This is a genomic window from Streptomyces spongiicola (assembly GCF_003122365.1).
In the GTDB taxonomy this organism is placed as follows: domain Bacteria; phylum Actinomycetota; class Actinomycetes; order Streptomycetales; family Streptomycetaceae; genus Streptomyces; species Streptomyces spongiicola.
In genome coordinates, this window is record NZ_CP029254.1 from 2,952,960 (window position 1) to 3,010,630 (window position 57,671).

General features: G+C 71.9%; 44 protein-coding genes and 5 pseudogenes (1 of these 49 only partly in view). 27 read left to right on the forward strand and 22 right to left on the reverse strand.

From position 1 onward, the window contains the following. The first annotated feature begins 424 nt into the window (after nt 1–424). The 4 genes from DDQ41_RS12870 to DDQ41_RS31255 all read left to right on the forward strand — a co-directional run bounded on the left by DDQ41_RS12870 (nt 425) and on the right by DDQ41_RS31255 (nt 7,036). A complete protein-coding gene (locus DDQ41_RS12870; RefSeq protein WP_262508449.1) occupies nt 425–997 on the forward strand; it encodes an SseB family protein in 573 nt (190 codons plus the stop codon). After that, nucleotides 978–1,625, forward strand: a complete 648-nt coding sequence (locus DDQ41_RS12875; RefSeq protein WP_109294635.1) for a hypothetical protein — start codon at nt 978–980, stop codon at nt 1,623–1,625. Before DDQ41_RS12870 ends, DDQ41_RS12875 begins: the two co-directional genes overlap by 20 nt. Continuing rightward, nucleotides 1,625–6,358, forward strand: coding sequence for a putative T7SS-secreted protein (locus DDQ41_RS12880; protein WP_262508450.1), 4,734 nt, complete (start codon nt 1,625–1,627; stop codon nt 6,356–6,358). Before DDQ41_RS12875 ends, DDQ41_RS12880 begins: the two co-directional genes overlap by 1 nt. Before the next feature lie 468 nt (nt 6,359–6,826). Continuing rightward, nucleotides 6,827–7,036, forward strand: coding sequence for a hypothetical protein (locus tag DDQ41_RS31255; protein ID WP_147317740.1), 210 nt, complete (start codon nt 6,827–6,829; stop codon nt 7,034–7,036). 298 nt (nt 7,037–7,334) lie between these two features. Here the strand turns inward: DDQ41_RS31255 and DDQ41_RS12885 are convergent, their stop codons facing one another. Further along, nucleotides 7,335–7,838: an Imm1 family immunity protein gene (locus tag DDQ41_RS12885; protein ID WP_109294636.1), complete on the reverse strand. Its 504-nt coding sequence runs from the start codon at nt 7,836–7,838 to the stop codon at nt 7,335–7,337. Nucleotides 7,839–7,849: 11 nt separating this feature from the next. Continuing rightward, nucleotides 7,850–8,092: pseudogene (locus DDQ41_RS12890) on the reverse strand (DddA-like double-stranded DNA deaminase toxin); the annotation flags it as partial. Between the two features lie 217 nt (nt 8,093–8,309). Here DDQ41_RS12890 and DDQ41_RS12895 point away from each other — a divergent pair. Beyond that, nucleotides 8,310–9,659: an ISL3 family transposase gene (locus DDQ41_RS12895; protein ID WP_217364433.1), complete on the forward strand. Its 1,350-nt coding sequence runs from the start codon at nt 8,310–8,312 to the stop codon at nt 9,657–9,659. Between the two features lie 167 nt (nt 9,660–9,826). Next, nucleotides 9,827–10,435 carry a hypothetical protein gene (locus DDQ41_RS12900; protein WP_109294637.1) on the forward strand — a complete coding sequence of 203 codons (609 nt, stop codon included), beginning with the start codon at nt 9,827–9,829 and terminating at the stop codon, nt 10,433–10,435. Between the two features lie 134 nt (nt 10,436–10,569). Here the strand turns inward: DDQ41_RS12900 and DDQ41_RS12905 are convergent, their stop codons facing one another. After that, a complete protein-coding gene (locus tag DDQ41_RS12905; protein ID WP_109294638.1) occupies nt 10,570–11,400 on the reverse strand; it encodes an LLM class F420-dependent oxidoreductase in 831 nt (276 codons plus the stop codon). A 426-nt stretch (nt 11,401–11,826) separates the two neighbouring features. Between DDQ41_RS12905 and DDQ41_RS12910 the strand changes: the two genes are divergently transcribed. Further along, complete coding sequence (locus tag DDQ41_RS12910) at nt 11,827–13,347, forward strand: CehA/McbA family metallohydrolase (RefSeq protein ID WP_109294639.1); 1,521 nt, start codon at nt 11,827–11,829, stop codon at nt 13,345–13,347. Between the two features lie 400 nt (nt 13,348–13,747). Here DDQ41_RS12910 and DDQ41_RS12915 read toward each other — a convergent pair whose 3' ends face one another. Next, nucleotides 13,748–14,596: an SDR family NAD(P)-dependent oxidoreductase gene (locus DDQ41_RS12915; RefSeq protein WP_109294640.1), complete on the reverse strand. Its 849-nt coding sequence runs from the start codon at nt 14,594–14,596 to the stop codon at nt 13,748–13,750. A gap of 108 nt (nt 14,597–14,704) precedes the next feature. On the opposite strand from DDQ41_RS12915, the gene DDQ41_RS12920 reads away from it, so the two are divergent. Both DDQ41_RS12920 and DDQ41_RS12925 read left to right on the forward strand, forming a co-directional pair. Then, complete coding sequence (locus tag DDQ41_RS12920) at nt 14,705–15,166, forward strand: MarR family winged helix-turn-helix transcriptional regulator (protein ID WP_109297707.1); 462 nt, start codon at nt 14,705–14,707, stop codon at nt 15,164–15,166. Between the two features lie 446 nt (nt 15,167–15,612). Next, the gene (locus DDQ41_RS12925; protein WP_262508451.1) at nt 15,613–16,572 is read left to right on the forward strand and encodes an alpha/beta fold hydrolase; all 960 of its coding nucleotides are present in this window, start codon (nt 15,613–15,615) and stop codon (nt 16,570–16,572) included. Nucleotides 16,573–16,906: 334 nt separating this feature from the next. On the opposite strand, the gene DDQ41_RS12930 is transcribed toward DDQ41_RS12925, so the two are convergent. From DDQ41_RS12930 to DDQ41_RS12965, 7 genes are all read right to left on the reverse strand, one after another. Then, nucleotides 16,907–18,466, reverse strand: a complete 1,560-nt coding sequence (locus tag DDQ41_RS12930; RefSeq protein ID WP_109294642.1) for an APC family permease — start codon at nt 18,464–18,466, stop codon at nt 16,907–16,909. A 281-nt stretch (nt 18,467–18,747) separates the two neighbouring features. Beyond that, complete coding sequence (locus DDQ41_RS12935) at nt 18,748–20,199, reverse strand: aldehyde dehydrogenase family protein (RefSeq protein WP_109294643.1); 1,452 nt, start codon at nt 20,197–20,199, stop codon at nt 18,748–18,750. A gap of 188 nt (nt 20,200–20,387) precedes the next feature. Next, nucleotides 20,388–22,127 carry an N-acyl-D-amino-acid deacylase family protein gene (locus DDQ41_RS12940; protein ID WP_109294644.1) on the reverse strand — a complete coding sequence of 580 codons (1,740 nt, stop codon included), beginning with the start codon at nt 22,125–22,127 and terminating at the stop codon, nt 20,388–20,390. 785 nt (nt 22,128–22,912) lie between these two features. Continuing rightward, complete coding sequence (locus tag DDQ41_RS12950) at nt 22,913–24,031, reverse strand: LLM class flavin-dependent oxidoreductase (RefSeq protein WP_109297708.1); 1,119 nt, start codon at nt 24,029–24,031, stop codon at nt 22,913–22,915. Nucleotides 24,032–24,147: 116 nt separating this feature from the next. Next, nucleotides 24,148–24,900: an SDR family NAD(P)-dependent oxidoreductase gene (locus tag DDQ41_RS12955; RefSeq protein ID WP_109294645.1), complete on the reverse strand. Its 753-nt coding sequence runs from the start codon at nt 24,898–24,900 to the stop codon at nt 24,148–24,150. Nucleotides 24,901–24,909: 9 nt separating this feature from the next. Further along, nucleotides 24,910–25,833: an LLM class F420-dependent oxidoreductase gene (locus DDQ41_RS12960; RefSeq protein WP_109294646.1), complete on the reverse strand. Its 924-nt coding sequence runs from the start codon at nt 25,831–25,833 to the stop codon at nt 24,910–24,912. A gap of 473 nt (nt 25,834–26,306) precedes the next feature. After that, on the reverse strand, nt 26,307–27,527 hold the full coding sequence (locus DDQ41_RS12965; RefSeq protein ID WP_109294647.1) for an amidohydrolase family protein: 1,221 nt from the start codon (nt 27,525–27,527) through the stop codon (nt 26,307–26,309). Nucleotides 27,528–27,710: 183 nt separating this feature from the next. On the opposite strand from DDQ41_RS12965, the gene DDQ41_RS12970 reads away from it, so the two are divergent. Both DDQ41_RS12970 and DDQ41_RS12975 read left to right on the forward strand, forming a co-directional pair. Then, a complete protein-coding gene (locus DDQ41_RS12970) occupies nt 27,711–30,674 on the forward strand; it encodes an AfsR/SARP family transcriptional regulator (RefSeq protein WP_109294648.1) in 2,964 nt (987 codons plus the stop codon). Nucleotides 30,675–30,870: 196 nt separating this feature from the next. Next, nucleotides 30,871–31,140: a hypothetical protein gene (locus tag DDQ41_RS12975; RefSeq protein ID WP_109294649.1), complete on the forward strand. Its 270-nt coding sequence runs from the start codon at nt 30,871–30,873 to the stop codon at nt 31,138–31,140. Nucleotides 31,141–31,204: 64 nt separating this feature from the next. Here DDQ41_RS12975 and DDQ41_RS12980 read toward each other — a convergent pair whose 3' ends face one another. Further along, nucleotides 31,205–32,776, reverse strand: a complete 1,572-nt coding sequence (locus tag DDQ41_RS12980; protein ID WP_109294650.1) for a FadD3 family acyl-CoA ligase — start codon at nt 32,774–32,776, stop codon at nt 31,205–31,207. A 69-nt stretch (nt 32,777–32,845) separates the two neighbouring features. Between DDQ41_RS12980 and DDQ41_RS12985 the strand changes: the two genes are divergently transcribed. The 4 genes from DDQ41_RS12985 to DDQ41_RS13000 all read left to right on the forward strand — a co-directional run bounded on the left by DDQ41_RS12985 (nt 32,846) and on the right by DDQ41_RS13000 (nt 36,162). After that, nucleotides 32,846–33,994, forward strand: coding sequence for a lipid-transfer protein (locus DDQ41_RS12985; RefSeq protein ID WP_109294651.1), 1,149 nt, complete (start codon nt 32,846–32,848; stop codon nt 33,992–33,994). An 8-nt stretch (nt 33,995–34,002) separates the two neighbouring features. Beyond that, nucleotides 34,003–34,449, forward strand: a complete 447-nt coding sequence (locus DDQ41_RS12990; protein WP_109294652.1) for a Zn-ribbon domain-containing OB-fold protein — start codon at nt 34,003–34,005, stop codon at nt 34,447–34,449. Beyond that, complete coding sequence (locus DDQ41_RS12995; protein ID WP_109294653.1) at nt 34,449–35,228, forward strand: enoyl-CoA hydratase/isomerase family protein; 780 nt, start codon at nt 34,449–34,451, stop codon at nt 35,226–35,228. The genes DDQ41_RS12990 and DDQ41_RS12995 overlap by 1 nt, the downstream gene beginning before the upstream one ends. A gap of 250 nt (nt 35,229–35,478) precedes the next feature. Beyond that, nucleotides 35,479–36,162 carry a hypothetical protein gene (locus tag DDQ41_RS13000; protein ID WP_109294654.1) on the forward strand — a complete coding sequence of 228 codons (684 nt, stop codon included), beginning with the start codon at nt 35,479–35,481 and terminating at the stop codon, nt 36,160–36,162. A gap of 286 nt (nt 36,163–36,448) precedes the next feature. On the opposite strand, the gene DDQ41_RS13010 is transcribed toward DDQ41_RS13000, so the two are convergent. After that, entirely contained in the window at nt 36,449–38,857 is a 2,409-nt protein-coding gene (locus tag DDQ41_RS13010) for an outer membrane protein assembly factor BamB family protein (RefSeq protein ID WP_109294655.1), read from the reverse strand. Between the two features lie 380 nt (nt 38,858–39,237). Beyond that, nucleotides 39,238–40,020 (reverse strand): annotated as a pseudogene (locus tag DDQ41_RS13015) (VOC family protein); the annotation flags it as partial. A gap of 449 nt (nt 40,021–40,469) precedes the next feature. Between DDQ41_RS13015 and DDQ41_RS13020 the strand changes: the two are divergent. Beyond that, complete coding sequence (locus tag DDQ41_RS13020) at nt 40,470–41,117, forward strand: TetR family transcriptional regulator (RefSeq protein ID WP_109294656.1); 648 nt, start codon at nt 40,470–40,472, stop codon at nt 41,115–41,117. Nucleotides 41,118–41,527: 410 nt separating this feature from the next. Here the strand turns inward: DDQ41_RS13020 and DDQ41_RS13025 are convergent, their stop codons facing one another. Together DDQ41_RS13025 and DDQ41_RS13030 are read right to left on the reverse strand one after the other, a co-directional pair. Continuing rightward, entirely contained in the window at nt 41,528–42,016 is a 489-nt protein-coding gene (locus tag DDQ41_RS13025; RefSeq protein WP_109294657.1) for a nitroreductase family deazaflavin-dependent oxidoreductase, read from the reverse strand. Next, nucleotides 42,016–43,569 (reverse strand): acyl-CoA dehydrogenase family protein, encoded by a 1,554-nt coding sequence (locus DDQ41_RS13030; protein WP_109294658.1) that lies wholly within the window; start codon nt 43,567–43,569, stop codon nt 42,016–42,018. Before DDQ41_RS13030 ends, DDQ41_RS13025 begins: the two co-directional genes overlap by 1 nt. A gap of 169 nt (nt 43,570–43,738) precedes the next feature. Between DDQ41_RS13030 and DDQ41_RS13035 the strand changes: the two genes are divergently transcribed. The 3 genes from DDQ41_RS13035 (at nt 43,739) to DDQ41_RS13045 (ending at nt 46,423) form a co-directional block, all read left to right on the forward strand. Beyond that, nucleotides 43,739–44,914, forward strand: a complete 1,176-nt coding sequence (locus tag DDQ41_RS13035) for a thiolase C-terminal domain-containing protein (RefSeq protein WP_109294659.1) — start codon at nt 43,739–43,741, stop codon at nt 44,912–44,914. 380 nt (nt 44,915–45,294) lie between these two features. Then, a complete protein-coding gene (locus DDQ41_RS13040) occupies nt 45,295–45,723 on the forward strand; it encodes a pyridoxamine 5'-phosphate oxidase family protein (RefSeq protein WP_109294660.1) in 429 nt (142 codons plus the stop codon). A 10-nt stretch (nt 45,724–45,733) separates the two neighbouring features. Further along, nucleotides 45,734–46,423, forward strand: coding sequence for a pyridoxine/pyridoxamine 5'-phosphate oxidase (locus tag DDQ41_RS13045; RefSeq protein WP_109294661.1), 690 nt, complete (start codon nt 45,734–45,736; stop codon nt 46,421–46,423). A 291-nt stretch (nt 46,424–46,714) separates the two neighbouring features. Here DDQ41_RS13045 and DDQ41_RS13050 read toward each other — a convergent pair whose 3' ends face one another. Continuing rightward, complete coding sequence (locus DDQ41_RS13050) at nt 46,715–47,590, reverse strand: ETX/MTX2 family pore-forming toxin (protein ID WP_162602672.1); 876 nt, start codon at nt 47,588–47,590, stop codon at nt 46,715–46,717. An 874-nt stretch (nt 47,591–48,464) separates the two neighbouring features. Between DDQ41_RS13050 and gcvH the strand changes: the two genes are divergently transcribed. From gcvH to DDQ41_RS13075, 5 genes and pseudogenes are all read left to right on the forward strand, one after another. Next, nucleotides 48,465–48,839 (forward strand): glycine cleavage system protein GcvH, encoded by a 375-nt coding sequence (gene gcvH, locus DDQ41_RS13055; protein WP_109294663.1) that lies wholly within the window; start codon nt 48,465–48,467, stop codon nt 48,837–48,839. A gap of 288 nt (nt 48,840–49,127) precedes the next feature. Continuing rightward, nucleotides 49,128–50,333: a hypothetical protein gene (locus DDQ41_RS31260; protein ID WP_162602591.1), complete on the forward strand. Its 1,206-nt coding sequence runs from the start codon at nt 49,128–49,130 to the stop codon at nt 50,331–50,333. A gap of 155 nt (nt 50,334–50,488) precedes the next feature. Then, the gene (locus DDQ41_RS33020; RefSeq protein WP_394342181.1) at nt 50,489–51,031 is read left to right on the forward strand and encodes a zinc ribbon domain-containing protein; all 543 of its coding nucleotides are present in this window, start codon (nt 50,489–50,491) and stop codon (nt 51,029–51,031) included. After that, nucleotides 51,013–51,672 (forward strand): annotated as a pseudogene (locus DDQ41_RS13070) (alpha/beta fold hydrolase); the annotation flags it as partial. The gene DDQ41_RS33020 and the pseudogene DDQ41_RS13070, both read left to right, overlap by 19 nt. A 108-nt stretch (nt 51,673–51,780) precedes the next feature. Then, a complete protein-coding gene (locus tag DDQ41_RS13075) occupies nt 51,781–52,329 on the forward strand; it encodes an aminoglycoside phosphotransferase (protein WP_373995496.1) in 549 nt (182 codons plus the stop codon). Between the two features lie 143 nt (nt 52,330–52,472). Here DDQ41_RS13075 and DDQ41_RS31875 read toward each other — a convergent pair. Both DDQ41_RS31875 and DDQ41_RS32905 read right to left on the reverse strand, forming a co-directional pair. Beyond that, nucleotides 52,473–52,783 (reverse strand): annotated as a pseudogene (locus DDQ41_RS31875) (ISAs1 family transposase); the annotation flags it as partial. A gap of 27 nt (nt 52,784–52,810) precedes the next feature. Then, nucleotides 52,811–53,029 (reverse strand): annotated as a pseudogene (locus tag DDQ41_RS32905) (helix-turn-helix domain-containing protein); the annotation flags it as partial. 57 nt (nt 53,030–53,086) lie between these two features. On the opposite strand from DDQ41_RS32905, the gene DDQ41_RS13085 reads away from it, so the two are divergent. Further along, nucleotides 53,087–53,497 carry a hypothetical protein gene (locus DDQ41_RS13085; protein WP_109294664.1) on the forward strand — a complete coding sequence of 137 codons (411 nt, stop codon included), beginning with the start codon at nt 53,087–53,089 and terminating at the stop codon, nt 53,495–53,497. A gap of 60 nt (nt 53,498–53,557) precedes the next feature. Here the strand turns inward: DDQ41_RS13085 and DDQ41_RS31880 are convergent, their stop codons facing one another. Together DDQ41_RS31880 and DDQ41_RS13095 are read right to left on the reverse strand one after the other, a co-directional pair. Further along, nucleotides 53,558–53,971, reverse strand: a complete 414-nt coding sequence (locus DDQ41_RS31880) for a Zn-ribbon domain-containing OB-fold protein (protein WP_174720358.1) — start codon at nt 53,969–53,971, stop codon at nt 53,558–53,560. 230 nt (nt 53,972–54,201) lie between these two features. Continuing rightward, on the reverse strand, nt 54,202–54,654 hold the full coding sequence (locus tag DDQ41_RS13095; protein WP_109294666.1) for a DoxX family protein: 453 nt from the start codon (nt 54,652–54,654) through the stop codon (nt 54,202–54,204). A 119-nt stretch (nt 54,655–54,773) separates the two neighbouring features. Between DDQ41_RS13095 and DDQ41_RS13100 the strand changes: the two genes are divergently transcribed. Next, the gene (locus DDQ41_RS13100; RefSeq protein ID WP_109294667.1) at nt 54,774–55,922 is read left to right on the forward strand and encodes a flavin-containing monooxygenase; all 1,149 of its coding nucleotides are present in this window, start codon (nt 54,774–54,776) and stop codon (nt 55,920–55,922) included. Between the two features lie 297 nt (nt 55,923–56,219). Here DDQ41_RS13100 and DDQ41_RS13105 read toward each other — a convergent pair whose 3' ends face one another. Beyond that, on the reverse strand, nt 56,220–56,873 hold the full coding sequence (locus DDQ41_RS13105; RefSeq protein ID WP_394342136.1) for an ATP-binding protein: 654 nt from the start codon (nt 56,871–56,873) through the stop codon (nt 56,220–56,222). Between the two features lie 211 nt (nt 56,874–57,084). Here DDQ41_RS13105 and DDQ41_RS13110 point away from each other — a divergent pair, with 211 nt between their 5' ends. Beyond that, nucleotides 57,085–57,671, forward strand: partial view of a TetR/AcrR family transcriptional regulator gene (locus tag DDQ41_RS13110; RefSeq protein ID WP_109294669.1) — the 5' portion only. Its footprint extends 25 nt past the window's final position; the window shows 587 of its 612 coding nt (coding positions 1–587); it begins with the start codon at nt 57,085–57,087; its stop codon lies off the right edge, out of view.

Sequence of the window (57,671 nt, forward strand, 5' to 3'; positions counted from 1 at the left end):
GGGTGAGCGGGTCCGCCGAGGCGCCGCTGCCGGGGGCGGGCGGGGCACAGCGCGGACGGGCCGGGCACCCGGCCGGTCCCGAGCGTGCGCGAAGACGAATCCGTTGGACCCGAAACACCCTGATTCGCAAGGGAATTACGCGTTGCGATCGGGAACAGGCCCATGCCAGCATTCCCCGGTGAGCGACAACGGGGACAGCGGTTCGAAGCCCGGCCGCACGTCGAGATTGGCCGAGTTGGCGGATTCGGCACAGCGGGCCGGGGGGAAACCGTCCGAACCACCGGCCCGCGCGCCCGTCGGCCACATCACGCCCGAGACACCCGAGACGCCCGAGACGCCCGAACCGCCTGAACCGCCTGAACCGCCTGAACCGCTGGAAGCGCACATATCTCCACGCAGAACAGAAAAGCCGCGAATGCACCCGATGCCGGAACCGTCAGAGCCACCAGAACCACCAGAACCACCAGAGAATTCGGCACGACCGGACTCGGCGCAGAAGGCGGACTCGGCGGACTCGGCGGACTCGGCGCATTCGAGCGCGGCAGGCACGCCCGCAGCGGCGACCGCGGACAGCGCAGCGGAATCGGCCCGGCGGGAGTTCGCGCGGCTGCTCGGGGAATTCCGGCGCACCGCGGTACTGGTGCCGTTCGACGAGCACGACGGCCTGTGGACCGCCGACCGGAACGGCGTCCGCTGGATCTGCGCGTTCTCCCACGAGGAGGCCCTGGCCCGCTTCGCCGCGGCACGGGGGGAGGCGCGCCGGGAGTGGAGGTACCGGACGGTCCTGGGCGCCCGTCTGCTGGACGTGCTGGTGCCCGCGCTGCCGGGACCGGGCGGTGTGGCCCTGGACGCGGGGAGCGCCGACGGCATGCTGTTCCCGCCGGTCAGGGGCATCGTGCCGGACACGGCGGCGGTGGACCTCGGGGAGGAGCCCGGGGAGGAGCCCGGGGAACAGCCCGGGGAGAGGGGGGACGGAAATGAACGCGGAGAATCCTGATCTCAAGGCGCCGCCCGCGGCGCTCGCCGCCATCGCGCGGGGCATCGATCTCGCCCATGCCGAGCTCAGGGACCTCGGCATGATCGGCGAGGCGACCACCGGGCGCGGCTTCTCGGAACTCTCCCTGTCGGGACTGGACCTCGGCCACGGCGGCCTCGCCGACGCCTTCGGTACCTTCTGCGACCGGTGGGAGTGGGGCGTCCGGGCGCTGACGCTGAAGGGGAACGGGTTCGCCCTGGCCGTGGGCCTGTCGGCGGGTTCGTTCGCCGAGCAGGAGCAGTACGTCAAGGACTCGATCAAGATCGGCGTCAACTCGCTGAACGGCAACCCGCACCTCGGCGAGGACGAGGTCAGGGGCATGAGCTGGGACGAGGTCAGCACCCGGTCCGCCACCGACGACCCCGACTGGAGCGCGGAGTCGTTCTCCGATGCCCACCGGGAGGCCGGGCAGGCCTGGCGTGACACGGGCTACGACGTGGCGGACGCGCAGATGGACGCCTTCGAGCGGCGGGGACTGATCGACCCGGGGGCGCGTGAGGCGGCCGACGCCCGCCTGCGCGAGGCGCTGGACCCGTCCGAGGAGACGATCGCGCAGGCCGAGGAGCCGCGTTGGGGGGAGCGCGGCTGATGGCGGACCTGGGCGACCTGGGCAAGGCCCTCGGCCGGGGCATCGACCTCGTCGTCAGCGGTGTCGACAAGGCCGGGGAGAAGGCCGGCGAGGGAATCGACTGGACGACCGACCGGATCGGCGACGGCCTGGAGAAGGCCGGTGCGGACGGCTGGGCGGACGGTGTCGAGGACTGGGGCGACGAGATCGCCTCGTCGCTCGGCGCCGAGGTGGGCGAGCAGCGGCTCGGGCAGACCGAGGAGGCCGCCGAACTCGTCCACGGCAACCCGGAGGCGATCGCGTCGACGGTGAGGAACCTCCGCGACTTCCGGCGGGCGTTCGAGCTGGTCGGCGACGGGATGAAGAGGCTCGACTCCGCCCACTGGAAGGGCGAGGCGGCGGACGCCTTCCGGGCGAGGTTCGAGACGCTCCCGACCGACTGGCTGCACGCCGCCGACGCCTTCGGGGCCGCGGCCGAGGCGCTGGAGACGTACGCGAAGGCGGTGACGGGCGCCCAGGGCAGGGCACGGGAGGCCATCGCCCTCCACAGGGAGGGCGAGGCGGAGTCCAGAGCGGCGGTCGACGCCCACAACAGGAAGGTCGACGCCTACAACGCAGCCCGGAACAGCGACAACCCCCCGCCCCGGCCGGGCCCGTTCACCGACCCCGGCACGGCCAGGCGGGAGCGGGCGCAGGAGATCCTGGACGGGGCCCGCCGGCACCGCGACGAGGCCGCGGGCAGCGCGAGGTCGGCGGTCACGGCGGCGATGGCCCACGCCCCGAAGGAGCCCGCGGGCCTCGAGAAGGCAAGGCTGGAGCTGACGGACTACGCCCTCGGCCAGAGCGTGGAGGCGACGCATCTGGCCGGGGGTGCCGTCAAGGGGACGGCGGGTCTGGTCAGCTTCGTACGGTCGGTCAACCCGATCGACTCGTACAACCTGACCCACCCGGCCGAGTACTACAAGGGTCTCAACACGACCCTGGCCGGGCTCGTCTCCACCGCCGCCAATCCCGACCGCGCGCTGAAGAACGCCTGGGACGCGGCGAAGGGCGATCCGTCCGAGTTCGTCGGGCGGCTCATCCCGGAGATCGTCGGCACCAAGGGCGCCGGCCTGGTCCGGGGCGGGCTCAGGGCCGGGGCGAAGGCCGTCCCCGACACCCCGTCGAAGGCCCGCGACGGGCAGCGCGGGGACCCCGAAGGCAAGGGCAGGCGGTGCGGTGAGACCCGGTGCGACGGCGACCCGGTGGACGTGGCGAGCGGCCGGGTGCTGCTGCCGCAGACGGACATCGCCCTCCCGGGCTCGCTGCCGCTGCTGTTCCGGCGTACCTTCGACTCGTCGTACCGGGCGGGCCGCTGGTTCGGGGCGACATGGTCCAGCACCGTCGACCAGCGCCTGGAGATCGACTCCGAGGGCGTCGTCCTCGCCTGCGACGAAGGCAGCCTGCTCGCCTATCCGCATCCCGCGCCGGGCGTCCCCGTGCTGCCCGCGCACGGCAGGCGCTGGCCGCTGGACCGTACCGGCGACGGCTACACGGTCACCGACCCCGGCACCGGCCGGGTGCGGCACTTCACCCGCCACACCGGCGAACTGGCGCTGCTGACGCGGATCGACGACCGCAACGGCCGCTGGATCGCCTTCGACCACGACGACTCCGGCGCCCCGACGTCGATCGTCCACCACGGCGGCTACCACCTGAAGCTCACCACCGTCGGCGGCAGGGTGACCGCACTGCACCTCGCGGGCGCCGCCCCGGACGGCTCGGACCAGGAGGTCCTCAGATACGGCTACACGGACGGGCACCTCACCGAGGTCGTCGACTCCACGGGCCGGCCGGTGCGGTTCGGCTACGACGAACTGGGCCGCATGACCTCGTGGACCGACACCAACGGCGGCCACTACGACTACGTCTACGACGACCTCGACCGGTGCGTGTACCAGTCCGGCACCAACGGCCATGTCGAGTCCCGCTTCACCTGGGACGGCACCGACCCGGGCACCGGCCTGCGCACCACCTCGATGACCGACGGCCTCGGCCACACCAGGCGCTATGTGATCAACGAGCGGCAGCAGGTCGCCGCCGAGATCGACGCGAACGGCGCCGTCACCCGCTTCGCGTACGACCCGTTCGACCGGCTGCTGGCCACCACCGACCCGCTCGGCCATGTCACCGCCACCACGTACGACGAGGGCGGGCGCCCGCTGACCGTGCGCCGCCCCGACGGCCGGGTGCTGTCGGCCGAGTACGACGGCCTGGGCCTTCCGGTGCGGGTACGGGGCGCGGACGGGACGGTGGTGCGCCGGACGTACGACGGGCGCGGCAACCGCACCTCCGCGACCGACGCCTCGGGTGCCACCACCCACGTCGCCTACGACGGGGCGGGACACCCGACTTCGGTCACCGACGCCCTCGGGCACACCACGCGGGTGCGCTGCGACCGGGCGGGGCTGCCGCTGGAGATCACCGATCCGCTGGGCGCGACGACTCGCTGCGAGCGGGACCTCTTCGGCCGGCCGGTCACCATCACCGACCCGCTCGGGGCCGTGACGCGTCTGGAGTGGACGGTCGAGGGCAGGCTCGCACGGCGCGTCGAGGCGGACGGCGGCGTCCGGTCCTGGACGTACGACGGCGAGGGCAACTGCACCGGCCACACCGACGCCATGGGCGGCACCACCACCTACGAGTACACGGACTTCGACCTCCTGGCGGCCCGGACCGGGCCGGACGGGGTGCGGTACGAGTTCACCCACGACTGCAATCTGCGACTGACCCGGGTGACCAACCCGCAGGGGCTGACCTGGGACTACGCGTACGACCCGGCCGGCCTGCCGATATCGGAGACGAACTTCGACGGCCGCACCCTCACCTACGCGTACGACGCGGCCGGCCGCCTGGTGTCCCGGGAGAACGGCCTCGGCCAGCGCGTGCGGCTCGAACACAACGCACTCGGCCAGGTCGTCCGCAAGGACGCCGACGGCTCCGTCACCACCTACGCGTACGACGTCTTCGACGAACTCGCGGTGGCGGCGGGCCCGGACGCGACGCTGAAGCGGCTGCGCGACCGGTACGGCCGCCTCCGGACGGAGTCGGTCGACGGCCGCGAGACGACGTTCGCCTACGACGCGGCGGGCAGACGGACCGGAAGGACGACGCCGACCGGGGCGGTCAGCACCTGGTCGTACGACGCGGCCGGCCGCCGCAGCGAGCTGACCGCCTCCGGACGGACCATCGGCTTCGAACGCGACCCCGCGGGCCGGGAGCTGGCCCGCCGCATCGGCGGGACGGTCACGCTCCACCACGCCTTCGACCCGATGGGCAGGCTCACCGAGCAGCACCTCACGGGAACGGACGGCAGCCTCCAGCGCCGCGGCTACACCTACCGCGCGGACGGCTACCTCGTCGGCATCGACGACCTGCCCTCCGGCACACGGACGTTCGACCTGGACGCCGCAGGGCGCGTCACCGCCGTCCACGCCGCGAACTGGACCGAGCGCTACGCCTACGACGCGGCGGGCAACCAGACCGAAGCGTCCTGGCCCGCCGCCCACCCGGGCCACGAGGCCACCGGGCCCCGCTCCTACACGGGCACCCGCATCACCCGCGCCGGCGGCGTCCGCTACGAGCACGACGCCCAGGGCCGCATCGTGCTCCGCCGCAAGACCCGCCTGTCACGCAAGCCGGACACCTGGCACTACGCGTGGGACGCCGAGGACCGGCTCACCTCGGTCACCACACCCGACGGCACGGTGTGGCGCTACCGCTACGACGCGCTGGGACGCCGCACCGCCAAGCAGCGCCTCGCCGACGACGGCGAGACCGTCCTCGAACAGGTCACCTTCACCTGGGACGGCGCGACCCTCTGCGAACAGACCACCGAGTCCGCCGACCTGCCCCACCCGGTCGCCCTCACCTGGGACCACGACGGCCTCCACCCCCTCGCCCAGACCGAACGCATCCTCCCGGCGGGCCCACCGCAGGACCCGGGCACCTCCCGACTCCCCCGGGAGGCGGTCGACGAGCGCTTCTTCGCCATCGTCACGGACCTGGTGGGCACCCCCAGCGAACTCGTCGACGAGTCGGGCGAGATCGCCTGGCGCACGCGGAGCACGCTGTGGGGGACGACGGCGTGGGCGACGTCGAGCACGGCGTACACACCGCTGCGCTTCCCGGGGCAGTACTTCGACCCTGAGACGGGGCTGCACTACAACTTCCACCGGCACTACGACCCGGAGACGGCGCGGTACCTGTCAGCGGACCCGCTGGGGCTGGCCCCGGCGCCCAATCCCGCCGCCTACGTCCACAACCCTCATGCCAGTACCGACTGTCTCGGACTCGCACCGGATGCATGTGCGAACGGGGGCAGTTGGGACCCAGAGGAGGCGCCGCATCTGTACCGCGGTGTCGGTTATGCGAATGAACGCAGTCGGCCAGAGTGGCTAAAGATGTATGAGAATGCCCTACGCGGAGTGGCTGAGCCTCTTGGGGGACACTCGGACGCACAACTGCACGCCGGCGGCCGGACAGATAGCGTGTTCACCTCGTGGACCACCTACTACGAGGAAATGGCACTCGAAGAGAGCTTCAGGGGTAACGGTCCAGGCATCGTATTGCGGATCCCAAACGCAGAAGGTTCGACGTATAATCGAGTGGGAGGTGTCTCTTTCCCATACGACGAAGGCGAAGTTCTCATCCGAGGGACAGTCAGCGGAGCCGAAGTCAGCATCAACGGAGGGCCATGGACCAGAATCAATTGAGGGATCTCCTGTCCTCGGCAGTAGAGGCAGAAGTCTGCTCAAATGAGGCACTCGACTTGACGCGAAACGTGATCGCCGTAGAAAGCGGAGAGGTCACGCGGGAAAATCTCCTGAACATATACCGACGCAGACTCAGAAGGACCGAGGAGGGATCCGCTCTACGTGCGGACACGCAAGTCCTCATTTCATTTCTGGAGAGCTACCCTGGCGACACATTGAACATGTTGAGCGTCAAGACAAGAGAGGGTGGCAGTCATCTGTTTCTCACCAACCCGAGCGAGACCGAAGTCCTCCACTGGATGCGCATGTTCTCACGTTAGCCTCATGTATTCAGCACGGATCCACCGCGTGAATTCTGATGTCGGGTGTCGGGCGGGTTCCGGGGGCTTCTTCGGGTTGCGGGCAGTGGCGAGTGCCGGGTGGCCGTCCGGTGCGGGGTTACTACAAAGGTCGACAGGATTCCGCAGTATGGGCGAGGAATTGAGGAGAAGACTACTCCTCGCGAAGGAACTGAAACGGAAAGAAGAAATCAAGCAAGATCTCCCAACGGACATGCTCCGGGGGTTCGTGAATGATTTTCAAACTCCCGACTGGGCTGTCACGGTTCACACGAATGGACTCTCAACCGGATTTCTCGATCACGATCGAGAGCACGACGGAACTGGGGGACTGGATTGATTCGATAGAAAGAGGCGGCAGCCTGGGCGAGGAATCGCTCTGCAAGACCAGATTGCAGAACTTCCCATGACTGAAGTACTTTCCTGTAGAAGGCCGGCATGGGCGGAGGCCCGCGATCCGCTGCACTAACCGGTCTTCCGGGACCGGTGGCAGCGTCGCTCTTGCGGCAAAGAGCACCAAGGGCCAGCAGTCCTACGACTGGACCGGCCCGGGAATTCAGACATGCCCCTGCACGGGAGCGCCGACGATCTGCCGCACCATCGCACAGAGAGGGAGCGGCAGATCCTGATTCAGACCTTCACACGGTTTGATCGAGGAGAATCCACGGCACGCAGTTCGGCCTCTGCCCTGTTCTTGTCTGACAGAACTCTTCGAGAGCCTCGCGGACTTGGGCGGCTGGAATGGCGGCTTCGCGAGGGTAATAGGTAGGGTTTCCTGGGTCCGCGATTACTTCGGGGTCGAATGAGGGCGGATTCGGATTTCCTGAGGTCCAGATGAATTGAGCGATATCCTCACCGGGTCCCGCATCCGGAACCTCGCTAGTCCACCACTTCAACGCACCATATCCGCTTCGGATATTTACCGAAACATACAGGTAGTTGGTGGCCCATCGTTCATCGGTCTCTTCTGGGTACTTCCCCTTTACTATGCTGACCACAGCCCTCTCTGGAACGATCTCGAACCCGTCGGGGGTTTCTCCCTTCTGAATGAGATCGTTCATTACGTGATCAATAAGGGAATCGACCTCTCGATCGGAACGGGCATAAGTTTCCCCGATGTGCGTGGCACCAAGAACGATCACCCTGCCATCCCCTAACCGTTTGCGGACCTCTTGGCCTTTCCCTTGAGGGGGATCGGCTCTTTCATTCCCGGATAGTGTACCCACATGGTCTGATCCTCGTGGAGGATAGCAGGAACGGCCTGCTTGCACCCCATTGAGTTCGGCGAGGATACCTTAGGGCAGACACAGTTCCTATTAATCATTATGTGAAGCTCTTCCCTCTCCCCCATCCTATTGCGCATCTCCCATGCGAGCTTAACCTCAGCGTGAGGTGAGACCTCCGCATATCCGGGGAAGTTTGAGAAGTCTCCAGATTTCTTGAGGTACTGATTAACGGGTCTTCGAAGTTAGTGGGGGTACGACGGTGACGGGCGGGCTCGCCGGTCACGCTGTGTGAGGTGGTTGGGGTGCGGGCGCCCTGGACGCAAGGAGCCCGCAGGTCTTCGTGATCATGGTTGTTGTCTAGGCAACCGATCATGAAACCCCACGGGCTTGAACAGCGACGATACCGGCATCAACGAGGCGGCCACGCGACTTCTGGGGCTGGAGGGGGTGAGTGTGATCAAGGTCAAGGACGACGGGGCGGGCGGTTCGACGGTGTACGTGGTCACGAACGAGGACTCCGCCCGGGCCTGCCCCTCGTGCGGGGTGTTCGCCACCCGGCTGAAGGACTACCGCACCACCCGGCCCCGGCACCTGCCCTGCGGTGGACGCCCTGTGAGTATCCGGTGGCGCAAGGCACGCTGGTACTGCGCCGAACCCGTGTGCGAGCGCGGCTCGTTCACCGAGGCGATACACGCGGTGCCTGCCGGGATGCGCACCACCACCGCCCTGCGCCGGGCGGCGGGGGCTGCGGTCTGCGACGGATCCCGCACCGTCGTGCAGGCCGGCCGCGACCTGTCCTTGAGCTGGCCGATCGTGCAGCAGTGCTTTGAGGACTACGCCGCGGCGGTCCTGCCCGAGACGCCGCCCGCGACCGAGGCGGTCGGGATCGACGAGACCCGGCGCGGGAAACCGGTGTGGAAGCAGAACCCGGCCACCGGCAAGTGGGAACTCATCGCGGACGCCTGGCACATCGGCTTCGTCGACGCGATCGGCGGACAAGGACTGTTCGGCCAGGTCGAGGGCCGCAACGCCACCTCGGTCGCCGACAGGCTCAGCGCCCAGCCCGCCTCCTGGCGGGCACAGGTCCGCTACGTCGCCATCGACCTGTGCGCCACCTTCCGCGCCGCCGTCCACCGCGCCCTGCCGCACGCAACCGTGGTCGTCGACTGCTTCCACATCGTCCAGCTCGCCCAGCGCCACCTCGCCGACCTGCGCCGACGCCTCACCTGGAAGCAGCACGGCCGCCGGGCCCGCAAAGGCGACAGCATCTACACCGTCCGCAAACTCCTGCGCCGCAACAAAGAAGACCTCACCGAAAACCAACGCACCCTGCTCAAGGCGGAGTTGGAGTACATGGGCACCTACGGCCGGCAGATCCACGCGGCCTGGCAGGCCAAGGAACTCCTGCGCGACATCCTCCACCTGACCATCAGCCGCACCCACCACGCCCCCGACCGCTCCGCGATCTCCGCCGCCCGCCACCGCTTCCTCGCCCACGTCGCCGACCACGCCCACCTGCCCGAACTCCTCACCCTCGCCGAGACCGTCGAGCAGTGGTGGGACGGCATCGAGACCTACCTCACCACCGGCATCACCAACGCCGCCTCCGAAGGCAACAACCGCCTCATCAAGCTCGAAGCCCGCAACGCCTTCGGCTTCCGCAACCGCGAGAACCAACGCCTCCGGTCACGCTGTGCAACCACCCGGCGGAGCCGACGGGAGGCGCACCCCCACTAAATTCGAAGACCCGGTTCGCCCGTCTCGTGGAGATCGCCAAGCGCCACGGATGACCCTCGCCCCCTCGCGTCTTCTCGCACGGATCGATCCAGGTACGGCTACTCATGCGGCGCGCCCTACCGGCGCCTACGGTCACCAGCATGTTCCAGAGCCGACCAGGTAGAGCCGTGGCCTCCGAAGAGTCCGTCCCGTCCACCGTCACGGGGATCGCGGCGGTGTTGATCCTGCTGGCCGTCGCCGCGGTGGCGGGGAACTTCGCATGGAATGCCGCATGGAACGGTGCACCGTATCCCTCGGCCGACCCCGACGCGGTCGCGCAACGGCTCACGGCTCGCTCCGACGAGGTGCACGACGGCTTCGCCCTGCAGGAGAAGCACGCCGCGGGCCCGGGCAGAGTCGTCACCGGCGCCTGCTACTACCGCGGGCTGAGGGGCATCACCCACATCGACGAGGCACGGAGCGACGTCCGGAGCTTCGGTCTCGATTGGAGCGTGCCCGACGTCCCCGAAGCCACCGCCCGCAAGGCGCAGCAGCGTGTACGCCGACAACTGGTCCAGCAGGGGTGGAAGCTCACCCACGAAGGCGACCGTACCGGTGCGACCTACCGCCAACTGGGCTTTCGATTCGAAGACCCGGCCGACGGCTACCAGGTCGACGTGCGGTGGAACGACTCGACGACGACGCTGTTCGTCAGCGTCTACGCCCCCTGTGTGCAGATTCCCGCCGAGTTCGTGGAGCACGGCCGGCCCGCGGCCGACTGGCGCCCGACAGCATGATCCGCCGGGCCGGGGAGCGACCCCGCCCGCTTCCGAGGATGGGGAAGCGATGCGCCGCGCGGCCGCATCCGAGGGGCCGAGCGGCTTAGTTCCCTTGCCTGATCAGTCCGCCGGCGCCGGGTGGGGCGCACGCGTCACAGGTACTTCCCGTACCCGTCCAGCACCCGCAGTACCTCCCCCTCCCCCGCCGGCGGGAGTTGGAGGACGACCTCCTCGCAGCCCAGTTCGGCGTAGCGGGCGAGCTTGCCCTCCGAGGGGAGGACCACGTACGGGACGATCCGGAGGGCGCCCGGGTCGCGGCCCGCCCGTTCCCAGGTGGCGCGCAGCACGGCGACGGACTCGGGGAGGCCGCGGCCGCCGATCGGCAGCCAGCCGTCGGCGTAGTCCGCGATGTGGGAGAACAACCGCGGGCCGGCCGCGCCGCCGACGAGGGTGCGGGGCGCGGGCCCGCTCGCCGGCTTCGGGTGGGCATAGGAGGCGCGGACCGAGCCGAAGTCACCGTCGTACGCGGTGGGTTCGGCGGCCCACAGGGCGCGCATCAGATGCATGCGGTCACGGACGAGGTCGCGCCGGGTCGACCATTCCACGCCGTGGTCCGCCGCCTCCTCCCGGTTCCAGCCGAAGCCGACGCCGAGGGTGAACCGGCCACCGCTGAGATGGTCGAGGGTGGCGATCTGCTTGGCCAGGGCGATGGGATCGTGCTGGGCGACCAGCGTGATGCCCGTGCCGAGACCGAGGACGGTGGTGACCGCCGCGGCCTGTGCGAGGGCGACGAACGGGTCGAGGGTGCGGCCGTACTCGGGCGGCAGGTCGCCGCCCGCCGGATACGGGGAGGTCCGCTCGACCGGGATATGGGTGTGCTCGGGCAGGTACAGCCCCGCGAAGCCGCGTTCCTCCAGTTCCCGCGCCAGCCGCACCGGGGTGATCGTCTCGTCCGTCAGGAAGATCGTGGTCGCGATCCGCACAGCGGCTCCTCCGCCTCGTCTGCCGTGGGTGCTTGGCGGGGACAAGCTACGCGCTGCGGCCCCGGTTTCCGAGAGGGCGGGCGGACGGTGGGGGCGGACGGTCGGGCCGCGGGAGCGGCGTACGGCACCGGGGAGCGGCGTACGGCACCGAGGGGGTACGGCGTCCGGCCGACGTGAGCGGGACCGCCGAGGGCCGTGGGGCACGGGCCACGGGCCACGGGCCACGGGCCGGTCATCCGTCGATCGCCACCCCTTGCCGCGGCGTTGACGGCGGGGTAGGAGGTTGGAGGGCGTCACGGACCGGGGATACCCGTAGCACCGCGCCACCACTCCGTACCAACCACCGCGTACCGCCGCCCCGCACCACCACTGCGCACCACCACTGCGCACCGCACCTGCCCCTCTCACCACCCGGGAGCCGACGGCATGGGCAACGAGGACGGCGCGGACCCCGGCAGACGCGGACTGCTCGTGACGGGAGCCGCCGCCGCGCTTACGTTGGGCGGTGTGAGCTTCGCCGAGACAGCGGACGCAGCGGACGGGCGCACCACCGAGGTCGTGCGCGGCACCCTGCCGCCCGGCTCCCCCGACTTCGTGTACCTGCCGGTCGAGGTGCCGCGCGGGGTGGCCGAGATCCGGGTGTCGTACGCCTACGACAGGCCGCAGGTCCCGGCCGGGACCCAGGGGAACGCCCTCGACATCGGCATCTTCGACGAGCGGGGCACCGCGCTCGGCGGCGAGGGCTTCCGCGGCTGGTCGGGCGGGGCGCGCGGTGCGTTCTTCATCCGGGGCGACGAGGCGACGCCCGGCTACCTCCCCGGGCCGGTCCGGGCGGGCACCTGGCATATCGCGCTCGGTCCGTACACGATCGCGCCGCAGGGCCTCGCGTACACCGTGACCGTCACGCTCGTCCGCGGCAGGCCCCGGCCGACCCCGGAGCCGGTGTACCCGCCGGAGCGGGCGGAGGGCCGGGGCCGTGCCTGGTACCGGGGCGACTGCCATCTGCACTCCTGGTACTCGGACGGGCGCCGCACCCCCGGCGAGATCGCGGCGCTCGCCCGCGCGGCCGGGCTGGACTTCGTCAACAGCAGCGAGCACAACACGCACGCGGCGCACGGTGCGTGGGCGGACGCCGCCGGTGACGACCTGCTGGTGCTCCTCGGCGAGGAGGTCACGACCCGCAACGGCCATGTGGTGGCGGTCGGCACCGATCCGGGGACGTTCGTCGACTGGCGCTACCGGGCCCGGGACAACCGTTTCGGCCACTACGCCCGCGCGATCCGCCGCGCCGGCGGCCTCGTCGTGCCCGCCCATCCGCACGCCACCTGCATCGGCTGCAACTGGAAGTTCGGCTTCGGCGAGGCGGACGCGGTGGAGGTGTGGAACGGGCCGTACACCCCGGACGACGACGTGTCCCTCGCGGACTGGGACGGCACCCTGCTCGCCTCCGTCCGCTCGGGCGTCCGCTGGACCCCGGCGATGGGCGGCAGCGACGCGCACCGGGACCCGGACGCGGTGGGTACCCCGCAGACCGTGGTCCTCGCCGACGGCCTGACGCGCGAGGCGATCCTGGACGGGCTGCGCGCTGGCCGGTCGTACGTGGCGGAGTCGTCCGCCGTGTCGCTGTCGTTCGCCGCGTACGGGGGCCGGGGCAGGCGGGCCGGCATCGGCGAGCGGCTCCGGGTCGGCGCGGACGCCCCGGTGACGGTCCGGCTGGAGGTCACCGGCGCCCCGGGGCGAACCGCCCGGATCGTCACCGACCAGGGGGTGCTGCACACCTCGGCGCTCCCGGCGGAGGGCACGGGCACGGTGGAGTGGCGTACGACGGCGGCGTACGCGGCGTACGTCCGCGCGGAGGTGCGGCACCCGGCGGCCGTGCCGGTACCGGGCTTCCCCGGGCCGCTGGCGGCGTTCACCAACCCGGTGTTCCTGGGGCATCCGGCGTAGGACCGGCCGGGTGGCGCCGGGTGGCGCCGCGCAGGGCGCGAGCGGCCGGGCCCGAGCGCCGGCCCTGTCGGCCCCGGGGTCTCAGCCGCCGGCGTACGGCCTCACCCCGCCCCCGCCCCCGCCCCCGCGCGCCGGGTTCGAGTCCGGGTCCGTGTCCGGGTTCGGGTCCGGGTCCGGATTCGAGTCCGCACGCCGGGTCCGTGTCCGGGTCCGCCCCGCACGCCGGGTCCGGGTCGGGGTGCGGGTTCGAGTCCGCACGCCGGGTCCGGGTCGGGGTGCGGGGGCTTGGTGCGGGGGCGGGTCCGGGCGGGAGTACGGGCACAGGCGGGGTTCGGACGGCCGCGGCTGCCGAATCCGCGGATGGTGGCGGTCGCCCGTCCCACCCGCCCCGGACACCGGCTCAGGCGACCCAGGTGCGAGTCGTCTCCACCACCGCGGATCCGTCGAGGTCGTTGAGCTTCATGCCGGTGAAGTCGCGGGCCCAGTCGGAGGTCTGGATCCGGAACGGTGCGTTGTCCGCCGTCAGCGCCTCGAGTACGGCCGCGGCCGCCTCGTCCTGGGTCTGGGCGCCGTTCAGGAACTGGGCGACCGTGCGGGTGACATAGGCGTCGAGGGCAGGGGCGTACGGGCCCGCCGCCGCCATCTCCGCTTCCAGGTCGAGGCCGACGTTGTTGACGAACTCGGTTGCCACGGCGCCCGGTTCCACGACGGACACGCTCACGCCGACGGAGGCGGCCACCGGCGCCAGGCTCTCCATGTAGCCCTCGACGGCGAACTTGGCGGCGCAGTAGGCCTCGTTGAAGGGCTGGCCGACGACCCCGCCGACGCTGGTGACGGTGATCAGGCGGCCCCCGGCCGCGCGCAGGTGGGGGAGGGCGGCCTTGGAGACGTTGAGGACGCCGAAGAAGTTGACCTCCATGACCTTGCGGACGTCGGTGACGGTGTCGTTCTCCAGGGTCCCGAGGTGCCCGGCGCCGGCGTTGTTGATCACGGCGTCGAGCCGGCCGTGGTCGGCGATCACCCCGTCGATCGCGGCGGCGACGGATGCCTCGTCGACGACGTCGAGCTGCCGGATGTCGAGGTCGACCCCGGCCTCCGCGGCGGCCTTGCGGAGCGCGTCGGCGCGGCGCGGGTCGCGGAGGGTCGCGACGGTGTGCCAGCCGGCCCGGGCGGCGGCGACCGCGGCGGCCAGGCCGATGCCGGAGGAGGTGCCGGTGATCAGGACGACCTTGGGGGTGGTGGAGGACATGAGGGGCTCCTTGGGGTCGGGAAGGGGAGGCACACAGAAGGTGTTTTTGTGTGTGCACACACTTTAAGCATTGTGTGCGCACACACGCAAGCCGGTATGATCGAAGGCATGGCGACCAGGAAGCTCACCCCGGCGGAGATGTCCGAGGCCGACCACGCCTTCTACGGCCTGGTCTGGGCCGGAACGGTGCTCACCGAGCGCGTCGACCGCGCTCTGACCAAGGCCCACGACCTGCCCGTCTCCTGGTTCGAGGTGATGCTCTGGCTCGCCAGCAGCGACGAGCCCGTCGCCGCCTCCGTACTGGGCAACAGCACCATGCTGAGCCGCAGCCAGGTCTCCCGCGTCCTGGACGCGCTACAGGCCCGCGGACTGGTCTCGCGCACGCCGTCGGCCAGGGACGCCCGATCCGTGGAGGTCGCGCTCACCCCCGAGGGGCGCGCGGTGTTCGAGGAGGCGGACGCGACCCGGCGCGCGTGCCTGGCCCCGGTCTTCACCGACGTCCTGGAGCAGGAGGACATGGAGGCCCTGGGCGCGGTCTGGCGCAAGCTCAAGGCCCACAAGGACGCCTGATCGGGACGCCCTGGCCGGGACGCTTGATCGGGACGCCCTGGCCGGGACGCTTGATCGGCACGCCCGGCCGGCGCGCCTGAACGCGAAACCGGATCGCGACGCCCGGTTGCGAAACCGGATCGGGACGCCCGGTCGAGGCGCCTGCCTCCGGGCGTGCGGCCCGGCGACCCGGCGACCGCCCGGCACCTTTCGGGAATCACCCGGCCGTCCGGCGGCGCGTGCGGGGAACGCGGCTGAGCGGTATGCCTGAGTGTGACCGGCGGCTTGCGCTTGTTACCGATGATCCCGCGCAGGGGCCGCCGTCCGGCACCTCGCCGGAGCCCGGGGACACACCAGGAGGCAGGATGTCGAAGTCCGTCAGTTCATCCGTCAGTTCATCCGCCGGCTCATCGGCCGGCTCATCGGCCGGCGCATCGGCCGCGTCCGGGCAGCCGCCGCGGCACCGCATGGTGGACACCCCGGGCGGGCGCATCCATCTGGTGGAACAGGGCACCGGGCCCCTGGTCCTGCTGGTCCACGGGTTCCCCGAGTCCTGGTACTCCTGGCGGCACCAGCTCCCGATGATCGCCGCGGCCGGCTACCACGCGGTCGCGATCGACGTCCGCGGCTACGGGCGGTCGTCCAAGCCCGCCACGCGGGAGGCGTACGGGATGCTCGGCCATGTCGCCGACAACGTCGCGGTGGTGAAGGCCCTCGGCGCGGAGTCGGCGGTGGTCGTGGGACACGACTGGGGCTCCCCCATCGCCGCGAACACCGCCCTGCTGCGCCCGGATCTCTTCACCGCCGTCGCACTGCTCAGCGTGCCCTACTCGCCCCGCGGCGCGTCCCGCCCCACCGACTCCCTCGCGGGGAGCGGCGGGGGAGACGAGTTCTACATCCACTACTTCCAGGAGCCCGGCCGGGCGGAGGCCGAGATCGAGCCGGACGTCAGGTCCTGGCTGGCGGGGTTCTACGCCGGGGCCTCGGGCGGCGCGGAGCCGTCCGCCGAGGGCCCCCGCTCCTTCGTCTCGCCGGGAGGAAAGCTGTCGGACCGTTTCCCCCGCGGCCCGCTGCCCCACTGGCTGAGCGAGGAGGACCTGGACTTCTACGCGGGCGAGTTCGAGCGCGGCGGGATGACCGGCCCGCTCAACCGCTACCGGAACATGGACCGGGACTGGGCGGATCTCGCGGCCTGGGACGGAGCCCCGATCACCCAGCCGTCCCTGTTCATCGGCGGTGAGTTCGACGGGCCCACCGTGTGGATGGCGGACGCCATCAAGGCCTACCCGACCACGCTTCCCCGCCTGGTGTCCTGCCACATCCTGGAGGGCTGCGGCCACTGGGTGCAGCAGGAACGGCCGGACGAGGTCGGCAGGCTGCTGGTCGACTGGCTGCGGGCACTTCCGGGCGGGCCCGGGCGGCCCTGACCTCCGGGCCGCGAAACCCCCCGCCAACGGCCGCGGGCAGTTCCCGACGGTTCCGACGGCCCTCCGCCACCGGCGGCCACAGTCCCGGCGGGCCCCGGCCACCGGTCAGCGGGCACCGGGCACCGGCCGCGGGCTGCCCCCGGAAGGCCACGAACTGCCACGGACTGCCCAGGACTGCCCCCGGAACCGCGCGGCCCGGGCCCCACTCCCCTGGGGCCCGGTCGCGTGCGGTGGCCTCCCCGTCCGGGCCGACGAATCGCCTAAAAGACAGCCAGTCGGCGTCGGTCAGTCCGTGAGTCAGACCCGGCGGAGAATCCACCACACATCCTCACTGTCAGTCCTGGACCACCAGTGACGGGGTGTCCTTCGTCAGGACCTCGCCGCGGAAGAACGCGGGGCTCCGGCGCCGCATCACCGTCATGATCACTCCACCGAGGAGCAGCAGGCCGACGCCGATCACGAAGACCGAGCCGACGCCGAGGACCGAGGAGCCGGAGCCGTACGCCGGGTCCCACATGTCGAAGAGCGTCTTGCCGAAGACCGCCGAGAGCAGCACGCCACCGAGGACCGGGAAGAGGCCCTTGAAGGCGAAGTCGCGGGCCGAGCATAGGAGTTCGGCGCGGAAGTACCAGGCGCAGGCGAAGGCGGTCAGCGCGTAGTAGAAGCAGATCATCAGGCCGAGCGCGTAGATCGTGTCGATCAGGACGTGCTCGCTGACGAGCGTCATCACCGTGTAGAACGCGCCGGTCGCGATGCCCGCGACGACGGTGGCCCGGCCGGGGACCTTGAAGCGCGGGTGGACCTCGGAGAACGACCCCGGGAGGGCCTCGTACGAGGACATGGCGAGCACGGTGCGGGCGACCGGGATGAACGTGGTCTGGAGGCTCGCCGCGGCGGAGGCGAGTACGGCGATGAAGAGGGCCACGCCGAGGACCGGGCCCATGACGGGGCCGGCGAGCGCGGCGAAGACGTTGTCGGAGGTCTCCGGGTTGGCGAGGCCGAGGCCCGTGTCGCCCGACCCGACGGCCGTCTGGGCGGCGATGCCGGTGGCGAGGTACGAGCCGACGAGGACGACCATCGCGATGAGGGCGCCGCGGCCGGGGGTCCGGTCGGAGCCGGTGGTCTCCTCGTTGGTGGACAGGCAGGCGTCCCAGCCCCAGTACATGAAGATCGACAGCGACAGGCCGGCGGTGAAGGCCGCGAAGGACTGGACCGCGAAGGGGTTCATCCAGGACCAGGAGAAGTCGACGCCGGTGTCGAAGGCTCCCGCCCCGGCCTTCTGCAGGGCCATCGTGACGAACACGGCCAGGACGACGAGTTGGAGGGCGACCAGGGCGTACTGCACGCGCTTGGTGGCGGTCATGCCGCGGTAGCTGATCGCGGTGGCGACGGCGATCAGCAGGAGGCAGGTGAGGATGTGGACGGCCTTGTTGCCGTCGAGGGCCGCGACCGATGCGCTGCCCGTGATCTCACCGGCGAGCAGCCAGAAGTACGAGGTCGCGACACCGGCGAGGTTGGAGAGCACGATGATCGTCGCGATCACCAGGCCCCAACCGCACATCCAGCCGACGCGCGGGCCGAAGGCCTTGACCGTCCAGGTGAAGGAGGTGCCGGAGTCCGGCATCGCCCGGTTCAGCTCGCGGTAGGCGAAGGCGACGAGCAGCATCGGCAGGAAGCCTGCCAGGAACACGGCGGGCATCTGCAGGCCGACCTCGCCCGCGGTGGAGCCGAGGGTCGAGGTCAGGCAGTACACGGGGGCGACCGTCGAGATACCGATGACGGCACTGCCGAGGAGGCCGACGGAGTTCTTCTCCAGCCCCTTGGGCCGAACGCCCCCTTCGGAGCGTCCCCGTACCGTGCCCCCGATCCGGGGCCGCGTCTCCAGCTGAGTCATGAGGAGGACGTTAGGTGCTGCGGTTCCCGTATCCGGGTGGATGCTGGTTCACATACGCGACCTTGGATAATGGCGCAGTACGCACAATGGGCCACGGATTACGAGGCTGAGATGGTGAAAATTACTTGAATACGCAGGCGTCGATCGCCGGGTTCCGGATTGCGAAAACCGCAGCTGTGCCCGTTTTGCCCGTTCGCAAAATTTCCCGTGACCTACGTCTCCCCCGCCGGCCCGCCCACGCCCCGGCCCACTCACCGCCGTCCCACTCACCGCCGGGCCACTCACCCGCCGGGCCACACGATCGCCTGCAGCTCGCTGTACGCGTGCAGCGCGTAGGAGCCCACGTCCCGCCCCACCCCGCTCTTCTTGAAGCCGCCGAACGGCGCCTCCATGTTCCGGCCGACCGTGTTGACGCCGACCCCGCCGGCCCGCAGCCGCCGCGCCACCCGGAACGCCCGGGCCACGTCGCCCGACCATACGTAGTCGATCAGCCCGTAGTCGCTGTCGTTGGCCAGCTCCACCCCCTCCTCCTCGTCGCCGAAAGGCACCACGACCACCACGGGACCGAAGATCTCCTCCCGGACGACGCGCATACCGCTGCCGCAGTCCGCGAGCAGCGCCGGGGCGACATAGAACCCGCGCGCCGTGCCGGGCCGCTCCCCGCCGGCCACCAGGCGCGCGCCCTCCTTCCTCCCCAGCTCGATGTACGACTCGACACGGTCCCGGTGGGCGGCGGAGATCACCGGGCCGACCACGGTGTCCCGATCCGCCGGGTCGCCGACCTTCAGCCGGCCGGCGAACGCGCCGAGCCGCTCGACCAGCCGGTCGTACACCCCGCGCTGGGCCAGCACCCGGGTCGGCGCGGTGCAGATCTGGCCGCTGTAGAAGGCGAACGTCGTACCGATGCCCAGCACCGCGGAGTCGAGATCGGCGTCGTCGAAGACCAGCGCGGCGCCCTTGCCGCCCAGCTCCATCAGCTGACGCTTGACGCTCCGCCCGCACACCTCGCCGATGCGCTGCCCGACGGCCGTGGAACCGGTGAAGCTGACCATGTCGACGTCGGGCGAGTCCACGGCCGCCTCCCCCACCTCCGCACGGGAACCGCCCACCACGTTGACGACCCCCGGCGGGGCGCCGGCCTCCGCGAGCGCCTCCGCCATCCGGTACACCGAGAGCGGGTCCTGCGGAGCGGGCTTCACCACGACCGTGTTGCCCATCGCCAGGGCCGGGGCGACCTTGCCCGCCGGGTTGGCCCAGGGGTTGTTGTACGAGGTGATGCAGGTGACCACCCCCACCGGGCGGCGCGCTGCGAGCGCGCCGAAGACGCCCGCCCGCCCCATCGGCCCGGCCTCGACTACCTGCGGAGGCAGGCCCCGCTCGACCGGCTCCAGCGCGCCCTTGGCATACCTGCGGAACCGGGACACCCCGACCCCGACCTGCATGGCCCGCGCGGTCCCCGTGGTGGCGCCGGTCTCGGCCATGGCGAGTTCCGCGTAGGCCTCGAACTCCCGCCGGATCACGTCGGCGGCCCGGTCCAGGACCGCCGCCCGCTCCTCGGGGGCGGTGCGCGACCACGCCTCGAACGCGTCCCGCGCCTCCGCGGCCGCCTCGTACACCTGGTCCCGGCTCGCCTCGGGGGCGAGGCCGACGACCTCCTCCGTGGCCGGGTTCACCACCTCGTAGTGACCGCGGTCCGGCTCGACCCACTCCCCGCCGATGAAGAGCCGCTGCACGGGAAGCCGCCGAGACGCGGACCGTCGAGGCGTGGACCGTCGAGGCGCGGCGGACCGCTGCGGCACCGCGGACCCTCGCGGCGAGTCGGGCTGCCGCGGCGTGTCGGACCCTCGCGGCGAGTCGGGCCGCCGCGGCGCGCTGGACCGCGGCGGCTTGCTTGACCGCTGCGGCGAGTCGGGCTGCCGCGTCACCTGGTACCCACCGTCCCGGTGTCGCGGCCCGAGCGCAGCACCCGGCCCGGCACGGCGCCGGTCACCCGGTCCTCGCGGATGACCTCGACCCCGTTGACCCGCACGGACACCACGCCCTCCGCGCGGGAGTCGAGCCGCGGGCTGTCTCCGGGCAGGTCGTGCACGAGGGTCGCCGGTCCCGCGTCGATCCGCTCCGGGTCGAAGAGGACCAGGTCCGCATGGTGGCCCCGGGCGACCCGGCCCCGCCCGCGCAGCCCGAACAGCCGCGCCGGGTCGTCGGTCAGCATCCGCACCGCCTCCGCCAGGCCCGCCAGCTTCCGGCCGCGCAGGCAGTCGCCGAGGAACCTCGTGGTGTACGGCGCCCCGCACATCCGGTCCAGGTGCGCGCCCGCGTCGGAGCCGCCGAGCAGAACGTCCTCGTGCCGCCAGGTCTCCGCCCGCAGCGCCCAGCTGGCCGGGTCGTTGTCGCTGGGCATCGGCCACAGGACCGTACGCAGGGAGTCGTCGGCGCAGATCTCCACCAGGCAACGGAAGGCGCCCTGGCCTCGCTCGGCGGCGATGTCGCGCACGACGCGTCCGGTGAGTCCGTCGTTCGCCGCGGAGTAGGTGTCGCCGATGACGTACCGGTCGAAGTCGGCGAGTCTGCGGAAGACACCCGCCTCCGGGCATCGGGCACGCCGCAGCATCCGGGCGCGGACGTCCGGGTCGCGGAGCCTCGCGATCCGCTCCGGGACGGGCAGGCCCAGGATCTCGCCCCAGCCGGGGATGAGGTTGAGGGCGCAGAAGGTGCCCAGGGACATGTTCATCGGGGTGAGGATGGGCATGGTGAGGGCGACGATCCGGCCGCCCGCCCGGCGGGCCCGTTCGCTGGGCACGAGCTGGCGGGGGACTCGATCGGGGACGGCCGCGTCGACGGTGAGCACGTTCCAGTTGAGCGGCCGGCCCGCGGCGGCGCTCATCTCGACGAGCAGGTCGATCTCCGCGTCCGCGAACCGGTCGAGGCAGCCCGCGACGATGGCCTCGAGCTGGGTGCCCTCGTGCTCGCCGACGGCGCGGGAGAGCGCCAGGAGTTCGGCGGGCTCCGCGTGCCGGGAGGCCACCGGGGCGCCGTCGCCGTCGGTGTGGGTGGACGACTGGGTGGTGGACAGCCCCCAGGCGCCGGCGTCCATGGCGTCCCGCAGGAGCGCGGTCATCCGGCGGAGCTGCTCACCGGTGGGCCGGCCGCCGGTCGCGGCCGGGCCCATGACATGGCGGCGCAGGGCGCAGTGGCCCACCATGAAGCCGGCGTTGACGGCGATACGGCCGTCGAGCCCGTCCAGGTACTCGCCGAAGTCGTGCCAGTCCCACGGCGCCCCCTCCTCCAGCGCGACCAGGGACATGCCCTCGACCCTGGACATCAGCCGCCGCGTGTAGTCGGCGTCCTCGGGGCGGTCGGGGCTCAGCGGCGCGAGGGTGAACCCGCAGTTGCCGCCGACGACCGTGGTGACCCCGTGGTTCAGGGACGGGGTGGCGTACGGGTCCCAGAACAGCTGGGCGTCGTAGTGCGTGTGCGGGTCGACGAAGCCGGGGGTCAGGACCAGCCCGGTCGCGTCCTCGGTGGTCCGTGCCTCCTCGGTGACGGTGCCGGGGCCGGCGATCACGGCGATGCGGCCGTCGCGGATGCCGACGTCGGCGTTTCGGGCCGGGGCGCCGGTGCCGTCGACGAGGGTCGCGCGCGTGATGAGGTGGTCGAGCATGGTCGTCCCTTTCGCGTGCGGGGCGCCGGGGTCGCGCCGGATGGAGGGCGGGCGGGTGGGTGGTCGTCGGTACGGGGAGGAAGAGCCGCGCGGGGAGGGGGAAGGAGAGCAGGAGGGAGAGGGACAGGGACAGGGAAGGGGACGCGGGAGGGGTCGGAGCGGAGCGGGGAGAGCGGGTCGGAGCGGGGCGGAGCGCTACGGGGACGGGGAAGCGATACGGAAACAGAGCGGGCGGAGCGGGGCGGAGCGGATGTGACCCGATCGGGGGTGGGGCGGCCGGCCGCGGCCGCCCCACCCTCCGACCGGGCCGGATGCGGGAGGCGGCCCGGGATGCCACCGCCCGCGGTCCTCTGGTGCGCGGGGCCGCGCCCCCCGTTCAGGACGGCGCGCCCCGTCACCGGTGGTGGAACGAGCGTCCCCGTGGCAGTCGGCCGGCCGGCACCCGGACCGGCGGGGGCGGCCCCGTACGGAGCGGAGCCGGCACGGGCCGACCCGGATGCGGTCCGCATCCGGTCGGCATCCGGACCGGGCCGCCCCCGGAGAGATCCGGATCCGGACCGGGACCCAGGGGACCCAGAGGACCGGGACCGGGGCCGGAACCCGGACCGAGACCGAGACCGGGCCCCAGACCAGGACCGGAACCCGGACCGAGACCGGGACCTAGACCGGGCCCCGGACCCGCACCCGGGACCGGAACCCGAACCGAGACCGAGACCGGGCCCCAGACCGGTACCCGGGCCCGGACCGGCGCCGGGGACGGCGCCGGCCTGAGCCTCAGACCACGGTCACGCGGCCTCGCGGAAACGCGTCGTGCGGTGCACCGGATCCGTGTCGATCTTGGGGATGACGTGTTCGCCGACCAGCCGGATCGTTCGGAGGGTGTCCTCCCTGGAGATCCCGATCGGCAGGCCGAACGACAGCTGGTCCGCGCCCGCCTGCTCCCACCGCTTGCACTGCGCCAGCACCTCGTCGGGGTCCCCGCAGATCAGCAGTTCCTCCTGGATGAGGAGTTCGATGAGTTCCTCGTCGTACTCCGGCAGGGTCTCGGGCCAGACCGGGAAGCCCTCGGGCCGCGGGAAGGTGTCGTGGTAGCGGAAGACCAGTGACTGCAGGTAGTGCAGACCGCCGGCCGCCGCGGTGCGCACCGCCTCCGCGTGGGTGGGGGCGCAGACGGCGGTGGACGTCACCATCACGTTGTCGTTGACGTAGTCGCCGACGGGGTCGGCCTCGCGGATCGCGGTCTTGTACTGCTCCAGCACCCACTCCATGTCGGAGACCTTCTGGACGCTGAAGCCCAGCACGCCGAGTCCCTTGCGGGCCGCCATGGCGTAGGAGGGCGGGGATCCGGCCGCGTACCACATGGGCGGATGGGACTTCCCGTAGGGCTTGGGCAGGACCTTGCGCGGGGGCAGGGACCAGTGCTTCCCCTGGAAGCCCTGGTACTCGTCCTGGAGCCACATCTTGGGGAACTCGGCGATGGTCTCCTCCCATATCTCCTTGGTGTGGTTCATGTCGGTGATGCCCGGGAGGAAGCCGAGGATCTCGTGCGAGCCGGCGCCGCGCCCGGAGCCGAACTCGTGGCGGCCCTGGCTGAGGTGGTCGAGCATGGCGACCTTCTCGGCGACCTTGACGGGGTGGTTGACCTGCGCCAGCGGGTTGAAGATGCCCGCGCCGAGATGGATCCGCTCGGTGGCGTGGGCCAGGTAGCCGAGGAAGACGTCGCTGGCGGAGAGGTGCGAGTACTCCTCCAGGAAGTGGTGCTCGGAGGCCCAGGCGTACTTGAAGCCCGACTTGTCGGCCTGGATGACGTACTCGGTCTCCTCCATGAGCGCCCTGTGCTCGGCCAGCGGGTCGGTCTCGGCGCGCCTGCCGACGTAACCCTGAACAAAGAGCCCGAATTCCACGGGTTTCACCGTCCCGTCCCTACGTTTCTGACGCATCGTCAGATCTGTTGTCGACCGACTGTTCCACCGTGCGTCCGGAGCGTCAAGACATGCCGGGGACCCTGTCTGACGCTACGTCAGATCACGTTGACGCCGGCCAGCCAGCCTCCGTCCACGACGAAGGGCTGGCCGGTGATGTACGAGGAGTCGTCACAGGACAGGAAGAGCGTCAGCCGCGCCACCTCCTCCGGGCGCCCGGCCCGCCCGAGCGGCACCAGCCGCCGGTACAGGCCGTCCAGCGCCTCCGGCTCCGCGCCGTCCGGGTTGCTCATCGGGGTGTCCACCGCGCCCGGGCACACCGCGTTGACCCGGATCCGCTTCGCCGCGAGCTCGATGGCGGCCACCCTCGTCAGGCCGAGGATCGCGTGCTTGGTCGCGGCGTACGCGCCCACGTGCGACATACCCGTGAGCGCCGTGTACGAGGCGGTGTTGACGATCGTGCCGCCGCCGGCGGCCGCCATCTCGGGCGCGACGGTCCTGATCCCCAGGAAGACGCCGGTCTGGTTGACCCTGACGATCTGCTGGAACTCCTCCAACGGGGTGCTGACCAGTTCGTTGAAGCGCAGGATGCCCGCGTTGTTGACCAGACCGTCGACACGGCCGAAGGCGCCCCGGGCGGACGCGACGGCGGCGGCCCACCCGTCCTCGTCGCCGACGTCGAGATGGACGTACAGGCCCCCGATCTCCTCGGCGACCGCCTCGCCGCGGTCGTCGAGGACGTCCGCGAGGACGACCCGGGCACCCTCCGCGGCGAAGAGCCGCGCCGCCGCCTCCCCCTGCCCCCGGGCCGCACCGGTGACGATGACGACGCGCCCGTCCAGCTTCCCCATGCCGTACCCCTAACGTCCGAGTCGCGGAGCCACCTCCGCTGCGAAGGCCGCCATCTGGTCGGTGAGTTCACCGCGGCTACGGCTGCGGAACCGCACCTGGATCTGGTCCACCCCCATGGCGCCGTACTCGCGCAGCGACTCGGCGAGCACCTCGGGCTCGCCGGTCAGCGTGCGCCGGCCGGTGTCCCAGCCGGCGCGGCCGACGTACAGGGGCTCGGTGATCGCGCCCACCACGAGGGGGTCCCCGACGCCGGCCTTCTCGCGCAGCGTCCGCAACCGGGCGATCTGCCGTGGCAGACGGTCGCGTGGATCGCCCTGCGGGAGCCAGCCGTCCCCCTTCAGGGCGGCCCGGCGCACGGCGGCAGGCGAGGAGCCGCCGACCCACACCGGTACCCGGGCCTGGGCGGGCCGCGGTCTCTGCCCGAGCCCCTCGAAGGCGAACCGCTTCCCGGCGAAACTCGGGAACTCCTCCGGTCCGAGCGCCGCCCTGAGCGCGTCGATCGTCTCGTCGAGCAGGGCGCCGCGCCCCTCGAAGTCGGCGCCGACCGCCTCGAACTCCTCGCGCACATGCCCTGCGCCGACCCCGAGGACCAGCCGCCCACCGGACAGGTGGTCGAGGGTCGCGTACTGCTTGGCGGTGACCAGCGGATGGCGCAGCCCGACGACGGCGACATGGCTGAGCAGCCGCACCCGCTCGGTCGCCGCGGCCAGGAAGGACAGCGTGGCGACGGGGTCGTACCAGACGGTCGACATCGCCCCGGCGAGGCGCTGCGGGATCGCGACATGGTCGCAGACGGCGATGTAGGCGAAGCCGGCCCGGTCGGCGGTGCGGGCGATCGCGACCAGGTCGTCCGGGCCCGCGGCCGCCTCCCAGCACTCGGCGAAGACGGTGCTCTGCGACTGAACCGGGAGCTGCATCCCGTACACCACCATGTGCCGGTCCCTTCGCCGAAGCCTCTGATGGTTCGCCTTGCCGGCACGTCAGTCACGTCAGTCACGTCAGCCCTATCAGGCGTTTCGGCCGCGCCAGCCGTGCCGGCCCTGCCGGCCGTGCCAGGCGGTTCTTCATGGTCTTGGCCGGGGCCCGATCGGGCAAGGGGTGCGCGGGAGCGCCGCTCGGGTCCGCCTGGCCGGGGACTCCGCTCCCGGCCGGCCGGAGGCCGCGGGGGTACGCACAGGAGGTGCGCGGGTGCGCGCAGGCGGCGCGCGCCTCGAAGCCCTCGGCCGGGGTGGGCGTTGTATGCCCTCGGCCGGAGTGCGCGCCGTATGCCCTCGGCCGGGGTGGCCGTCGTATGCCCTCGGCGGCGGCCGTGGGCGGATGTCCGCCCCCGCCTGCCGCGAGGTCCGCCCGCCCCGGTCGGCGGGGCGGTTCACGGCCCGGCCCGGAGCATGTCCCGCGGAATGGTTCACGGCCCGGCCCAGAGCCCGTCCTCCGTCAGCCCCAGCAGCTCGATCGCGTTCCCGCGTACGATCCGCTCCACCACGTCGGCGGGCAGGTGCCCCATCTGCGCCTCGCCCACCTCTCGGGACCTGGGCCAGGTGGAGTCGGAGTGCGGGTAGTCCGTCTCGTACAGGACGTTCCCGACCCCGATGGCGTCCAGGTTCCGCAGGCCGAAGGCGTCGTCGAAGAAGCAGCCGTGGACGTGTCCGGCGAAGAGTTCCGACGGCGGCCGCCGCACCTTGTCCGCCACGCCGCCCCAGCCGCGGTTCTCCTCCCACACCACGTCCGCGCGCTCCAGGATGTAGGGGATCCAGCCGATCTGGCCCTCGGCGTACATCACCCGGAGATTGGGAAAGCTCTCGAACTTGCCGCTCATCAGCCAGTCGACCATCGAGAAGCAGCAGTTGGCGAAGGTGATGGTGGAGCCGACGGCCGGCGGGGCGTCGGCGGACGTCGACGGCATCCTGGAGGAGGAGCCGATGTGCATCGCCACGACCGTCCCGGTCTCGTCGCACGCCGCGAGGAACGGGTCCCACTCGCCGGTGTGGACGGACGGCAGGCCGAGGTGCGGGGGTATCTCCGAGAACGCCACCGCCCGGACCCCGCGGGCCGCGTTCCGCCGCACCTCGGCGGCCGCGAGTTCCGCGTCCCACAGCGGGATCAGGGTGAGCGGGATCAGCCGGCCCCGGGCCTCCGGCCCGCACCACTCCTCCACCATCCAGTCGTTGTAGGCGCGTACGCAGAGCAACCCGAGATCGCGGTCCTTCGCCTCGGTGAACGTCTGGCCGCAGAAGCGCGGGAAGGTGGGGAAGCACAGGGCGGACTGGACGTGGTTGACGTCCATGTCCGCCAGCCTGTCCGCCACGCTGTACGAGCCGGGCCGCATCCGCTCGTAGGTGATGACCTCCAGCCTGATCTCGTCGCGGTCGTAGCCGACGGCGGTGTCGAGCCGGGTCAGCGGGCGGTGCAGGTCCCCGTACACCCACCAGTCCCCGACCGGGCCCTCGTCGCCCGGCGCGCCCATGACGGGGGCGAACCTGCCGCCGAGGAACGTCATTTCCCTCAGCGGCGCGCGGACGACACGGGGCCCGCTGTCCCGGTACCTCGACGGGAGCCGGTCCCGCCAGACGCCCGGGGGCTCCACCGTGTGGTCGTCCACCGAGATGATCTTCGGGAAGTTCTCCATGCCTTCCACGGTAACGCCGATCTGACGAACCGTCAGCTATGTGTCGGGGGGATCCGGCGGTTCCTGTGCCGAGCCCCACCTCCTGCTGACGAGCCAGGCCCCCACAAGGCAGACTGTCCGGGACGAACCCGCGACACGAGCGCGAGGACTTCGGGACGAAGGCGGTACCGGCAGGGGGTAGCGATGCACCACGAGGACGAACCCTCCGCACAGCCACACACTCCGGGGCCGCGGACCTGGGACCCGGCGGACGGCGACGGGCACCTCCGCTTCAGCGTGCTCGGCCCCGTCCGCGCCTGGCACCGCGGCGAGGCCCTGCCCCCCGGCTCGCCCCAGCAGCGCGCCCTCCTCGCCGCCCTCCTCCTCCGCGAGGGCCGCACCGCCACCTCCGCCGAACTCATCGACGCCATCTGGGGCGAGGACCCGCCCTCGCAGGCCCTCGCCGCCGTACGGACCTACGCCTCCCGTCTGCGCAAGATCCTCGAACCCGGCATCCTGGTCACCGAGTCCGGCGGCTACGCCGTACGCGTCCCCGCCGAAGCCCTCGACCTCCGGGTCGCCCGGGAACTCGCCGCCGAGGCCGACAAGGCGCGCGCCGGCGGCGACCGGCACCAGGCCCGCACCCTCGTCGGCAGCTCCCTCGGCCTCTGGGACGGCGAACCCCTCGCCTCCGTCCCCGGCCCCTACGCCGAGACCCAGCGCGCCCGACTCGGGGAATGGCGCCTCCAGCTCCTCGAGACCCGCCTCGAACTCGACCTCGAACTCGGCCACCACGCCGAGGCCGTCTCCGAACTGACCGCCCTCACCGCCGCGCACCCCCTGCGCGAGCGCCTGCGCGAACTCCTCATGCTCGCCCTCTACCGCAGCGGCCGCCAGGCCGAGGCACTCGCCGTCTACGCCGACACCCGAAGACTCCTGGCCGACGAACTCGGCGTCGACCCCCGCCCCGAACTGTCCACCCTCCAACAGCGCATCCTCCGCGCCGACACCGAACTCGCCCGCCCCGCCGAACAGAGCGCACCCACGGCGCCCCAGCCGGCCCGGCCGGCCCAGCTCCCCGCCACCGTCCCCGACTTCACCGGCCGTGCCTCCTTCGTCCGCGAACTCGGCCACCGCCTCGCCTCCGCCGACGGCACCGTCATGGCCGTCTCCGCCCTCGCCGGCATCGGCGGCGTCGGCAAGACCACCCTCGCCGTCCACGTCGCGCACGAGGCCAAGCCCCACTTCCCCGACGGCCAGCTCTACATCGACCTCCAGGGCGCCGGCGCCCGCTCCGCCGAACCCGAGACCGTCCTCGGCGCCTTCCTCCGCGCCCTCGGCACCGCCGACACCGCCGTCCCCGACACCCTCGACGAACGCGCCGCCCTCTTCCGCTCCCTCCTCGACGGCCGCCGCATCCTCGTCCTCCTCGACAACGCCCGCGACGCCGCCCAGATCCGGCCCCTGCTGCCCGGAACCGCCGGCTGCGCCGCCCTCGTCACCAGCCGCGTCCGCATGGTCGACCTCGCCGGGGCCCACCTCGTCGACCTCGACGTCATGTCACCCGACGAGGCACTCCAGCTCTTCACCCGCATCGTCGGCGACGAACGCGTCACCGCCGAGCGCAAAGCCGCCCTCGACGTCGTCGCCGCCTGCGGCTTCCTTCCCCTCGCCATCCGCATCGCCGCCTCCCGCCTCTCCGCACGCCGCACCTGGACCGTCTCCGTACTCGCCGCCAAACTCGCCGACGAACGCCGGCGCCTCGACGAACTCCAGGCCGGCGACCTCGCCGTCAAGGCCACCTTCGAACTCGGCTACGGCCAGCTCGAGCCCGCACAGGCCCGCGCCTTCCGCCTACTCGGCCTGGCCGACGGCCCCGACATCTCCCTCACCGCGGCCGCGGCAGCACTCGGCCTCCCCGAACACGACACCGAGGACCTCCTCGAAGCCCTCGTCGACACCTCACTCCTCGAGTCCGCCGCCCCCGGCCGCTACCGCTTCCACGACCTCGTCCGCCTCTACGCGCGTGCCTGCGCCGAACGCGACGAACAGCCCCCGGCGGAACGCGAGGCCGCGCTCTCCCGGCTGCTGGACTTCTACCTCGCCACCACCGCCCGCGTCTTCGCCCTCGAACGGCCCGGCGACCGCCTCGTCGACCACCTCGCCCCCACCGCCTACGGGGGGCTGGCCTTCACCGACCGGCACGAGGCCGTCGACTGGCTCTACCGCGAAGCCAACAGCCTGCTCGCATGCGCCCGCCAGTCCTTCGTCGGCACCCGGCTGCGCCGGGCCGTGGACCTGCTGTGGGCGGCCAAGGACCTCGCCGAGTCCGGCGCCAACAGCAGGCAGTACGAATCCGCGGCCCTCGCCGCCCGCGACGCCGCCCGCGCGGCGGGCGACTCCCTCGCGGAAGGGCGCGCCAGGACGACCCTGACCAGCGTCCACCTCGTGGCGGGACGCTACGACGAGGCCGACGACGAAGCGGTCGCCGCACGTGCGCTCGCGCTGTCGGCGAACGACAGCACACCCGTGCACTGGGCCGACAACGACCGCGGCATCATCGCCGGCATCCGCAACCGGCACGAGGAGGCCGAGGAGCACCTGCTCCACGCCGTCGGAGGCTGGCAGGCCGACGGGAACCTCCCCGGTGCCGCCAGTGCCCTGTGCAACCTCTCCCGCGTGCATCTGCTCATGGGCCGTACCGACAGTGCCATAGACCTGGCCCGGCAGGGCATCGAGATCTACGACCGCATGGGGCTCACCGTCCGGCTCGCCAACGGCAGATACGCCCTCGGGATGGCCCTGACGGAGGCCGGTCGGCACCCCGAGGCACTACAGCAGCTCAACGAGGCACTGCGGATGTTCGGCCAGGACAGGCAGCGCCTGTGGGAGGGCACGACCCACTTCCGCATCGCCCAGGCCCATCTCAAGGCCCAGCGGGCCGCCTCCGCCGCACAGCACGCCGAACAGGCCATCGCCACGGGCTGCATCGGTGGCGAGAGGATGCGAGGCAATGTGCTGACCCTGCTGGGCAGGGCACTCGACGCCCTCGGCCAGAGCGGCCGCGCCCAGGCGTGCTGGCGCGAAGCACTGGCGCTCTACGAGGAACTGGGCGCCGTGGAAGCGGACACGGTGAGAGAACTCCTCAGCCCGCTCGCCGCTGCCTGACCGCCTTCGAACTGCTCGTTCAGCGTTTGTTTATGCCGACACGGCATGCTCACTGCAACGGTCCGTCGTAGCGGGGGGCAGACGGATCGCACGGGGGGCCACCGCTATGGTGAGCGGTCCCGAAACGCCCGTTCGGCGACCCACGGGGGAGTCGCCGAGCGGGCGTTGCCGGCCGATCCGATCCAGTGGGGAGCTGATGACGGTGAGCGACAAGTACAGAAACGAAGAGATCACCACCATGGACAACCACATGCCCGCTCCCCCCAAGGACGGCGGCATCACCACCATGGACAACCACATGCCCGCCCCTCCCAAGGACGGCGGCATCACCACCATGGACAACCACATGCCCGCTCCCCCCAAGGACGGCGGCATCACCACCATGGACAACCACATGCCCGCTCCCCCCAAGGACGGCGGCATCACCACCATGGACAACCACATGCCCGCCCCTCCCAAGCCCTGAGACCGCACACGACGGGGTGCGGCCGCGGCGGCGCGGAGGGGGAGCCGCCGCGGCCGCGGTGCGTTCAGCGGGCGCGCGCTTCGGCGCGCGCCCGCAGTTCCGTCTTCAGCACCTTCCCGCTCGCGTTCCGCGGCAGTTCCGCCACGAACTCCACCGACCGCGGCACCTTGTAGTTCGCCATCTCCCGGCGCGACCAGGCGATCAGGTCGTCCGCGGTCAGCGTGGCACCCGGCCTGCGCACCGCGTAGGCCCTCCCCACCTCGCCGAGCCGCCCGTCCGGCACGCCGACCACCGCCACGTCGGCGATGTCCGGGTGCAGGCCGAGGAGTTGCTCGATCTCCGCCGGATACGCGTTGAAACCGCCCACGACGAACATGTCCTTGATCCGGTCGGTGATCCGCAGGTTCCCCGCCTCGTCGAGGACTCCCACGTCGCCCGTGTGCAGCCAGCCCTCCGCGTCGACCGCCTCCGCCGTACCCACCGGGTCCTCGAAGTAGCCCAGCATCACGTTGTGTCCGCGTACCAGGACCTCCCCCGGCTCCCCCGGCCCGGCGAGCACCCGCACCTCGGTGTCCGGGATGGCCCGCCCCGACGTCGCCGCGATCGTGGCCGGGTCGTCGCCGCGACGGCACATCGTCACGATGCCGGACGCCTCCGACAGCCCGTAGGCCGTGAGCACCGTCGCGATACGCAACTCCTGCCGCAGCCGCTCGACCAGGCGCAGCGGCACCACGGCCGCGCCCGTCACCACCAGGCGCAGTGCCGACAGGTCGTGCGCGTCCCGCGCCGGGTGGTCGAGCAGGGCCTGGTGGAGCGTCGGCGGGCCCGGGAGGACGGAGATCCGCTCGGAGGCGATGTTCGCGAGCACCGTGTCCGCGTCGAACACCGGCTGCGGCACCATCGTCGCGCCCCTCGTCAGGGAGGCGACGATCCCCGCCCTGTAGCCGAAGGTGTGGAAGAACGGGTTCACGATCAGATAGCGGTCGCCCTCCCGGAGCCCGGCCAGTTCGGCCCAGGTCTCGAAGCAGCGCAGTGTCTGCGCATGGGTGGTCACCACCCCCTTCGGTGCGCCCGTGGTACCCGAGGTGAAGACGATGTCCGACGGGGCCGTCGGCTCCACCGCGTCCGCCCGTGCACGCACCAGGGACGCCGGCACCGCGTCCCCGTCCGCGAGGAAGTCCTTCCATGTCCGGTAGTCCTCGGGTGCGGCGTCGGCGAGCACCACCACCTGTTCCAGATGCGGGAGTTCGACCTCGGCACGCCGCAGCGAGGCGACGTAGGAGGTGCCCAGGAACGTGCCGGTGACAAAGAGCAGCCTCGCCCGGGAGCGGGCCAGGACGTAGGCGGCCTCGGTGCCCTTGAAGCGGGTGTTGAGGGGTACGAGCACCGCGCCGGCGGTCACCGCGCCCAGCGCCGAGACGATCCACTCGAGCGTGTTCGGCGCCCAGACCGCCACCCGGTCCCCCTGCCGGACGCCCGCGGCGATACAGGCGGCGGCCGCGCGTTCGACGCGTTCGCCCAGTTCGGCGTAGCTCACCCGGGTGCGGCCCTCGACGACGGCCTCCCGCTCGCCGTGGCGTTCCGCGGCACTCCGCACCAGCCTCGGGATGGAGCCCCACTCCAGATCGCCGCGCATGACCCGACCCTCCCGCCGTCGACCGCCCCATAGCTGACTAACCGTCAGATTAGCTGTACGCTGCCCCGCATGGCGACCCTGAAGGACGCGACCGCGATAGCCGGGATCGGCCAGACCGCCTTCGCGAAACACCTCCCCGAATCCGAGAAGACCCTGGCCTGCCGGGCGATCCTCGCCGCACTCGACGACGCCGGCGTGAGCCCCGCCGAGGTCGACGCCTTCGCCTCCTACACCATGGAGGAGACCGACGAGGTCGAGATCGCCAAGGCGATCGGCGCGGGAGACGTCACCTTCTTCAGCAAGGCCGGCTACGGCGGCGGCGGCTCCTGCGCGACCGTCGCCCACCTCGCCGCGGCCGTCGCCACCGGGCAGGCGAACGTCGGCGTCGCCTGGCGCTCCCGCAAACGCGGCTCGGGGCCGCGCCCCTGGAAGAACACCAAGGCCCAGCTGCCCACCCCGGGGCAGTGGACCCGGCCGTTCGGGCTGCTGCGCCCCGCCGACGAGATAGGCATGCTCACCCGGCGCTATATGCACGAGTACGGCGCCACCCGCGACCACCTCTTCAACGTCGCGCTGGCCTGCCGCAACCGCGCCAACCAGAACCCGGCGGCGGTCATGTACGAACGCCCGCTGACCCGGGAGACGTACATGACGTCGCGCTGGATCAGCGAACCCCTGTGCCTCTTCGACAACTGCCTGGAGACGGACGGGGCACTGGCCTGCGTCGTCGTCGGCGCCGGACGCGCCCGCGACTGCCGCCACCGCCCGGTCTACGTCCACTCCGTCGCCCAGGGCCTGCCTGCCCAGCACCACGGCATGGTCAACTACTGGAACGACGACCCGCTCGCCGGCCCCGCCTGGACCGCGGCCCGGCAGCTGTGGAAGACCGCCGACCTCGGACCGCAGGACATCGACGTCGCCCAGATCTACGACGCGTTCACCCCGCTCGTGCCGCTGTCGCTGGAGGGGTACGGCTTCTGCGGGCGCGGTGAGGGCGGGCCGTTCACCGAGGGGGGTGCGCTGGAGATCGGCGGCCGGCTGCCGCTCAACACCGGCGGCGGGGGGCTCGGCGAGGCATATGTCCACGGCTTCAACCTGATCAACGAGGGTGTGAAGCAGTTGCGCGGTGTTTCGACGGCGCAGGTACAGGGTGCGTCGACGTGCCTGGTGACGGCGGGCGAGGGAGTCCCGACTTCAGCGTTGGTTCTGAGGAGTTGAGCTGACAGATGACAGATTCTGTTATCGACTATCTGACGCCTGTCATCGACGAAGACGGCGCACCCTTCTGGCGGTACGCCGCCCAAGGCGAGCTGCGCATCCAGGCCTGCGCCTCCTGCGACGAGCTGCGCTTCCCGCCCCGCCCCTGCTGCCCCCGCTGCCAGTCGTTCCACAGCACCTGGCGGCGCATGAGCGGCCGGGGGCGGATCTGGTCGTATGTGCTGCCCCATCCGCCGCTGCTTCCCGGCTACGCCGAGCAGGCCCCCTACAACGCGGTCGTCGTCGAACTCGCGGACGCCCCGCGCATCCGGCTGGTCGGCAACGTCGTGGCCGCCGCGGACGCCCCGCTGAACTCGGTCGCCCCGGAGCGGCTGGGCATCGGGGCGCCGGTGCGGGTCGCGTTCACGGAGGCGGGCGGCGGAGTGACCGTGCCGCGCTGGCTGCTGGAGCGCTGATGCCGGGGTCCGGGGTGCGTACGGAGCGGGACGAGGAGACCGGGGTCGCCGTCGTCACCCTCGACCGGCCCGCCCGCCACAACGCGATCGATCTCGCCATGGCGCAGGAACTGTCGGCCGTCTGGCAGGAGTTCCGCTTCGACGACACCGTCCGCGCGGTGGTGGTCGCCGGCGCCGGGGGGAAGGCGTTCTGCACCGGATTCGACCGTTCCGCCGTCGTGCCCCAGCCCGCGTCGCCCTACTCGACGGAGGATCCGCTGCTGCGGATCGGCCCGAAGGCGAACGACCTGTGGAAGCCGGTGATCGCGGCGGTGCGCGGGCTGGCCTGCGGCGGCGCGTTCTATCTGCTCGGCGAGGCGGAGTTCCTGATCGCGGCCGAGGACGCCGTCTTCTTCGACCCCCACACCACCTACGGCATGGTCAGCGCCTACGAGTCGGTGTACCTGGCGATGCGGATGCCGTTCGGGGAGGTGGCCCGGACGGCGCTGATGGGTTCGGCGGAGCGGCTCTCGGCCCGCCGGGCCCATGAGACCGGGCTGGTCAGCGAGGTGACCCCGCCCGGCGGCGAGGTGCCGGCCGCGGTGCGCTGCGCGGAGGTGATCGCCTCCTACCCGGCCGAGGCGGTGCAGGGGACGGTCCGTGCGGTGTGGTCGGCGAAGGAGGCCGTCCGCGCGGTGGCACTGGCGCAGGCTCCGCATCTGGTGGCGCTGGGGAATCTGCCGCCGGAGCGGCAGGCGGAGCTGTTCGCCGCGCGCCGGCCGGGGTTCCGGCTCCGCTGAGGCGCACGGAGCGCGGTGGAACGGCGGTTCGCTACGGGCACCGGGGTGGGCCGGGGAAGGGGTGCGGGCCCGTGCGGCCGGTGGTGAGTAAGCGGCCGCCGGTCGGCCGTATGAGAGGGAGAGCGGCCGCGCGGCGGCCGGTTCCCGGGGGCGTGCCGCCTCCGCGGGGGAAGGCGCTGGGCGGGGCCGGTTCAGGGTCGCGGTCGGGGTACCAGGGGCGTAGCGTCGTGCTGCGGAGAGGAGTCCGGCCATGGTCCGCAACGTCATCGGGTCTGCTCTGGCTCTCGCCGGAGCGGCGGCCGCCGTGTACAGCCCCTTCCGTGCCTGGTACGACGGCCGTCGGGGCAGCGACTACCGGGTCCAGGACCTGTTCGGCGGGATCACCGACGCCCCGACGGAGGTCGGGGCGTCGATCGTGCTGCCGTACGCGTTCGCCGCGCTGGTCGCGCTGTTCGGGGTGATGCTGCGGTCCCGGTTGCTGGTGGCGCTGGCGGGTCCGGTGGTGGTGGGTTTCACCGTCCTGTGGATGGTGCGCCAGGGGCAGGCGACGGGCTATCTGGCGGTCGGGGGCGGCTTGCCGGGGCTGGGTGAGGGCGTCGCGGTGGCGCTGGGCGGCGGTGTCCTGCTGCTGCTGGCGGCGGTGGTGATGCGGGGGCGGGCGCCGAGGGTGGTGGGGTTCGAGGAACCGGGTTACGACGGCCCGCCGGGCGGCGCCGGCTGGTATCCGCCGGAGCATCCGGCCGGGTATCCGCCGGCGGACGGCCCGCACGCGTGGGCGCCGGAGCTGGACGACACTCAGCGGCTGCCGACCAGCGCGCCTCCTCCGGCGTACGGGCCGGGCCCGCGTCGGCCGCGGCCCGACCCGTATGGCGCCGCCCCGTATGGCGCCGACCCGGGGCGGGATCCGTTCGGTGACGAGTGGCGCGGTCCGTAGGGCTCGCGTTCCGCTCCCGGCGGCACCGCCCCGATGGTGCCGTTCAACTCGGTGGCCCCGCTGGCCTCGCTGGCCCCGATGACCGCCGTAACCCCGCTGGCCTCAATGGACCCGGCAACCCCGGCAACCCCGGCAACCCCGACGGCTCCGGCAACCCCGGCGGCTCCGGCAACCCCGGCAACCCCGACGGCTCCGGCAACCCCAGCGGCTCCGGCAACCCCGGCAACCCCGACGGCTCCGGCGGCTCCGGCGGCTCCGGTGTTCCCGGCCGGGCCGCCGGACCGGTTCAGCGGGGTGCGGTGCCGCGTCCGGTGGCGGTTCCCCTGGCGGCGTCCAGCGCGTAGACGCAGCGGTCCTTGGAACAGGCGTAGACGACGCCGTTGCGGGCGACGGGTGAGCCGGTGATCTCGCCGCCGGTGGCGAGTTTCCAGCGGAGCTGCCCGCCGGCCGCGTCGAGGGTGTAGAGGACGTGGTCGGCGGAGCCGAAGTGGATCCGGCCGTCGGCGGCGACGGGGCTGCCGGTCACCTCCCCGCCGGCGGCGAACCGCCATTTGGGGGTGCCGGTCAGGGCGTCGAGGGTGTAGAGCGCGTTGCCGCTGCCGACGTGGATGCTGCCGTCGGCGACGAGGACCGGTTCGACTGACTGGCGGGCCTCGGTGGCGATGCGCCAGCGGTCCTTTCCGGTGGCGGCGTCGAGGGCGTAGACGGTGCCGAGGTAGTCGGCGAGGTAGATCCCGCCGCCGGTGACGGCGGGGCCGGGGGCGAAGACGGGCGGGGAGAGGAAGACGGCCGGGGCCTCGAAGTGCCAGCGCACATGGCCGGTGACGGTGTCGGCGCACAGGACCCGGGTGCCGGCGGCGACGTAGGTGCAGCCGTCGGCGGCCTGGGTGACCCGTGCGGGTACGCCGCCGCGGGAGGCGGCGTCGCCGACGGGATAGGACCAGCGTTCGCCGCCGGTGCGGGCGTCGAGGGCCTGGAGGCGGCCGTCGCGGCAGACGTAGACGGTGTCGTCGTGCAGCGCGGGTCCGGCCTCGGGGGTCTCGAAGTCGGTCTGGGCTCCGGCGATCTCCCAGAGCTTCTCGCCTCGGGAGGCTTCCCAGCCCTGTACGCCGCCGCCGCGGGTGGCGGTGACGACGGTGCCGCGGGCGGCCTGGAGGGCGTAGACCCAGGCGTCGGTCGGGGTACGCCACCGTTCGCCGCCGTCGCCTGCGTCGAGGGTGTAGAGGGTGGGGCCGTCGGAGGCGTGGATGCGTCCGTCGGCGACGCCCATGGCCCAGGCGACGTCGCGGGTCTTGAACTGGCGGCGGCCGCTGGCCACGTCGAGGGCGTGGATCTCGAAGGAGGTGACGTAGACGAGGTGGCCGTCGACGACGGGGGTGCCCCAGACGTCGTTGGACATGCGGAAGCGCCAGGGGCGCCAGCGGGCGGGTCCGGTGTCCGGGGGTGCGGTGTCCGGGGGTGCGGTGGGTGCGGGTACGGGCGGAGCCGCGGTCGTGGCGCGGCGTACGGCCTCGCCCCCGGGCGGGCGGACCCAGCCGGTGGCCGGGCCGGCTTCGGCGGCGGGTCGGGCGTCTGCCCCGGCGCGGGGGCCGGGCCCGATGGGGATTCTGGCGCCGGGCAGCCGCACGGGCCCGGGGCCGGGTTCCGGCGGGGCGTGCCGGGGACGGAGGGGTTCGGTGTCGCGGGGGTCGGCTCCGCCGGGCTGCTGGGCGGCGGGTGCGTGACCGGGTCTGGGGGGTGCGGGGGGTGCGGGGGGTGCGTGGGGGCGGGGCCGGCCGGGGGGCGCGCCGGCGCCGGGGAGCCGTCCGCCGCGGCGTCCTTCGATGAGGGAGACGGCCCGGCCGGGCAGCCAGGCGGACGCGGTTCCGCTGTCGTCCCCACCGGAGGCGAACAGGTGCGGGGCGAGTTGCGACTGGAGGTCCTCGGGGCTGGGCCGCAGGGTCGCGTCGGGCCGCATGCAGGACTCGATGAGGGGGCGCAGTTCGTCGGGCAGGCCGGACAGGTCGGGGCCCTCGCGCAGGAGCATGAAGACGGTCTCCACGGGGTTGGCGCCGTGGAAGGGCGCGTGTCCGGTGGCGGCGAAGACGAGGGTGGAGCCGAGGGAGAAGACGTCGCTGGCGCCGGTGACGCTGCGGGAGTCGCGGGCCTGTTCCGGCGACATGTAGGCGGGGGTGCCGACGGCGACGTTGGTCATGGTGAGGCGGGTGTTGGAGACCCCTGAGGCGATGCCGAAGTCGATCACACGGGGGCCGTCCTCGACGACGAGGACGTTGGACGGCTTGAGGTCGCGGTGGACCAGGCCCGCGCCGTGGATGGACTGGAGGGCTTCGGCGATTCCGGCCGCCAGCCAGCGGACCGCCTGGGCGGGCAGGGTCCCGCACTCGTTCACTATTTCCTCGAGGGAGGGGGCGGGTACGTAGGCGGTGGCGAGCCAGGGCACGGCGGCGCGTGGATCGGCGTCCACGACGGCCGCGGTGTAGAAGCCGGAGACCGCCCGTGCCGCCTCCACCTCGCGGGTGAAGCGGACGCGGAACAACTGGTCCTCGGCGAGTTCGGTGCGCACCGTCTTGATCGCCACACGCCGGCCGGACGCCGACCGTGCGAGATAGACCAGCCCCATGCCGCCGGCTCCGAGCCGTCCCAGCACCTCGAAGGGGCCGATCCGCCTCGGGTCGTGCTGCGTCAGCTGCTCCACTTCGCCTGCCACCTCCCCGTAGGGGCCATGAAGGTACGGCCCCGTCGCCACCTGATTGTTCCTGCCGGAGGGCACGGTTGCGAACCCGGGGCGGTATCGGGGTGTCTCGGGCCATTTTGCCCGCCTGCCCGGGGGCTGCGGGTGGGTTCGGCGGGTTCGGCCCGCAGGTTCAGGTGCCGGGTTCAGGTGCCGGGTTCAGGTGCCGGGCCCACGGGACGGGTCGCCTGGTGTTCGGCGGCCTGGCCCGACGGAGCACGGTCCGTGCTGCCAGGCCGCGGTGGGGCGGGGGCGGCGCCGGACGGTTCCGCCGGGTGTTCCGGTCGCTGCCGGGGGGTGCGTCCGGGTGCCCGGCCGGGTTCGAGTCCGGGTCCGGGTCCGGGTTCGGGTTCGGCCAGGACGGCGAAGGAGGCGCCCTGGTCGTCGACGAGGACGGCCATACGTCCGTAGGGGATGTCGAACGGCGGTGCGGTGACGCGGCCGCCGAGCCGGGTGGCGCGTTCGACGGCGGCGTCGGTGTCGGTGACGGCGAAGTAGACGAGGAAGTGGCCGGGCATCTCCGGGGGGAACGCGTCGGTGATGACGCTGCGGCCGCCGACCGCGGTGTCCTCGCCGGGTTGGGTTCCGGCGGGCGACCACATCAGGTAGTCGACGGCCTCATCGGGCAGCTCGGTGCCCTGGAACCCGAACACCTGCCGGTAGAAGCGGTCGACGGCGTCCTTCTCCCGGGTGTAGACCTCGGTCCAGCAGAACGAGCCGGGTGTGCCGCTGAGCGCGAAGCCGTCGCGTTCGCCCTTCTGCCAGAGCCCGAACACGGCGCCCCCGGGGTCGGCGGCGAGGACGGTGGTACCGAGGCCGTCGACGGGTGCGGGGGCGGTGATCACCTGGCCGCCGGCGTCCCTGATCGTCCGGGCGGTGGCGGCGGCGTCGCCGGTGGCGAAGTACACGCCCCAGGTGGTGGGCATCCGGCCGTCGCTCTTGGCGGCCAGCGCGGCGACGGGCTTTCCGTCGCTCAGGGCGTCGGTGTAGTGAGGATAGGGTCCTTGATCTGCGCTTTTGCCACTGTAGGTCCAGCCGAACAGTTCGCCGTAGAAGCGCTTGCCCGCTTCCAGGTCGGGCAGCTGGGCGTCCACCCAGCAGGGCGTGCCCTCGGTGAATTCGGCCATGGTCCGGCCCCTTCCTCGGCGCGGGCCGCACGGGACGGGTTCCCGGGTGGAGATGCCCCGCGATCCCGGGGAGCCCGGAGATCCGGGATTCCTCGGATCACCCGGATCACCCGGATTTTTCGGGTTCCGGGTCCCAGGCCCCCGGGGCTACCGGGCCTCCGGCTCCCGAAACCCCTGGAGCCCCCGAAACCCCCGAAACCCCTGGAGCCCCTGGAGCCCCCGGGCCCGGAGACGCCGGCGCGAGCCCTCGGCGCAGTATGTGATGTCACTCACAGTGAACCCGACTCCGGCCCGCGCCGCATGTAGAGGCGGGCCGTTGGTTGAGTTGTCCACCGAAACTATCCACAGGCTGTTGATAACACTGTTGGCCTACCCGGGGGACGGTGCGGGAGCACCCCATTTGCAGTCGGCCGAATCGCGCGCCGATCACCCCTCGGTAAGCTGACGGCATGACAGGACAAGTACGCACTGTCGACGGCCGCGTCGCCGGCCGTCGCGGACAGGCGACGCGGCAGAAGCTGCTCGACTGTCTCAGCGAGATGCTCAGCTCCTCGCCGTACCGGGACGTCAAGGTCATCGATGTGGCCCGGAGGGCGGGGACCTCACCCGCGACCTTCTACCAGTACTTCCCCGACGTCGAGGGCGCGGTCCTCGAACTCGCGGAGGAAATGGCCACGGAGGGTGCGGCGTTGACGGACCTGGTCGCGGGACGGTCCTGGGTCGGCAAGGCCGCCTGGCAGACCTCGGAGCAACTCGTCGAGGGATTCCTCGACTTCTGGCGCAAACACGACGCGATCCTCCGCGTGGTTGACCTGGGCGCAGCCGAGGGCGACAAGCGGTTCTACAAGATCCGCATGAAGATCCTGAACTCGGTCACCAACACCCTCGCGGACGCGGTGAAGGAACTCCAGTCACGGGGCAAGGTCGACAAGGACGTCAGCCCCATGGCGGTGTCGGGTTCGCTCGTCGCGATGCTGGCGTCGGTCGCCTCGCACCAGAGGGGCTTTCAGACCTGGGGCGTCAAGCAGGCGGAACTCAGGCCGAACCTGGCGCTGTTGGTCCACCTCGGCATCACGGGCAAGAAGCCGACGAAGTAGCACACGGGCCGGCGATGACGGGTGCGCTCGCGCCGAGTCCCGTCACGGACCCACCCGTTCACCCTCGGTGACGCACCGCACAGGCATACTCGCCCCCGGTGACGCCGAGCAGCACGAGCACCTGTGCGACCGCCCCGCACCTCCGCGTCCGGCACGTCCGGCACGTCCGAAGCCTGGCGCGCACAGCACCGGCACAACCGGACAACTGGCACAGCCGGCACGACCAGGTGCCGTCGACACAGCCGGCACGACCAGGTGCCGCCGCGCCGCCCACCCCGTCTCCGGCGCTTCCGTAGCCCGGTCGGCACGGCACCGGTGGATCCGCCGCCGTCGCAGCGCACCCCGTGTCCGGTACATCCGCCGCGGCCCCCGCGCGAGGGTCGGGCGCACGGCCGGTCCGTCCCGCCGCGTCAGTCCGGGGCACTGGTCAGCCGCGTCAGCCGGAACAGCCGGATCTCCCGTTCCACCCTCGCCTGGTACGCCGCGTACGGAGGCCAGAACGCAAGCGCCGCCTCCCAGGCCGTCGCGCGCTCCTCACCGGTCAGCAGTTCCGCCCGCACCGGGACGTCCGCGCCCCGCCAGCTGATCTCCGCCTCCGGGTGTGCGAGCAGGTTCCCCGTCCAGGCCGGATGGCCGGGCCGGCCGAAGTTGGAGCCGACCAGGATCCAGGTGCCGGCGGCCTGCTCCGGTATGCACGCGAGCGGCGTACGGCGCGCGAGCCCCGTTCTCGCGCCGCGCGATGTCAGCAGCAGCCCCGGCAGCAGCTGCGCGCTGAGCAGCACTCTTCCCCGGGTGAGACGGTGGACGGCACGGTCCACGGCGGGGACGACGCGGGGGGCGACGCGTGCGAAGACGCGGGTGGAGGAGATCTTCCGGACCGCGTGGATACCGGGGCGCATCAGACCCCCGCCGCCTCTCGTGAGCCGGGCGCCGGCCCCGGAGCGGTCCCGGGCCCGGTCCGCGATCCGCGGGCGGGGACGGCCGGGCCTGCATCGGCCGGAGCGCGAGGGTCGGCAGAGTCGTCGGGATCTTCGGAGCCTGCGGAGCCCGGGCGTTCTGCGGGGCCCGGGCGTTCTGCGGGGCCTGCGGGATCCAGGCAGTCTGCGGGGGTGAACAGGCCGACCGCCTCGGCCGCATGCGCGCGCAGCCGGTGGACGGGGCCGAAGAGCAGTTCGTCGGAGGCGGCCCGTTTGAAGTACAGGTGGGCGTCGTGCTCCCAGGTGAACCCGATGCCCCCGTGCAGTTGTATCGCCTCGCCGGCGACGGTCCGGAGCGCCTCCAGGCACTGGGCGAGCGCGAGCACGCCCTCGCGCGGGTCCCAGGCCGCGTAGTACGCGGCGGACCGGGCCGCCTGCACACACACGTACAGGTCGGCGAGACGGTGCTTGACCGCCTGGAAGGAGCCGATGGGTCGGCCGAACTGCTCGCGGCCCTTCACATGCTCCACGGTGCGGTCCAGCGCGGCGGAGGCCGCCCCGGCGGCCTCGGCCGCGAGCAGTGCCGCGGCGGTGCGGCCGGTGGCGGCCAGCGCGGCGGGCACGTCCGCGCCGGGGTCGTCGCCGAGCAGCTCGGCCGGGGTGTCGCGGAGTTGGACGCGGGCCTGCGGCCGGGTGTCGTCGAGCGCGGTCCACCGGGTGCGGCGCAGGCCGCGGGCCTCCCGTCCGCCGGTGTCCTCGCGCCGGGCCTCCCGGCCGCCGGTGTCCCCGCCCCGGGCCTCCCGGCCGCCGGCCTGGGGACCGTCGGCGGCCCCGCCGTCGGCATCCCGGCCGCCGGTGTCCCTGCGTCGGCCGTCCCCGCCCCGGCCGTCCCCGCCCCGGCCGTCCCGGCAGCGGACGAGGAAGAGGAGTGTGCGGCCCCGGGTGAATCCACCGGTGTGCGCGGCGACGAGGAGCAGTCCGGCGCTGTGCCCGTCGAGGACCTGCTCGGCCTCCCCGTAGAGCCGCCAGCCGCCGCGGCCGTCGGGCCGGGCCTGGACGCCCCCGGCGCGGCCCCCGCCGGCCCAGGCGCCGTCCGGGTCGCCTCGGGTGAGGGCGAGGGCGGTGGCGAGGGCGGCGCCGGGTACGCAGAGGGCCGCGGTGAGCGAGCCGTCGGCGATGCGGGGCAGGAGCGCGGAGCGCTGCGGTTCGGTGCCGAGCGCGGTGATCAGGGGGGCGGCCAGCGCGGATGTCGCGAACAGCGGCAGCGGTACGAGCGCGCGGCCGATCTCCTCGAAGGCGAGGGCGAGTTCCGTGGTGCCGCAGCCGGCGCCGCCGTACCTCTCGTCGAGGGCCAGTCCGGGCAGTCCCGGTCCGCCTGCCAGCCGTGCCCACAGGGCGGGGTCGTATCCGGGCCCGGCGTCCGCGGTGGAGTGGCCGCCGCCGCGTCCCGGCGGCCCGGTCGGGACCCCCTTCGAGAGCAGGCCTCCCAGGGTGCGGCGGATCTCGGACTGCTCCGTGGTGAAGGCGGCGTCCATCGTGGCTCCCCTCATCCTCTGACGGTCCGTCATATTAGGGGAGCCGGCCGCGGATGCCCAGAGCGGGGAGCGCCGGCGGCGACCGCGCTCGGGCCGAGAAGGAGAGCGCACGGGGCGGTTGACTCCCGACGGCCGTCGCCCTCACGAAATCTGATGTACCGTCAGCTACATGCCCAGGAGTCAGCGCCACCCGCGCAAGGCCGCCGTCGTCGGCATCTCCCTCTCGGACTGCGGTCGCGTCGACGGCCCCACTCCGTACGCCCTGCACGCCCAGGCGGCCCGCCGCGCGCTCGCCGACTCCGGTCTCGGTCGGGACGTGGTCGACGGTGTCGCCTCGGCCGGACTGGGCACCCTCGCCCCCGCCGAGGTCGCCGAGTACCTCGGGCTGCGGCCCCGCTGGGTGGACTCCACCTCCGTCGGCGGGGCCACCTGGGAGGTCATGGCCGGGCACGCCGCAGACGCCATCGCCGCGGGCCACGCCAACGCGGTGCTCCTCGTCTACGGCTCGACGGCGCGCGCCGACATCCGGGCCGGCCGCCGCACCTCCGACCTCTCCTTCGGCGCCCGCGGGCCGCTGCAGTTCGAGGTGCCGTACGGGCACACGCTGATCGCCAAGTACGCGATGGCCGCGCGGCGCCATATGCACGAGTACGGGACGACGGCGGAGCAGCTGGCCGAAGTCGCCGTGCAGGCCCGGGCGAACGCCTCCCGCAACCCGGACGCGATGTTCCGCGACCCGATCACCGTGGACGACGTGCTGTCCGGTCCGGTCGTCGCCGACCCGTTCACCAGGCTGCACTGCTGCGTCCGCAGCGACGGCGGCTGTGCGGTGCTGCTCGCGGCGGAGGAGTACGTACCGGACACCGCCAAGGCGCCGGTGTGGGTCCTCGGCACCGGTGAGCACGTGTCCCACACGACGATGTCGGAGTGGGACGACTTCACGGTCTCCCCGGCCGTGGTGAGCGGGCGGCTGGCGTTCGAACGGGCGGGGGTGGGGCCGGAGGACATCGACATCGCCGAGGTCTACGACGCCTTCACCTATATGACGCTGGTGACCCTGGAGGACCTGGGATTCTGCGCGAAGGGAGAGGGCGGTGCGTTCGTGGAGAAGGGACGGCTGCGCCTGGACGGAGCGATGCCCGTGAACACCGACGGCGGCGGGCTCTCCGCCTGCCATCCGGGCATGCGGGGCCTGTTCCTGCTGGTCGAGGCGGTGCGCCAACTGCGCGGTGAGGCGGCGGGACACCAGGTGCGGCGGTCCGACGGCAGCGTCCCGGAACTGGCCGTGGCCTCGGGTACCGGCGGCTGGTTCTGCTCCTCGGGCACGGTGGTGCTGGGCCGCTGACCGGCAGGGGCGCGCGCGGTGGGGCAGCAGCCCCGGACCCGTGATCCCGGGGTCCGGCGGACCCGGTGAACCGGAGTACCGGAGTACCGGTCTCCCGGGGCCGGCTCCCCCACGTGCCCGAGCCCCCATATGTCGAGCCCCCACGTGTGGGGTCCTCACATGTCGAGTCCTCACGTGTCCGGCCCACGGGTGTCCGGGCTCACACCTTCGGCCCCCACACGTCCGGCCCTCGCGCGCCGGGCCCCACACCTCCGGTTCCCGCGTGTCCGGTTCCCGCGTGTCCGGATTCCGCACGTCCGGGGCCGGATGCGGCGGCGGCTGCGGCACAGTGGGAGGGCGCCCACTCCCGCAGACCGTGCACGAGCCCACAAGGAGGCCCGGTGGCCCTCAGCCGCGAAGAGCGTGAGCAGTTCCTGGCAGAGCCCCATGTCGCGGCGATCGCGATCGACTCCGGCGAGGAGGACCGTGCGCCGCTGAGCGTGCCGATCTGGTACCGGTACGAGCCCGGCGGAGACGTCTGGATCCTGACCGGGCGCGACTCGCGCAAGCACCGGCTGATCGAGGCGGCGGGGCGGTTCTCGCTGTTGGCCGACCGGCTGGAGCCCACGGTCCGCTACGTCCAGGTCGAGGGGCCCGTCACATCGACGGAGCCCGGCACCGAAGCGGCGCTGCGGGAACTCGCCGGGCGCTATCTGCCGCCGGACAAGGTCGACGGCTACGTCGCGTTCGCCCTGAAGGACCACGGCGAGACGGTCGTGCTCCGGATGCGGCCCCAGCGGTGGCTGTCGGCCGACCTGGGCCGGGTGTGATGATCGGGCCATGACGCACGAGTCCGGCGGCGACGCCACCGCACGGCAGTTCCGCGAGCTGCTCAGAACACTCAGGGTATGGGACACGGACCTGCCGTCCTTCGAGCCGGACGCGGCCCCCGCCGGGCCGCTGCCGCTGTTCCACCGCTGGTTCGTGGAGGCGGCCGCCGCCGGGCAGCCCGAGCCCCACACCATGACCCTCGCGACCGTTGACGGGGACTCCCGCCCCGACCTGAGGACGCTGATCCTGCACGGCGCGGACGCCCGCGGCTGGCACTTCGCCTCGCACGCCACCAGCGCCAAGGGCCGCCAGCTCGCGGCCCGTCCGGAGGCCGCCCTCGGCTTCTACTGGCCCGTGCACGGCCGTCAGGTGCGCGTCCGCGGCCGGGTCGTGGCGGGCACCCCGGAGGAGGCGTACGCCGATCTGCACGTCCGGTCCACCGGAGCCCTGGCGGCGGCACTCGTCGGCCGGCAGAGCGAGGTCCTCGGCTCGCAGGACGAGTTGCGGCGCGCGAGCGCGGCCGCCTGGGAGCGGGCGGAAGCCCGGCCGGAGGCGATGGCGGAGACCTGGACGGTGTACGTGCTCGTCCCGTCCGAGGTCGAGTTCTTCCAGGGGGACGCCCGCCGCCGGCACGTCCGACTGCGCTACCGGAGGGACGGCGACACGGACGCGTGGGCTCGGGAGCTGCTGTGGCCCTGACCCCGATCCGGTCCCGTCCTCCGGTAGGCCGAAGCACGGGCGGCGGTCGGCGGGCCGCGGGCGCTTCCCGCGCACGTTCCGTAGGGACATCCGGGGGGACTTCGGGCCGTGTCGTCCGGGCTCGGGAGCGGGCCGCGCCGACTTCCCCGGACCGGTTGACCGCGCATTCCACCGGTACACCGGCAGGGCCTGCCCGCCGGGAGTCCGGGGCCGCGAACGGCCCCGGCGTCCTGGGACGGGAGCGGGATCACCGGACCCGGTCCGCGGAAGCCGGGGCGGCTCAGCCGGTGCTCAGACCGCCGGGACGGTCAGGGAGTAGGACTTCGCGGCCGGCGCGCTCGCGGTGTTGGGGCTGGTCGATACCTGGACGTCGAAGTTCGCGCCGTAGGTGGCCCGGTAGGTCCCCGCGCCCTTGAAGCTCAGGGCCTTCTTCGCCGCGTTCAGGGTGAAACCGCCGGGCAGCGCGGGAGCCGGCTTGCCGCCCCAGGTCTTGCCGGTCTTCTGGATGTCGGCGAGCGTGACGTACAGCGGCTCGTTGGAGGAGACACAGGCGCCGCCACTGCACTGCCACTGCTCGAACGTGCCGCCGAGGTCGGTGGACAGGTCGACGTTGCCGGTCGCTATGGCCTGCTGGAGGCGGACGGTGACCGTGGCGGTGGAGTGCGCCGGGACCACGATGTTCTGCGAGGGCGCCGTGTAGCTGACGCTCTGCGACTGCGAGGTGGTGTTGGAGTCGCTGAAGCTCCACGTCGTGGTGAGCTCGGTGCCCATGTGCACCGCCTTGCCCATGTCGACCGAGGCCGACACCTTGTTCGCGACGCTCACACCCTTGGTGACCGTGTTCGTGACGGTGTCGGAGATGCTCTTGGTGAAACTCTCGCTGGTCATGGTGAGCGGGGCGTCGGTGGTGTTCTTCAGGGTCGACGTCCCCACGAACCACAGGTCGCCCAGGCTGACCGAGGGGTCCCCCACGACGGTCACCGTGGTGTTGGAGTTCGTGACCTTGCCCGTCTTCGCATAAGTGAGAATACCCACCTGATCCTTGATCACGTTTTCCAGGTTGGTGACCCCCAGGGTGTCCGCCTGTGCCGGAGTGGCCAGCAGGACGGACATCACCACCGCCGAGGCGGTCAGCGGGTAGGCGAGAGCCCGTATGCGACGCTTCATTCTGTTCTTTCCCATCGACTTGAGTGCTTCCCCGCCCGCCCCGGCGGACGCCTCGTGATCGGCTCGCCGAAGGCCGCTCGGCGGCCCCTCTTTCGCCGGTGCTTCCGGAATGACCTCGTGGAGCGCACGGGGGCTCTCAGAGAGGCAGCAGGTGAGTCCCCCCTTGAGAATTGATCGAATATTAGCGAGCGATCTACGGGGAAAGGTAAAGAGCCGGCATTCACCCGGTCATGTTCGCCCCCCGTTTCCCTTACGCCGGGGATCCGCGCCCAAGCGGAGTACGGGACGCCGGCCGCCATCGGGACCGGCTCAGGGCACATTCGGATCCTGCCGCACATCCCGAGATTTCATCCAGGAATAAATAATTGACCAATGAAACAAGATGCCCTCCCGCGCTCCGCCGTGCGGCACTTGAGGCGAACTCGACGGGTGCGGACTCGACGGGTGCGGCGTGAGCGGCGCGCGAGGCGCACGCGGCGCGGCCAGGCACGCCGGAGTCGCACGGGCTGCGCGGGCCCGAGCGCCACGGCGCCCGAGCGGCGGAGCGGCGGGCGGCCCTGGTGTCCAAGGTGGCGGGAGGCTTCCCGTGTCGGCTCGGCGACGAACAGGCAGAACGACCGCGAGTTGGAGGCCGACCCGGCCGCACACGGCTGGACGGAGGACCGGCGGCGGACTCCGGCCGGGATCGCCGAGCAGATCCACCCCCCGTTCGACTGCCGGTACACCCCGCGTGGAGTGAGGTCGAACCGCGGTCGAACCGTGGTCGAACCGCGTCGATACGCCTTTCAACACACGCCTCGATTGGCGGGAAGCCCCCTCCTGCCTGTGCCATCCTGGCCCGAAATCGTCACTTTCCGTAGCGGGAGGCGTGGTCATGGTTCCGTCCGACCTCAAGTACACGCAGGACCACACGTGGATGAGGGAACGTGGCCCGGAGTTCGGAATCGGCATCACCGAGTACGGCCAGGAGCAGCTTGGGGACGTCTTCTTTGTCGAGCTTCCCGAGGTCGGCAGGCATGTGATGGCCGGGGAGGCCGTCAGCGTTGTGGAGTCGCCCTCTGGGCTGATGCGCGTGCAGACCCCCAGGAGCGGTGTGGTGACCGCGGTGAACAGCGACCTGCGCGACCAGCCTGAAGGGGTGAACGCCGATCCGTACGGTGAGGGCTGGCTGTTCTTCATCAGGCCGGACAGGGGAGCGCCCTCCTACGGGTTGATCGACGCGGCCACGTACGAGGAGCTGTTCGGGTAGCAACCACCGCTTCACGCAATGCCCCCGCCCCTGCGGTGACCACTCCGCGAGCCGGTAGCCGGCCGGTCCCGCGTGCGAGGTCCGAAGCGCCGGCGATCCGCCCGCGCCGCTTCGGTCGCAGTGCGCCCTTTCAGCGCGGCCTCTCCAGGGTGAGGACCGCCTTGGCGACGACGGTCATGCAGTTGGGGCTGACGCAGGATCTGCGGAGGACCCGCCGGCACCATGCCAGGGCCCGGCCACACCGAGAAGGATCGTTGTCCGATTGTTCGACAGAAGGAGAGCGCAGGAATGAATGAGTCGCGCACTGTTGACGGCCCCGGAGTGAGCGGGATGGGGGTGGGCTCATTCACGAGCCCCGACGATATTCCCGAGAACGGCCTCCGGTATGCGGTTGCCCTGCCCTTCTACCAGAAGAACGGAATCTACGTCGAGAACGCAGGCAGAACCATCGAGGTGAAGGGAGGAGCCCGTGAGCTTACGATCGAAGAAACACGATCCACCACCCAAACAATCCCGGTGGGTGGAAGCGGTGGTGACGGCGACTGGCGCAGCACACTCAAGTCCGTGGTGGGAATCGCCGCAGAAACGGCGGAGAACGCCCTGCGAAAGAAGTATCCGATCCTTCCGGACGGCGCGATTTCCAACCTGCTCGGGTTTGGTGCCAGCAGCGCGGATTCGGTCACCAAGCAGGAGAAGGTCACCTTCGGCGTCAGTGACAGGGTCAAAATCGTTCCTCTCATCGGGAAGACGATCCTTGCCCGGCCCGTGTATTTCAAGGTCAAATCCGTCTCCGACGAGTGGACGAAAGAACCCGGTGGGAAAATGAAACCGGTAAGGGGAAGCGTCGTATCGGACGTCGTGGTGAAAATGGGCTGGATTCTGGAATGCCCCACCGCCGGAGGAGGAATGAGGCTCGCCCGACAGAGGCCGAGCGAGCCCAAGCCGGGGGTGGAATACGATTACATGGCCGACACGGTGCTCCACATTCCCGCACCCCCTGACCCTGAAGTGGATGAGTACGCTCCCCCTACGGGGCCGCCCGATCGAATGGACACCAAGACAGGTGAAAACAATGTGCGGTGGAGCTTCTCCGGGCCACTGGAAAGCAGCGTCAAATCACTGGGCCGCGGGCTACGCGCAGACGGATTGAACTGGTCCCACGCTTATATCACGGAAGTTTCCGTGCAGTGCCCGCCGCCGAGGCACCAAGGAGATTCCAGGACATACGAATACTATCGATTCAGGTACCGCATGGAGGGAACAAGCCCAAGCTTCGGCGACTGGAGCTGGGGTGACCGGTCGGCGGGAACAGTGTCCTTCACCCGCGGGACAAGGTCGATTGACCCCTGGGAATCCGACCCCAAGACCATGGCCCAGCACAAGGGCATTCCCGCCGATGGCGGCGAATACAGATATCACTTGCTTTTCCATGTGTGCGCTGATGCCGTAATGGCCAAACCGAAGTTGCATGTAGACATCATTCCGGTCAAATAGAATCCACTTGGGGAGGCTCGTGACCGGGTGCATCTGTTCGATCGTCGGCTTGCCCGTGCCCGTGTCCCCTCCCCAACGCACAACTTGGAGTTCCTGAAGTGCTTGGAGTGCTTGGAATGCGTGGGGAGCGCCTGGAGTGCTTGGAGCGCGTGCGGATGGTCGGTGTGGGCGAACGCCTCGTTCTTCAGGCGGCGGAGCTCCTCGCGGTGGAGGGCCCGGGTGCGGTCGACGTGGTCCAGGCGGATGTCGCGCCGGGTCGGGCGGCGGACCCCGCACGTCCCTCTCGGGGAACGGCTCCGCACGGCCGCACCCTCGCCGAGGCGGACCTCGCTTTCCCGTCCTCTCAGACCTGCCCGGCCTGTGGATTCCGGGACGGTCCCAAGCCCCTGTACGTCCGGGAGTGGACGTGCGGCGAATGCGGCACCGTCCGCGACCGCGACCACAACGCAGATCGCCGAGACCGGATCGGGGATGGAGCCGCCGCGACGCTGTCACCCCGCCCTGTCAACCTCGGCGGCGCATCGGCGGCCCCGGTTCTCAGCCCGGGGGACCATTCGCAGCGAGGCCCGCTCATCCTGCGGTCTGACCACCCTCGGGCCCGGCGGTGGATTCGCCGAACTGCGGTCTCCGGAAAGGTGGATGGGAATCGACCACCTCTTTTCCAAGGACCTGCATCATTGTGCGAAGCAGACGCATAGCCCCTGTTCTGGCCGTCAGCGCCGTCGCGGCCCTCGTCCCCGCGTTCACCCCCGCAACCGCCTCGGCCGCCTCGGCCGCCTCGACGCCCAGGGTGCCCGCCGCGGCGGACCCTCTGAAGCGGTACACGCAGCAGAAGCCGCGCTGGAAGCGCTGCGGCGCCAGGACTCCGGCGGGCTTCCAGTGCGCGACGGTCAAGGTGCCGCTCGACTACGCACGGCCCGGCGGAAAGAAGATCGACATCGCGGTGTCGCGGATGAAGGCGACCAGCGCCAAGGAGCGGCGCGGAGTGCTGCTCCTCAACCCCGGCGGCCCCGGCGGGGAGGGCCTTGACATGCCGCTGCTCATGACGAGTGAACTGCCCGCTTCCGTGAAGAAGCGGTACGACCTCATCGGGTTCGACCCGCGGGGCGTGGGCCGGAGTTCCCCCGTCAGCTGCGGACTGAAGAACAGCGAGCGGAACTGGGAACGGCCGTACGGGGCGGCGACGTTCGACAAGGACGTGAAGTGGGCCCGCACGGTCGCCGAGAAGTGCCGCGCCAAGGGCGGTGACGCCCTGTTGCAGTTCACCACCCGCAACACCGCCCGCGACATGGACGTCGTCCGCGCGGTACTGGGCGAGAAGAAGATCTCCGCCCCGGGGTGAGGCGACGGCGAAGCTGAGCGGCGAGCGGTTCGGGGTTGCACTCAGCGCCGGGAAGCCGAAGTAAACCCATTCCTCCGAGGAATCGCGCCCGCGCTTCTCTGGCAGGTGGAAGACGCCGGATGGGTGCTCCTGGGGTTTGAGGTACTGGACGGCCACCACGCCGACTACTCGTCAGGTTCGCCGGACCTCCCCAAAGTGGCCGATCTTCTTTGCCGACTGGGAGAAGTCCCCTGCCCCGAAATCGAGTTGCGGCAGGCAGAACAACGCCTTGAGGGGTACGTGGCCAAGCCGTCCGACGTGACGCACTTCGCGGGCAACTCCCTGCTTCACACAGACCTGAACAACGAGAACGTCATGGTGGACGGCTCAGCCTTTCTCGTTGACTGGGCTTGGGCAACACGCGGTGCCGCATGGCTGGACGCTGCCCACTGGACGGTGTGGCTCATGGCGGCAGGCAAGCAAGAGCCCCAGTCGGCCGAAGCATGGGCGGCACGTGTTCCCGCGTGGCAGACGGCAGCACCGGAAGCCGTGACGGCTTTCTCGCTGGCGACCGCAAATCTGTGGGAAGAAGTCGCGGGTGCCGACCCGGACCCGTGGACGGCCACTGTCCATGACGCTGCCCGACGTTGGGCGGAGTACCGAAAAGCCGTCTGAACGCCCCTCAGCGGCTCCGTCCGTGTGTCAGCCCCCATGGCGCATGGGCGGGGCCTTCGTCGTGGGTAGCGTGAGGTTATGAAGGCAATCACGATCACCGAACCGGGCAGGGCCCCGGCGTTTGCCCGGGTCGTCCGGTTTGGTCATGTGATGCCGTAGAAGTCGAGGACGAGGGTGCGTTCGGTGTAGGCCCGGCGGCCGGCGGCGGTGTTGGCGTACCCGGCAAGCTTGAGCGCGCCTCCGATCAGGTCGCGGACGGCGGCGAGGGCTGAGGGCGTGGTGCGGGTCCTGACCTGGGATTTGTCCTCGCTGAAGGTCACATCCCGACACCAGTGGACGGTGTTCTCCACCGTCCATGCCCGCGAGCCCATGAAGCGATCTCGGCGGCACTCGCCTGTTCGGCGGGTAGATCGGTGATGGCGTAGACGGTCTCGCTGGACCACTTCTTCGCGCCGAGTGCCGCGTACGCCTCCACCAGGAACGCCGTCGTCGGGATCCGCTCGGCCCGCTCGTACGCGCCCACCAGCGACTCCGACATCGGCAGCCGTTCCGCCAGGTCCCGCTGCGTCAGGTCCGCGAGGCCCCGGAACAGCTTGACCAGTTCGCCCACGTGCCTGCGCGCGGGCGAAGGCTCCCTGCCCGCTCCCGCCGATCCCACCGCCCCACCGCCCCACCGCCCCACCGCCCTTCCCACATCCACCTGATGTGGACCGTGTCCCTCTGGTCACGCTACGCAACCGGGGCGATCCTCGGTGGCATGACCAGCGAGAAACTCCCCGATCGGGTTCCGGCGTCCGGGGTGCGACTGCGCCTCGCGGGGGTCCATTTCGACGCCGTACGCGTCCGCGGGGTCCGCGGTGAGGCGGTGCTGCACCACCTCGTCCGGGCCACCTGTGCGCATCCCGGCCCCGTCGTAGGGGAGTTGCGGCGAGGGCGATGGACGTACTTCCTCGCCCCGCCCGGCAGCAGCAAGGAGCACCCCTGGCCGCCCGGTGCCGCCTGCTTCGGCCCGTGCGCCCGGGACCAGTACGTCGGCGTTCCGGCCGCCGACGGCAACACCTACCCGCTGTCGTGGCGCGCGGGGCCGCCGGGCGTCGGCGAGTTCGTGGACCCGGCGCTGCTGTTCGCGGTGGTCACCGCCCAGTTGTGCCTGCCGCCGGACGGCTGAGCCGAGGGATCACGGCGCAGAACGAGGGCGGGTGAGCGGGGTTCGCGCTCCCCGCCCTCGTCACGCGCCGGACGGCCGGGCCGGAGGGCCTGCCTCCGGCACCGGCCGGAACACCGGGACCACCACTCCCCCGCCCTCCTCCCGGAACGCCACCTCCAGCCCCATCCCGATCCGCAGGTCCTCCTCCGCGCACTCGACGATCTCGGTCATCATCCGCGGGCCCTCGGCGAGATCGACCACGGCGGCGGTGTAGGGGGTACGGACGCCGAAGGGCGGGAGGTCGTTGCGGTGGACGACGGACCAGGTGTAGAGGGTCGCCCGGCCGCTCGCCCGCTCCCAGCGGACCTGCTCGCTCCAGCAGTACGGGCAGAACTCGCGCGGGTAGTGGTGGGCGCGTCGGCATGCGGCGCAGCGGCGGATCAGCAGACGGCCCTCGGCGGCGGCGTCCCACCAGGGGCGGGTGAAGTCGTCGATGTCGGGGGTCGCGGCGGTCCGGCCCGTCCGACCCGTCCGGCCCGTGCTCGCCGAGGTCCGGTCGCTCGGCGCCGGGGACGCGGTCCGGGCGGGGGGCGCCGGGGTCAGGGCAGGGGGCGCCGGGGAAACGGTCCGGCCGAGCGTGGCGGCCGTCCCGCCGGGCGGAATGGCCGTCCCGCCGGAGGTCGCGGCCGTCCCGCCGGGAGCGTCGCGGCCGTCCCCCCGCCCGCTCACAGGAAGAGCCCCAACGCACCGTCCAGAGACCATGTCTGCCAGGACACGGCGAACAGGGCGACCAGCGAGATCAGGGCCATCATCGCGTTCTGGCCCTGCTCGGCCCAGTCGTGGATCATCAGGACGAGGTAGAGCAGGTTGAGGAGGAGGCCGCCGACGAGCGCGACGGGGGTGAGGAACCCGGTGACCAGGCCGAGGCCGAGGGCGAGTTCGGCGTAGACGACGACATACGCCATCGCCCTGGGGCGCGGGGCCACGACCCGCTCGAAGCCGGACCTGACCGCCGTCCAGCGGTGCTTCGCGGCGACACCGGCGGCCCAGGCGATGCCGGTGCCGCGTTCGAACCAGCCCTTCCTGTCCTTGTGGCGCCAGCTCTCCAGCCACCACAGTCCGAGTCCGATACGGAGGACGGCGAGCCACTCGGCGCCGGTGAGCCAGAAGGTCTGCATGCCCGGTACCCCTCCCAACCGTTTCTGACGGTACGTCAGTTCACCGGAAGCGGCCCCTGCGCGCAAGAGGTAGCCCGCCGTGACCGTTTCGCAACCGCGCGCCACTACAGTCAGCATCCATGCCCGACCTCAAAGCCCTCGACCACACGAACGACCGCCCGGTGTACGTCATCGGCGCCGGACCAGGCGGCCTCGCCGTCGCCGCCGCCCTCCGGGAACGGGGCGTGCGGGCGGTCGTCCTGGAGAAGTCCGATTCCGTCGGCGCCTCCTGGCGCGGGCACTACGACCGGTTGCACCTGCACACCACCCGCCGGCTGTCCGGGCTGCCGGGGCTGCCGATGCCGCGCCGGTTCGGCAGGTGGGTCGCCCGCGACGACGTGGTCGGATACCTGGAGAAGTACGCCGAGTTCCACGAGCTGGATCTGGTGACGGGCGTGGAGGTGTCCAGGATCGAGCCCGACGGCTCCGACTGGGTGCTCCACGCGACCGGCGGCCGCCGGCTGACCGGGCGGGCCGTCGTCGTGGCCACCGGCTTCAACCACACCCCCCGCATGCCGGACTGGCCCGGGCGCGAGGCGTACACGGGCGAACTGCTGCACGCCTCCGCGTACCGCAACCCCGCTCCGTACGAGGGCAGGGACGTGCTGGTCGTCGGGGCCGGAAACACCGGCGCGGAGATAGCGGCGGACCTGGCCGGGGCGGGAGCCTCCCGGGTGCGCCTGGCCGTGCGGACCGCCCCGCACATCGTCCGCCGCTCGACCGCGGGCTGGCCCGCGCAGCGCACGGGGATACTCGTCCGTCGACTGCCCGTGCCGCTGGTGGACGTCGCCGGCCGGCTGCTGGCCCGGATCGCCGTACCCGACCTGTCGGCCCGGGGACTGCCGCGCCCCGAGGCGGGGCTCTACACACGGGTCCGGCAGGGCGCCATCCCGGTGCAGGACGTGGGCCTGATCGACGCGGTCCGCACGGGGAGGGTGGAGCCGGTCGCCGCCGTCGAGTCGTTCAACGACGCCAAGGTGGTCCTGGCGGACGGCTCCCGAATATCCCCGGACGCGGTCATAGCGGCCACCGGATACCGCCGCGCGCTGGAGCCGCTCGTGGGGCATCTCGGCGTGCTGGACGAGCGCGGCCGGCCGGCCGTCCACGGTGGACGGACCCCGCGCGAGGCCCCGGGCCTCTACTTCACCGGCTTCACCAACCCGATCAGCGGGATGCTCCGCGAAATGGCCCTGGACGCAAGGAAGATCGCGAAAGCGCTGTCGAGGTGACGCCGGCGCGGACCCGGTGACCGGGCGCCGGGCCCGGGCAGCCCCGGTGACCGGGCGCCGGGCAGGCGGGCGCCGGACAGGCGGGCGCCGGACAGGCGGGCGCCGGACAGGCGGCCGCGCCGGACAGGCGGCCGCGCCGGACGGCCGGGCGGGGGACGCCCACCACGCGGGCGGACGGACAGGCGGACGGGCGGACGTCGGGCGGACGAGCGGACAGGCGGACGGGGATACGGACGAACGGATGCCTTCCGGGGGCGCAGGCCTCAGGCGCCGGCCGGCCGGGCGTCTGCCCGGATGTCAGGCGACCGCCGGCGCGTTCGCCTCGACTTCGAACCATGTCGTCTTGCCGGTGGCGGTGCGGAAGCTGCCCCATACGTCGGCGAGGGCGTCGAGGATGCCGATGCCCCGGCCTCCTTCGGCCCAGCTGTCGCCCCCGTGCCCGGCCGCGCGGCCCGCCGGGTCGCCCGCCGGGTCGCCCGCCGGGCCGTCGCTGTTGGTGTCCTCCACCTCGCAGCAGAGGCGGCCGTCGCGGACCCGCAGATTGAGCCGCAGGGGACCGCGTGTATGGCGCACCGAGTTGGTGACCAGTTCGCTGACCAGGAGCACGACGGTCTCCTCCAGGTCAGGCGGCTCCCGCAGCCCCCAGAGACCGAGCTGTGCGACCGCCAGGTGCCGGGCCCGGCGGACCGAGGCGGGCTCCCGCCGCAGGGGCCAGGACGTCTCCCGCTCGGTGGCCCGCGCACGGGGGGATTCCAGCGGCCGCAGGGGCAGCGTCATACGGGACCAGAGCGCCGCCTGACGGGCACCGAAGGACAGGGCGGGGTTCGCTCGACTGCCGTCGCAGGCCGCCGGAGCATCTTGCCGCGGACCCCACACGGTTCGACGACGGCACAGCCGTGCACGAAGTCCCGTACGGGACTTCGCCGGGCAGCCGATGGCGCGAGAGACCACGGGGACCAGTCCTTTCCCTACGGCCGGCGGCACTCGGCGCACCACGGGAATCGAGCGAACGAGTATCGAGCGAACGAGTGGGGAGCGCACTGCACGGCCGCGCTTCTCAGTCAACTGTAGCGCGCACTACATTAAAGTGACGGAAAAGGGAAATTCCGGACGGACGTGCGGCTCTCCGGGTCACCGCGCGCCTCCAACCCGAGGAGCCCCCATGCCGCGCCCTCCCGACCCGGCCAAACGCCGGCGACTGCTCGAACGGGTACACGACTACGTCATCCGCAACGGCCTGTCCGGGCTGTCCCTGCGCCCCCTCGCCGCCGAACTGGGGACGAGCGACCGCATGCTGCTCTACTACTTCGGCACCAAGGAGCGCCTGATCGCGGAGGTCCTGGCCATGGACGACCGGCGTCCCCTGCTGCGTGTACGCGACCGGCTGGACGCCGCAGGCCCGCCGGGCGACGCCGCCGACATGCGGCGCCTGATGGAAGAGGTGTGGCGGCTCTTCACCGCCCCCGACGTCCGGGCGTCCTTCCCCCTGCACATCGAGGTGATGGTCGACAGCCTGCTCCACCCCGAGCGGTACGGGCCGGTCCTGCACGACGTCGTCACCCAGTGGACGGACCTGCTCACCTCGATACTGCTGGGCACCGGCATGCCGGAGGACCGCGCCCGGAGTCACGCCACCCTGCTGGTCGGCGCCGTCTTCGGCCTCCAGCTGGCGCCGCTCACCAACGACCGCTGGGATCAGGCGACGGCGGCCTACCGCGACCTCCTCGACTGCCTCGAACCGGCCTGGTG

Excerpts from the sequence above, each read along its gene's own strand:
- DDQ41_RS12870 (WP_262508449.1), top strand. The coding sequence starts at position 425 with ATGCCGGAACCGTCAGAGCCACCAGAACCACCAGAACCACCAGAGAAT.
- DDQ41_RS12875 (WP_109294635.1), top strand. The coding sequence starts at position 978 with ATGAACGCGGAGAATCCTGATCTCAAGGCGCCGCCCGCGGCGCTCGCC.
- DDQ41_RS12880 (WP_262508450.1), top strand. The coding sequence starts at position 1,625 with ATGGCGGACCTGGGCGACCTGGGCAAGGCCCTCGGCCGGGGCATCGAC.
- DDQ41_RS31255 (WP_147317740.1), top strand. The coding sequence starts at position 6,827 with ATGGGCGAGGAATTGAGGAGAAGACTACTCCTCGCGAAGGAACTGAAA.
- DDQ41_RS12910 (WP_109294639.1), top strand. The coding sequence starts at position 11,827 with ATGGGCAACGAGGACGGCGCGGACCCCGGCAGACGCGGACTGCTCGTG.
- DDQ41_RS12915 (WP_109294640.1), bottom strand. The coding sequence starts at position 14,596 with ATGTCCTCCACCACCCCCAAGGTCGTCCTGATCACCGGCACCTCCTCC.
- DDQ41_RS12920 (WP_109297707.1), top strand. The coding sequence starts at position 14,705 with ATGGCGACCAGGAAGCTCACCCCGGCGGAGATGTCCGAGGCCGACCAC.
- DDQ41_RS12925 (WP_262508451.1), top strand. The coding sequence starts at position 15,613 with ATGGTGGACACCCCGGGCGGGCGCATCCATCTGGTGGAACAGGGCACC.
- DDQ41_RS12930 (WP_109294642.1), bottom strand. The coding sequence starts at position 18,466 with ATGACTCAGCTGGAGACGCGGCCCCGGATCGGGGGCACGGTACGGGGA.
- DDQ41_RS12940 (WP_109294644.1), bottom strand. The coding sequence starts at position 22,127 with ATGCTCGACCACCTCATCACGCGCGCGACCCTCGTCGACGGCACCGGC.
- DDQ41_RS12955 (WP_109294645.1), bottom strand. The coding sequence starts at position 24,900 with ATGGGGAAGCTGGACGGGCGCGTCGTCATCGTCACCGGTGCGGCCCGG.
- DDQ41_RS12960 (WP_109294646.1), bottom strand. The coding sequence starts at position 25,833 with ATGGTGGTGTACGGGATGCAGCTCCCGGTTCAGTCGCAGAGCACCGTC.
- DDQ41_RS12965 (WP_109294647.1), bottom strand. The coding sequence starts at position 27,527 with ATGGAGAACTTCCCGAAGATCATCTCGGTGGACGACCACACGGTGGAG.
- DDQ41_RS12970 (WP_109294648.1), top strand. The coding sequence starts at position 27,711 with ATGCACCACGAGGACGAACCCTCCGCACAGCCACACACTCCGGGGCCG.
- DDQ41_RS12975 (WP_109294649.1), top strand. The coding sequence starts at position 30,871 with ATGACGGTGAGCGACAAGTACAGAAACGAAGAGATCACCACCATGGAC.
- DDQ41_RS12980 (WP_109294650.1), bottom strand. The coding sequence starts at position 32,776 with ATGCGCGGCGATCTGGAGTGGGGCTCCATCCCGAGGCTGGTGCGGAGT.
- DDQ41_RS12985 (WP_109294651.1), top strand. The coding sequence starts at position 32,846 with ATGGCGACCCTGAAGGACGCGACCGCGATAGCCGGGATCGGCCAGACC.
- DDQ41_RS12990 (WP_109294652.1), top strand. The coding sequence starts at position 34,003 with ATGACAGATTCTGTTATCGACTATCTGACGCCTGTCATCGACGAAGAC.
- DDQ41_RS12995 (WP_109294653.1), top strand. The coding sequence starts at position 34,449 with ATGCCGGGGTCCGGGGTGCGTACGGAGCGGGACGAGGAGACCGGGGTC.
- DDQ41_RS13000 (WP_109294654.1), top strand. The coding sequence starts at position 35,479 with ATGGTCCGCAACGTCATCGGGTCTGCTCTGGCTCTCGCCGGAGCGGCG.
- DDQ41_RS13020 (WP_109294656.1), top strand. The coding sequence starts at position 40,470 with ATGACAGGACAAGTACGCACTGTCGACGGCCGCGTCGCCGGCCGTCGC.
- DDQ41_RS13025 (WP_109294657.1), bottom strand. The coding sequence starts at position 42,016 with ATGCGCCCCGGTATCCACGCGGTCCGGAAGATCTCCTCCACCCGCGTC.
- DDQ41_RS13030 (WP_109294658.1), bottom strand. The coding sequence starts at position 43,569 with ATGGACGCCGCCTTCACCACGGAGCAGTCCGAGATCCGCCGCACCCTG.
- DDQ41_RS13035 (WP_109294659.1), top strand. The coding sequence starts at position 43,739 with ATGCCCAGGAGTCAGCGCCACCCGCGCAAGGCCGCCGTCGTCGGCATC.
- DDQ41_RS13045 (WP_109294661.1), top strand. The coding sequence starts at position 45,734 with ATGACGCACGAGTCCGGCGGCGACGCCACCGCACGGCAGTTCCGCGAG.
- DDQ41_RS13050 (WP_162602672.1), bottom strand. The coding sequence starts at position 47,590 with ATGAAGCGTCGCATACGGGCTCTCGCCTACCCGCTGACCGCCTCGGCG.
- gcvH (WP_109294663.1), top strand. The coding sequence starts at position 48,465 with ATGGTTCCGTCCGACCTCAAGTACACGCAGGACCACACGTGGATGAGG.
- DDQ41_RS31260 (WP_162602591.1), top strand. The coding sequence starts at position 49,128 with ATGAATGAGTCGCGCACTGTTGACGGCCCCGGAGTGAGCGGGATGGGG.
- DDQ41_RS33020 (WP_394342181.1), top strand. The coding sequence starts at position 50,489 with ATGGTCGGTGTGGGCGAACGCCTCGTTCTTCAGGCGGCGGAGCTCCTC.
- DDQ41_RS13085 (WP_109294664.1), top strand. The coding sequence starts at position 53,087 with ATGACCAGCGAGAAACTCCCCGATCGGGTTCCGGCGTCCGGGGTGCGA.
- DDQ41_RS13095 (WP_109294666.1), bottom strand. The coding sequence starts at position 54,654 with ATGCAGACCTTCTGGCTCACCGGCGCCGAGTGGCTCGCCGTCCTCCGT.
- DDQ41_RS13100 (WP_109294667.1), top strand. The coding sequence starts at position 54,774 with ATGCCCGACCTCAAAGCCCTCGACCACACGAACGACCGCCCGGTGTAC.